Genomic DNA, 51,906 nt, shown 5'->3' on the forward strand with positions numbered 1-51,906 from the left:
CCGAGCGCGTCGACGGTGTCCTCGACGATCCCCACCGCGAAGGCCTCTTCGCGCACGTCGCCGGCGAAGGCCACGCCCTTGCGGCCGGCGGCCTCGACGTGTCCGATGGTGGCCGCGGCATCCGCGGCCTCCTCGGGCAGATGGGCGATGGCGACATCCGCCCCCTCCCGTGCGAACGCGATGGCGACGGCGCGTCCGATGCCCGAGTCGCCGCCCGTGATCAGGGCCCGTCGCCCCTCGAGACGACCGTGCCCGACGTAGGAGCGCTCCCCGTGGTCGGGGTCGGGCGCGGTCGGTCCCGTCAGGCCGGGCTGGGTCTGCTCGTGCGGAGGGAAGCCCTCGTCGCGGTGGGCGGTGGTCGGATCCGTCATGTCGTGCTCGGACATCGCTTCTCCTCTTCTCGGGGCACGGCGGCGACCGCCGCACGAGGCGTCACGCTACGACCTGTCCGCGCGGGCTTTCATCCCCTTGACACGCTCGGCGGATCGGCGTACCGAGGGAGCGATACCTAGCAGGGCCGCCCGCGCACCACAATCCCGTGCACGAGGTACAGCAGGTGGCCTAGCGTTCCACACGTGCCGCACGCCGATGCCTCGGCACGGAAGGAGATCGAGATGACAAGCACGCCCACGAACGACGCACCCGCCCGCGGTCGCCGCCGTCAGGCCCGCGGCGCCACCCTGACGAAGGAGCAGAACGCCGAGAGCGGCTTCCGCGCCTCGGCGACGCTCAGCGACAACATGCAGCGCGTGCTGGTGGACCTGCTCGAACTGCAGCTGCAGGGCAAGCAGGCGCACTGGAACGTGGTCGGCGCGAACTTCCGCGACATGCACCTGCAGCTCGACGAGATCATCGATGCCGCGCGGGGCTTCAGCGACTCGGTCGCGGAGCGCATGCGCGCGCTGCACGCGCTGCCGGACGGCCGTTCCGACACGGTCGCCGAGACGACGACGCTGCCCGCCTTCCCGCACGGCGAGATCACGACGAGCGACACGATCGATCTGATCACCGAGCGCCTCGAGGCCGTCATCGAGACGGTGCGCGAGGTGCACGACCCGATCGACGACGAGGACCCGACGAGCGCCGACATCCTGCACGGCGTGCTCGAGAGCCTCGAGCAGTTCGCCTGGATGGTCAGCGCCGAGAAGCGCACTCCGGTCGAGCGCTGACGATGACCGGCGCGGCTGTCGATGTGGAATCGATCGTCGAGCGGATCGCGCAGCGGGCGACCGACGGTCGGCTGCGCATCGCGGCCGCCGAATCGCTCACCAGCGGCAATCTCGCGGCGGCGCTCGGCAAGGGCCCGAACGCCGGGGAGTGGTTCGCGGGCGCGGTGGTGGCCTACCGCACCGACATCAAAGAGCGCGTCCTCGGCGTCGAGGAGGGCACCGACCCGTCTCGGCGGCCTGCGCCGAGCAGCTCGCACGCGGCGCGCGCACGCTGCTGGCCGCCGACGTCGCGGTGGCCGCGACGGGCGTGGGAGGCCCCGACGCTCAGGGGCAGCATCCGGCCGGCACCGTCTACCTGGGCTGGTGCACCACCGAGGGCAGCGCGCACCGGCTTCTGCAGCTCGACGGCTCGCCCGAGCAGGTGATCGATGCCGCCGTCGCCGCCGCCGTCGCCGAGGTGGGGCGGCTCGTCGGCTGAGGGCTGCGGCACCGGGCGTCGGGGATGCGCCGGACGTCGGATCTCCGACGCGCGAATGCCCGACGCTCGCCCCATCTCCGACGCCCGATGCGCCCGGCGGCGCTACGCGACGGTGGAGACCGCCCGGGCGATGACGAGCACCGAGATGATGTAGGCCGACACCGCCTCCGCGGCGAGAAAGGCCTTGGCGCGGCGGGTGAGCGGCACGGCATCCGCGGGCGAGAACGCAATGCCCGCCGTGATCGACACGTAGAGGTAATCGAAGAAGCGCGGGCGCCACCGCGAGAACTCGTCCGCGAGGTCCTGCGGGAACTGGATGTCGGAGCCCGCCCGGGTGCGTGCTCCCACCGCGCGGGCGACCGGACCGCCGCCGTCGAGCTCCCACAGGAGCAGCCCGAACGCGATCGCGTTCGTCGCCCACAGCTGCAGGGCCGCGATGAGCACGCTGAGCCCCTCGGTCTGAGGCGCGGTGAGCAGCTCGAAGACCAGGCGCACGAGCAGCACCTGGTTGAAGACGAGCAGCACGAGCACGAGTCCGACCGACAGCGCGCGCGACCACGCCGTCTGCCGGGTCAGGTGATGGGGGTTCAGCACCACCAGCGGCAGGATCAGCGCCGCGCAGGCCACGACGGCCGCCGCGCGCAGGGGCGGGAAGAAGTAGCCGGGAAGCAGCATCCAGAGCACCATCGCCGCCGCGACGGCGACGATCGGGGGCCACCGGTGTTCGGGCGCCTCCTCGGGACCCACGCGGCGGTGGGCGGACATGCGCCCAGTGTGGCAGGAGGCCGGCCTCTGCTGCGCCCTCCTCGCGCCACGGGTCGCCTCCTCCCCCACGGGACACCCCACCACGGGTCGCCAACAAACGTCGCCTCACGGCGCTGCAGGCGACAATTCTTGGCGACCCGCCGACCTGCCCTGGTCGCCCCCTCTCCCGCGGCCGCCCTGCGGAGTCATACCCCCTTCCCCCACGGGTCGCCAGAAAACGTCGCTTCACGGCGACGGAGGCGACAATCCTTGGCGACCCGCCCCCTGCCCGACCGGCGGCGAGGGCGGAGCGCACGGCGACCCGGCACGTCAAGCCCCGCGGCCGCGAGGGGCGGCGCGCGTAGGCTCGCTCGCGAGACGCTCATCGACCGCGACCAGGAGGATGCCGATGTCGCGCAACGCCCGCTACCTGAACTGCTCGCCCGACGACGTCTTCCGCGTGCTCGCCGACGGCTGGCTGTACCCCGGCTGGGTGGTCGGCGCGTCGCGCATGCGCGATGTCGACGAGGCATGGCCGCAGGCCGGTGCGCGGCTGCACCACTCCGTGGGCAGCTGGCCGCTGCTGCTCGACGATGCGACGCATTCGCTCGTCTGGGATCCCCCGCACCGCATGGCGCTGCGCGCCAAGGGGTGGCCGCTCGGCGAGGCAACGGTCGTGCTCGACGTCAAACCCCGCGGCCGGGGCTGCGTCGTGCGCATCCAGGAGGAGCCCTCGAGCGGCCCGGGCCGGCTGGTGCCACCGATGCTCGCCGACATCCTCCTGTCGCTGCGCAACCGCGAGACGCTGCTGCGCCTGGCGTACCTGGCCGAGGGGCGCGGCGACGGACAGGCCGCCACGACCGCCGAACGCCAGCGCGAGGCAGACGATGCGCCCCCCGAGGCGGATGCCGGGGAGCCACGATGACCGTGCGCCCACCGCTCCGCGGGCGCCGCGCCGGGTCGGGCGAGGTGGATGCCGTCGTCGTCGGATCCGGCCCCAACGGGCTCGCCGCGGCGGTGACGCTCGCCCGCGCCGGACTGGTGGTGCGGGTGTACGAGAGAGCGGACACGCTCGGCGGGGGCTCGGCGACGCGGGAGCTGACCCTGCCCGGCTTTCACCACGACGTGTGCTCCGCCGTGCATCCCCTCGCTCTCGAGTCGCGGTTCTTCCGCGAGTTCGGCCTGGCCGAACGTGTCGAGTTCGTCGTGCCCGACGCATCCTTCGCGCATCCCCTCGACGGCGGTCGCGCCGGGGTCGCGTACCGCGACCTGGACCGCACCGCCGAGGCGCTCGGCATCGACGGGCCCGCGTACGCACGGCTGATGCGCCCGCTCGCCGAGCACGCCGCCCGCGTGGCCGCGTTCACCGGATCACCCCTGCTGCAGCTGCCGCGGCACCTCGTCACCCCGCTGCGGTTCGGCCTGGCTGTGCTCGAGCAGGGCGGGCCGTGGTGGAACGCCCGGTTTCGCGAAGATGTCGCTCCCGCGCTGCTGACGGGCGTGTCGGCGCACACGATCCTGCCGCTGCCCGGCCTCGCCTCCGCCGGCGCCGGCCTGGCGCTCGGTGCCTACGCCCACGCCCGCGGCTGGCCCATCCCGGTCGGCGGCAGCCAGGCCATCGCCGACGCCCTGGCCGACGACCTGCGGGCCCACGGCGGCGAGATCGTCACCGGCACCGACGTGCGCACGCTCGACGACCTGCCGCCCGCGCGCATCGTGATGCTCGACGTGACGCCGCGCGCCCTGCTGCGCATGGCCGGCGACGACCTGCCCGCGGCCTACCGGCGCACGCTCTCGTGCTTCCGCTACGGCAACGGCGTCGCGAAGGTCGACTTCGCCCTCTCGGATGCCGTGCCCTGGACCGACCCCGAGGTGCGACGTGCCGGCACCGTGCACGTCGGCGGCACCCGTGCCGAGATCGCCGCGGCAGAGAATGCGGTGTTCGCCGGCCGCGAGCCCGACGAGCCCTACGTGCTGGTGTCACAGCCGAGCGTCTTCGACCCGAGCAGGGCGCCGGAGGGGCGGCACACGCTGTGGGCGTACACCCACGTGCCGGCGGGGTCGCCCACCGACCGCACCGAAGCGGTCACGGCCCAGATCGAGCGCTTCGCCCCGGGCTTTCGCGACACGATCCTCGCCTCGGCGAGCTCGAGCGCGGTGGAACTGGCCGAGTACAACCCCAACTACCCGGGAGGCGACATCTCGGCCGGGTCACCCGACGTGCCCCAGCTGCTGCGCCGCCCCATCGCGAGCCCCGATCCGTGGCGTACCCCGCTGCCCGGCGTGTACCTGTGCTCGTCGTCGACGAGTCCGGGGCCCGGCGTGCACGGGCTGTCCGGCTGGCACGCCGCCCTGTCGGCACTCCGACACGTGCACGGCACGCGGATGCTGCCGAACCTCTCGGTCGGCGCGTGAACACCGAACCGGCCGTCTACCGTGCGCCGATGCGCACGGACGACGCACCCGGCGCCGCTGTGGAACGCGCCCTCACCCGCGGGCTCGTGGGCATCGCCGGAGCGCTCGACCGGCGGCCACCCACCTTCGCCGATGCCGTCATCGCCGTCGATGCGCACCACGGCGAGCGCGTCGCGCGCCGGCTGGAGCGGTTCGCTTCCGCACCGGCGGGCGCGTTCGTCTGGACACGGGATGCCGACGGCCTGCTGCACCTCGGCGCCCTGGCCGGCCCGTGGCACTTCGACCCCGAAGGCCTCGGGTTCGACCTGGTGCACGTGCGCGGATGCCGCTGGCTGCGGCATCCGGTCGCCGATGTCGAGGCGCCCCCGGGCGTCCTCGCCACCTTCGCTCGCGGCGGACGCAACTGGCAGCGCATCCACGCACCGAGAACCGGCAGCGTGAGCCGCGAGCTGTACACCGCCGGTGCGCTCAGCCCTCCTGAGCCTCACGCAGGTGCCGGTACGCGCCCTTGAAGTAGAGCAGCGGCTCGCCGCCATGCCCGTCGATGGGGCTCATCTCGACGACCTCGCCGACGACGATCAGGTGATCGCCCGCCTCGTACTCCGCCCACAGACGGCAGTCCACCCACATGAGCGTGTCGTCGATGATCGGGTTGCCGGATGCCGCCGGCTGCCACGCGATGCCCGCCCACTTGTCGGTGCCGCTGCGGGCGAACTGGTCCGAGACGGCGTGCTGGTCGTGCGCGAGCACGTTGACGGCGAATGACCCGGTCGCGGCGATGCGGGGGTAGGTGGTGGACGTGCGCATCACGGTGAACGACACCAACGGCGGCTCGATCGAGACCGACGCGAACGATTGACACGTGAAGCCGACCGGATCGCCGCCCTCGATGCCGCTGACCACCGTGATGCCGGAGGCGAAGTGGCCCAGGGTGTCGCGGAACGCACGCGCTTCGATGGCGGTGGGGGCCGTGATGCTCTCGGTCATGGTTGCTCCGTTTTCGAAGGCGCGGCGGGTCAGGCGGATGCCGGGGTCGCTGTGCGGGTGTGCGCGGCGATGGCCGCCGACCGGCTCAGGTTCGCCGCGTACTCGGCCACGGCGGCATCCACGACGTCGGCGACCTGGTCCATCTGGCTGAGTGCGAGGTAGAAACCGCGGCCCGGCACCGTCGCACCCAGCTCCACCAGAAGCGGCGCGAGGTTGTACGTCGGGCCCATCGCGTGCGAGAAGTCGGCGCCCGTGTGGACGGGGATGGCGGTGACGCCCGCGAGCCCGTTCGCGGGGTAGCGGTCGAGGAAGGCCTTCAGCAGGCCGGTGTAGGTGGCCTTGTAGGTCGGCGAGGCGAAGACGACCAGATCGCTCTCCGCAACGCGGGCGTTCATCGCCGCCATCTTGTCGGAGGGCCAGGCGAAGATCTGGTCGGTATGGTCGGCGAGGTCGATCACCTCGAGCGCGTAGCTGCCCGGCTCGAGCAGCTTCTCGACCAGCAGCTCGGCAACGCGACGGGTGCGCGAGAGGGGCTTGGGGTTTCCGACGACGACGGCGACTTGAAGGGACATCACGACTCACATCTCTACCGATTGACAGGTGTCTGGGATGGAGGTCGTCGTGCCACGCCGTTCCAGGGACGTGGAGCGGACGGCTCCTCCACACTCCACCGGGGTCTTGTGGCCCGGCGGGCCCGCAACGGCTTACGCTGCCCTTCTATTATGCGCGCGCGCGTGTTTCACGCATGTGACGAACGCAGCGGATGCCGCCGGCAGAGCTCGCCGGCGGCATCCGCTGTCTTCAAGACGTCCGAGATCACTCGGCGTCGTCGTCCTGCACCTTGGTGGGGGCGACGTCGGGGCGCTCGCGGTTGGGATCACCCGAGCCGCTTCCGATGCGGTACTCCTCGGGCTCCTGCGCGGCGTCCTCGACGGGCGTGCCGTCGGGCGTGGTCTTCTCCGTCATCTCGACTCCTCGTCGATCAGCCGTCGTCGCGGACGGCGCCCTCTTCGATGTCGCCGCGCCATGCCCCGGTCTCGACCGGGCGCTCCTGGATGAACGTCGCGAAACGCTCCAGGTCGCCGCGCACCTGCCGCTCGTCGACGCCGAGCTTGGCGCCGGCCTTCTCGACGAACGTCTCGGGCTCCCAGGCCATCGCCAGCACGACGCGGGTGCGGCCGGCGTCGATCGCATGGAAGGACACCCGCCCGGTGTGCATGCGCTCGTCGACGCTGCGCCACTCGATGTGGTCGTCCGGCTCCTGGCTCACGATCACTGCGTCGAACTCGCGGCTCACGCCGCCGATGCTCACCTCCCAGTGGGTGAGCTGGTCGTCGACCTGCCTGATCGACTCGACGGCCTCCATGAAGCGGGGGAAGGTCTCGAACTGCGTCCACTGGTTGTAGACCGTGCGAAGCGGCGCCTCGACATCGATCTCTGACGTGACAGTGCTCGCCATGATGGTCTCCTTTCGATGGGGGACGCGCCCGACGTTACGCACACGGCGCCTGCCGCACGCGGGGGTTGACAGCGTTCAGCGGCCCTGCGCATACTTCCGCGACAGCGGCTCCTCACCGGTGCTCACCGCGGCCGCTCTCGGCGTCCCGCTGCGGCGCGAGCATGCCCTCCGCGATGTCGTCTCGGCGGTGGGCGGTCTGCTCGGGCAGCAGCATCACCCCCAGCGCGGCCACGCCGAAGACGATCCACGCCACCAAGTCGGGCACGGTGAGGCCGCTGGGGACCAGACCGTAGACCTCGCGGTCCATGAACCACGTGAGCGCCGAGAGCAGGTAGGTGGTGGCGAAGATGCCGAGTGCGACGTTGAGGTACATCCGACTCACCGGGAGGAATCCGGCGGCGCAGAGCATCAGGCCCAGCACGACACGACCGATGTCGAGCGAGAGGTCGACGGTGAGGAACCCGAACAGGTGCCCCTCGAAGAAGAAACCCACGATGCTGAGCACGATGAGCCCCACCCCGACGATGCGGGCGAACCAGACGGCGATCATGACAACTCCCTTCCGTTCCGCCCAGCGTCACCGACCAGCGGCATCCGAGCCGAGCGCCTTGACAGCGTCGACTGTCAAGGTCTAGGCATCGCCGGGTGCACACCCCATAGGGTGTTGCCCGCACCCCACGAGGAGGAATCCCCATGCCGCAGGCGAACCCGTACGCATCGCGACCCTGGTTGACGGCCTACGCCCCCGAGGTCCCGCATGCGATCGACGAGGTCACCCAGACACTCGTCGACATGATCGACGCGAGCGTCGCGCGCCACGCCCGCACGGCCGCGCTCGAGTTCTTCGGCGCGGTGACGACCTACCGCGAGCTGGGTGATCAGATCTCGCGCGCTGCCGAGGGCCTGCGACGTCTCGGAGTGAGCGCGGGCGATCGCGTTGCCATCGTGCTGCCCAACTGCCCGCAGCACGTCGTGGCGTTCTACGCGATCCTGCGGCTCGGTGCGATCGCCGTCGAGCACAACCCGCTCTACACGGCTCGCGAACTGCGCCACCAGTTCGAAGACCACGGCGCGGCGTTCGCGATCGTGTGGAACAAGGTCTACGACGTCGTCGCCGACTTCCCGTCCGACATCGCCATCGACGCCATCGTGAGCGTCGACGTGGCCGCCGCACTGCCCTGGACCAAGCGGCTCGCGCTGCGCCTCCCGCTGCCCGCCGCCCGGGCCGCGCGCAGCCGGCTCACCGCGACGCCGCGCACGCGGCATCCGCACACCTGGCGCCGTCTTCTCGACCACCCGCGGCTGACCCGCCGGACGGCGCGGCCACAGCTCGACGACACGGCCGTGCTGCAGTACACCAGCGGCACGACGGGCACCCCGAAGGGCGCGATCCTGACGCACCGCAACCTGCGGGCCAACGCGATGCAGGGACGGGCCTGGGTACCGGGTCTGCGCGAGGGCGAGGAGGTCTTCTACGGCATCCTGCCCCTGTTCCACGCCTACGGGATGACGCTGTGCCTGACGTTCGCGATGAGCATCGGCGCGCGGCTGGTGCTCTTCCCCACCTTCGACGTCGACATGGTGACACAGGCGGCCCGCAAGAGCCCGCCGACCTTTCTGCCGGCGGTCCCGCCGATCTACGACCGCCTCGCCCGCGCCGCCGCGCACGGCGACATCGATCTGACGACGGTGCGCTTCGCCATCTCGGGCGCCATGGCGCTGCCCGTCGCCACGGTCGAGCGGTGGGAGCAGGCAACCGGCGGCCTGCTCGTCGAGGGATACGGCATGACGGAGTCCTCGCCGGTGGCCCTCGGCAACCCCATCGGGCCGTCGCGACGGCCGGGCACCGTGGGCGTGCCCTTTCCGAGCACCGAGATCCGGGTGGTCGACGTCGACGACCCGCGCGTGGATGTCGACGCTGGTGAGGAGGGCGAGCTGCTGCTGCGCGGACCCCAGGTCTTCGAGGGGTACTGGCAGCGCCGCGACGAGACCGCCGCGACCCTGCTGCCGGAGGGGTGGCTGCGCACCGGCGACATCGTGCGGGTCTCGGAGGACGGATTCGTCACGATCGTCGACCGGCTCAAGGAGCTGATCATCACCGGCGGGTTCAACGTCTCGCCGACGGAGGTCGAAGAGGCGCTGACGCGGCATCCCGACGTCGATGAGGCGGCCGTCGTCGGCCTGCCGCGCGAGGGCGGCGGCGAGGATGTCGCTGCCGCCGTGGTGCTGCGCGAGGGGGCGGCGCTCGAACCGGGAGCGCTGCGGGACTTCTGCCGCACGCACCTGGCCGCCTACAAGGTGCCGCGACGTTTCGTCGCCGTCGACGACCTGCCCCGTTCGCTGATCGGCAAGGTGCTGCGTCGCGAGGTGCGCGACGGCATCCTCGAGATGGACGGGGGCGATGGAGTGTGACATCCGACCGGATCGATCCGACGACCCGTCCAATGCGGGCCGTCGTTCGGGACGCGCGCGGCATGATCGACGCCTCTCGGCTGCTGCTCGCCGGCAAGACCGCGGCCGCGGCTGCCCTGGCCTGGTCGCTCGCTCCCCTCCTGCCTCTCGCCGAGCAGCAGTACTCGTACTACGCCCCGCTCGGCGTGCTCGTGAGCATGTACCCGACGGTGGCCAGCTCGGCCCGCTCCGGCATCCAGGCCATGGTCGGGCTCGCACTGGGCATCGCCATCGGGCTGGGCGGGCTGTTCATGGTCATCGGCGGTCTGCCCGCGGTGATCGCCGTCGCGACCGTGGTGGGGTTCGGGGTGCTCTTCGGCGGCATCCGCCTGCTCGGCGCGGGGCAGTCGTGGGTGGTGTTCGCGGCGCTCTTCGTCGTGCTCCTGGGCGGCGAGGACGCGGAGGACTTCTCGGGGTCGTACCTGATCAACATGGCGTTCGGCGTGGCGATCGGCTTCGTGGTCAATCTCATCGCCTTTCCCCCGCTCGAGATCAAGCGGGCGAGCGCCCGTCTCGCCGAACTGCGCGAGTCGGTGGCCGACGAGCTCGAGCGCATCGCCGACGCCGTCGAGACCGGCCCCTTCGACGCGGACGAGCTCGAGGCGGCGATGGACGAGCTCTCTGACACCGTGCGCGCTGTGGCCGATGAGGTGTCCGCGGCCGACGACAGCAGCAAGGGCAATCCCCGGGCCCGGCGTGCTGCACAGCGCGAGCAATCGGCCGACAACGCGCACCGCCTGCGCGCCCTCGAGCGAACGACGTTCTTCACGCGCGACCTCGCCGACGCCCTCGGCCGCACGGGCGGCGACGAGTCCGTCGCCGGCGCCGTCCGACCGCAGCTGGTGACCGCGATACGCAGCTGCGCCGCCGTCGTCGACACACCGAGCGGCGCCTCGGACGCAAGCGAGAAGCTGGATGCCGCCACCCGCGCGGTCGACGAGTACCTGGACGCGGTCGACAACCAGAAGACGGCTCGTGCCTCTGACGTCGCCGCCGACCTCACGGCCGCGGTCAGCCTGCGCCGGATGCTCGACGCGGCACGCTCGTTCGTCTGAGCGCCGCACATACCACTGGGCTTCGCGAGAAACAACTCCCCTGGCAACCCGGCACGCCGGTCGTAGCGTCGCGCACCACAACCAACCGACGCTGCGACGCCCGCACGGGCGCCTGTATCTATGCCGAGGAGGCACAGTGTTCTTCCACCGTCAAGAACTTCAGCACCAGGCCAAGCCCGACAAGCCCGACGCCGTCTATGCGCGCAAGCTCCAGGAGATCCTGGGGGGCCAGTACGGCGAGATCACGATCGCGATGCAGTACGGCTTCCAGGCCTGGAACGCGCACATTCCAGGCAAGTACCGCGACCTGCTCTATGGGATCGGGGCCGAGGAGTTCGGCCACGTCGAGATGCTGGCGACCATGATCGCGCAGCTGCTCGAGAAGGCGCCGCTGGGCGTCACCGATGGTGCCGTGCAGGACGACCCCGCCGTGGCGGCAGTGCTCGGCGGCATGGACGTGCAGCACGCGATCGTGGCGGGGGCGGGAGCGCGGCCCGTCGACAGCAACGGCAACCCGTGGTCGGGGTCGTACGTCACGGCCAGCGGGAACCTGCTCGCCGATTTCACCTCGAACGCGAACGGCGAGATGCAGGGGCGCATCCAGGCCTCGAGGCTGTTCCACATGACCGAGGACTCGGGCGTGCGCGACCTGCTCTCGTTCCTGATCGCCCGCGACACGATGCACCAGAACCAGTGGATCGCCGCGGCGGCCGAGCTGCGCGAAGAGGGAGTGGAGGATCTGCCGGTGCCGAGCAATTTTCCGCAGTCCAAGGAGAACCAGGACGCGAACTACACCTACATCAACTTCTCGGACGGGGCCGCGGCATCCGAGGGCAGCTGGGCCTCGGGCCCCACGCCCGACGGCAAGGCGCAGTTCAGCTACCAGGAGGCGCCGGAGCGCGGCGTGCCGATGCCGCCGCCGACGCACCCCGATTCCCGGTTCTACGGCACCACCGAGGTGCCCAACATCGTCGAGAAGACGGCCGGCGGCGTGCAGGACGCGCTGGGCAAGGAGTGAGGGTCGCGCCTGACGAAAGGAGAAGCGGATGACCGTCGCACGAGACATCATGACTCCCGGGCCGCGCTGCATCGGAGAGGACGACACGCTCGTCGATGCGGCACGGCTGTTCGAGTCGCTCGACGTCGGCGCGCTGCCCATCTGTGGCACTGACAAGCGGCTGAAGGGGATGCTGACCGACCGCGACATCGTGGTGAAGTGCCTCGCAGCGGGAGGCGATCCGTCCCAGACGACCGCAGGCTCGCTCGCGGAGGGCAAGCCGGTCACGATCGGCGCCGACGACGACGTTCGTGAGGCGTTGCGCGTGATGCAGGACCACCAGGTGCGACGGCTGCCGGTGATCGACGGACACGATCTGGTCGGCATCCTCGCCCAGGCCGACGTCGCGCTCGCCCTCGGCCCCGGCCAAACGGGCGAGACCGTGGCCGAGATCTCGGAGGACGGGCACTAGCCGGGATTGGTGCGACGGGGCGCTCCCGCGGGTCGACCGTGGGGGCGCCCCTGGTCGTTGAGCGAGCCACAGGCGAGACGAAACGACACCCCCGGCCCCCTCCCCGTGCACAACTGCCGGCGCCGGGGCGCCCCCGGTCGTTGATCGAGCCGCAGGCGAGACGAAACGACACCCCCGGGCCCCTCCCCGTGCACAACTGCGGGTAACGACGGGGGCGCGCCGCGGCATCCCGCGTGCGTGCGGCGTGTCGGGCGCAGGACCCGCAGTTGCGCACGGGTCGCCGACGCTCGGCGGGGGTGCTCGACGTGGGGAAAGTCGAAGATGAGAAAAGTTTCATGAAGAAGTTTTGACGGGTCGCCAGAAAGTGCCGTCTTTCCGGGGATGGATGTCGGTGGCCACCCGTAGAGTTTCGAACATGAAGACGAAAGTCGTGGTGGGCCTCGAGGCGAGGAATGTGGACGGCGTGGATGCTGCCGCGCGGGATCTTGCGGAGCGGTATGCGGCCGCGTGTCGGGCCGAAGCGGCGGCGCAGGCCGCGGTGGCGCGGGTGCTGGCCGAGGCCGAGACCCTCGCCGAGGTACGGGTGGCGGCGCTGCCCGCTGCGGCGGCGCGGGAGGCGGAGTTGCCGGTCCGGGCGCTCGCGGCGGAGCTCGGGGCGGCGGCCAGGCAGCCCGACCGGACCGTGCAGCGGCGGATGGACGAAGCGGCGATGATCGCCCGACACTTCCCCGCGACCTTGGACGCGTGGGAGCAGGGCACTGTGGCGCGGGGGCACGTGACGGCGATCGTCGAACACGGCATGCCAATCCAAGATGGCGCCGCGCGGGCCATGTTCGAACGTGAGGCTTTGGAACGCGCGGCGGAGACGACGCCCGGGCGGCTGAGGGCTGCGCTCGGACGCCTGTCGGAGGAACTGCAGCCCCGGTCCTTGACCGAGCGGCACCAGCAGGCGCGGGCGACGCGGGGCACGTCGGTGCAGGACCTGGAAGACGGGATGGGAGGGATCCTGATCGTCCAACCGATCACCCTCATCCACGGCATCCAGGACCGCCTCACCGAACAGGCAAAAGCGATCAAAGCAGCTGACCCGGACGATCCGCGGACGCTCGATCAGATCCGCGCGGACATCGCCGCCGACACCCTCCTGACCTCCACCCCGAACATCGACACGGGGGAAGGACTGGCCGACGGGTACGGCGGGCTCGGATCGATCACCGCCGTGGTCAACGTCACCGTCTCGGCCACAGCGCTGGCGGGGATCACCGCCGAACCCGCAGAGCTGGTCGGGCGGGCGCCGGTCGACATCGACACCGCCCGCGAACTCGCCGCACGGGCACCCGGGTGGGAGCGGGTGTTGACCGACCCGATCAGCGGCGGCATCCTCGCCGTCGACCGATACACCCCCTCCGCGGACATGAAACGGCACCTGCGGGTGCGGGACCAGCACTGCCGATTCCCCGGCTGCCGACAACCCGTCCACCGCTGCGACTACGACCACACCCACGACTACGCGTTGGGCGGCAAGACCGAAGTGCGGAATCTGGCGGCGCTCTGTCGACGACATCACACCGTCAAAGGCGAAACACCCTGGAAAGTGAAACAACTCGACCACGGCGTCCTCGAATGGACCTCACCGGGCGGGCTGGTCTACATCGACACACCGCCATCGATGGTGCGCTTCACCGAACCCGACGAACCCGCGCCGTTCTGAGGGTCGCCGTTCTGAGGGGCGCCGTTCTGAGGGGCGCCCCTCTGAGCACGGCGTTCGGGCGCACCGCGCCCTGAGCGCCGCCCGCGGGCGCGGCGGCCTGCTGACCCCGGTTCAGGCGCCGGGGCGGCCGAGCTTGTGGCTGCCGTCGCACCACGGCTTGATGCTGCTCGCACCGCACCGGCACAGCGCCACGGTGCGACGATGGGTGCGGACGGGGTTCCCGCCCTCGTCGACGAGGCCGACGGCGCCCCGCACGATGAGCGGGCCGTCGGGCACGACGTGAATCGAGGGTCTGCTGGCGCGCACGCCATCGCCACTCATCCCTCTCCTCCCCCCATGACGCTGTCCTCCGTCACGACGCTGTCCTCCATCACGACGCGCACGACGATATGCCTCATCAACTCCCCGCACCCACCGACACGACCGCCTCGACTCCCGTCCCGATTTCGGCCTCGGTTTCGGTGTCGCCGGAGTTCCCGACGCGCAGGGCGCTGCGTCCACCCTCCCAAGCATCGAGCATCTCGTCACCGGCCCAGCCGTCGACGGTCAGGCACGCCGCGGCACCGAACATGATGTCGGCCACGAGCTCCGGTCGCTCCTCGGCGAGAGAGCCGGCGAGGTCGCGCCCGGCGATCTGCTCGTGCACGGCATCCGCCTCGACGTGCTCGTCGAAGTACCAGGTCACATCGGACCCGAAGCCCAGGCGGCGGAAACCGTCGCCGTACAGCTTGTTCGGCAGCGACGAGGTCATCTCGAAGGCTGCGAGGTGGCCCACGATGGCACCGAGCAGGCGGCGGTTCAGCCCGAACATCGACATCATGTTCAGCGAGGCGAGCGTCAGGGCCGGAACGTCGTCGACATAGGCGCTGTAGCGATCGTCGAGCCCGACTCCTCGCATTGCACGCGCGAAGATGCCGGCATGCATGCGGTCGGGGTCGCCGCCGCCGTACTCGTCGGCCTGGATCTCGACCAGGGCCGCCTTGGCCGCGCCCGTCAGCCGGGGGATCGCCCAGGAATGCGGATCCGCCTCCCGGAGCGTATAGATGCTGCGCAGGATCAGGAACTCCCGTGCCTGCGCGGGCGTCGCCTTCTTCGCGACGTATCGCGCCGCGCTCGGGCCGGGCGCGGGCGCCGTCAACGCGAACAGCGCCTGCGCCACACTCTCGCGGCGCGGATCGGGAAGAGCCGGCGGCACGATCAGCTCTCGCAGCCGGGCCTCGAAGGCCCGCTCGATCGTGCGACGCGCCGCGATGAGGTGCGTGTCCCACTCCTGCTCGGGGTCCGCGAACGACACCGACCCGTAGTGACCGGCGTAGAGCAGGAACAGCGCCAGCTGGATGTCGTCATCGCGCAGCACGTCGGCGCTCGTGGCGACGGCGTCGCGCGCCAGCAGCGGCGCCTGCTCTGCTCCGGGCGCGCCGGCGACGACGCGCAGGAGCAGCCCGCTCACGCTCCCGCGCGCGGAGATGGATGCGTGCCCAGCCAGACCCATGGAAACCTCTGCCCTCCGTCGTTGTGACGATCCGAAACTACGCACGACGGATGCCTCGCGCCCAGGGCTTGACGGGCCCACTTCGTGGTGCATGCATCCGCGACGAGGCGTACGTCAGCCGTACGCCCCCGTCAACCCGGCTGTGCCGCTCGGTGCGCGGTCGTACGGTCACGGCATGACGCTCACGCACCTGAAGGGCGACTCGACACTCGCCTTCCTCGCCGAGGGATACGCCTTCGGCCACCGCCGGTTCGAACGCGTCGACGCCGACGCGTTCCGCACCCGCCTGAAGGGGCGCCCCGTGACGATGATCCGCGGCCTCGACGCCGCACGATTCTTCTACGAAGGCGACAGGTTCACGCGCGTCGACGCCATGCCCACCTCGGTCCTGCACTCGCTCCAGGACGAACGAAGCGTGCAGACACTGAGCGGCGCCGCGCACCGGCTTCGCAAGACATCGTTCGAGCATCTGCTCCTCACCGAGAAAGCGCTGCCCCTGACCAGCACCTTCGAGCGGCGATGGACGCAGGCGGTGCGCGCCTGGCCGCGCGACGAAGCGGTCGACGTCAAGCGCGAGGCCGAGCGGGCGCTCACCGCCTCCGCACTCGAGTGGGCAGGGTGTTCCGAAACCGACACCGAGGCGCGCACCCACGAGATCACCGCGATGATCGAGGGGGCCGGCTCGTTCGGACCGCGTAATGCGCACGGCCGGCTCCTCCGTCGGCGCACGGAGCGGTGGGCGCGAGACGAGATCCGCCGCGCCCGCGCCAACGAAGACGGCTCTTCTCCCCTGCATGCCGTGGCGCACTGGACGGACGAGCAGGGACGACCGCTGCCGGAGGCCGTGGCGGGGGTGGAACTGCTCAACCTCATCCGGCCCGTGACGGCGGTCGCACGATTCATCGCCTTCGCGGCGCTCGCCCTGCACCGCCACCCGCAGTGGCGGGAACGGATGCGGATGGATCCACACGCTCTCGAAGCGTTCTGCGCGGAGGTGCGCCGGACCACCCCGTTCTTTCCCGTCATCGGCGGGCGCGCCCTCTTCGACACCTCCTGGCGGGGCCTCGACATCGTCAAGGGCGAATGGGTCGTGCTGGACTTGTTCGCAACGAACCGGCATCCGGACGAATGGGAGCACGCGTGGGAGTTCCGGCCGGAGCGCTTTCTCGCCGCGCCTTCCACCGCCGCCCACATCGTCGCCCAGGGTGCCGGCACCATGGCCACGGGCCATCGCTGTCCCGGCGAGCCCGCGACCGAGAGCCTGCTCGCGGTCGGCGTGCACGGGATGACGAGCGTCGCCTGGCGTGCCGATGACCACGACGTGCGGGTCGACCTGCGGCGGCTGCCGGCCCTGCCCGGCCGTCACGGGATGCGCATCAGGCGAGAGTGACTATGCCCGCCCGCGAATACCGCAGCCTCGGGGCGACGGTCAACCCCCTGCGCGTGATCGCCGTGTGACTCGTACCTTCGGCGCACCGACCGCTCGTCCGCGCCTTCGACCCGCGTGGGCGACGCGGGCGGGAGGCGTCTTGGGGCGCGGTGTCGCCGGTGGCAGCATTCGCCGGTCGCCGGCGACACGCGGCCCCGCGCGACAAGCGGCGGTACCGGCGTCAATGGACGTCGGACGCGGCGCCCGAAGCCGCACCGGGCGTGGCGCTGCGCCCGTGTGTCGTCTCAGGCTCCGGCGGTTCCGGCACGGGGTAGAGCCCATTCGGCATGTTCGCGGTGTAGAGGAGAGCATCGATCCACGTGCGGTTGATGGACGGCTTGCGGCCGTCGTGGAACTTGTAGACGACCGAGCACCGGGGGTGGATCCACACCGTCGTGCGTCCGCTGCCGACGCTCACGTCGTCCTTCCAGGTGAAATGGAAGGATTCCCCGCGACGCACCTTCGCGCCGATCACGAGCTGCAGGTGCGCGAGCAGCCGATCGTCGAATTCCACGCTGACCACGGACTCATAGCTGAACTTGCCCAACGGGAACCCTTCGTCGCGAGACACCACGACGAGCGGGTTGTCATCTCATCCCCCGGACAGGAGGACCGAATGACTATCCCGGCAAAGGCATATATCGACTAGGGGGTTGACATTTGTGAGGTCTATACCCCCTGGTGCGCGCGCAAGCCGTCCGGTATCGGCAGCGCATGCTCGACCTGCTCACGCGTCACGGGCTCGGGCACGACGTACAGGCCGTTCGGCGTATTCGCCATGTACATCAGCGCCTCGATCCACGCCGGGTTCACGTCGGGCAGTTTGCTGCCGTAGAACTTGTACACCAGCGAGCACTGCGGATGGATCCACACGGTCGTGCGGCCGTCGCCGATGCTCGCGTCGTCCTTCCATGTGAAGTGGAACGACTCACCCCGCCGCATCTTGGCGCCGATCACCTTCTGAAGGTGAGCGAGCACCCGGTCGTCGAAATCCACCTTGAGGATCGATTCGTAGATGAACTTTCCCATGGTTCGTCTCCCGCTGCGCGTTTCCGGCCCTCGAACCGGACGTCTGCGAGATGCGACGACCCGACACTCGGTCTGTGCGTGATCGCCGCGACCCTCCGATCCGAGGACCCTGCGCTGTCTGCCACGATTCACCAATCGTGCCGATAGCGCAAGACCACCGACTCGCTTCAGCTCACGCTTCGATGCTCGGAGGCGCTGCCCGGCCCTTGGTCCGCAGGACGGATGCCGCGCGGGGCGGCGGAAAGTGCGGGATCGGCACGGGGCGGCTGGCCCGATCCTCGCCGGGAGCGGTCACGACGCGCGCGTCGGCGGCCGCGAGCGCGTCCTCGAGGGTGCCGTAACGCGCGGGTCGGCGGTCGCCGCTCAACCACAGCACGTCGACGCCGTCGTCGTCGGATTCGATGTAGGCGATCACCCGGCGTGGGTCGTCCGGCGGCATCGATGCGTCGCAGATGCGCCAGCATCCTTCTTCGATCATCGCCATCTCTATGCGCCCATGTCTCACTGCGTGCATGGAACTCTCCTTCTTCTGATCGTGCTCCGCGCACCGTTGCGCGGTCAGTCCACCTGCTCGGTCTGCGTGTGCACGTACGTCACATCGTCGTCGGCCAGGCGCGCGTCGGAACCGACCTCCGCGCCGGTCGCCGTCTGGATCTCCTGCCGGGTGCGGGGGGTCAGCTCGGCCGTCGGTTCCCGCAGCAACTCGTGCCGGGCACCGATGGTGAGGTCCGGCCACCAGTCCTCGATCGGCGGCAGGTCATCCGTCATCCTCGTCCCCTCTCAACGTCACCTCATCGTGGACGCAGCGGACGAATAGTGGGAGGGGGTTGACCTCTCCCCGCGGCGCGGTTAGCCGGAGTGCGCGCCGGCGGAATCCGCGTCGATCGGCACGAGAACGATGGGAACACCCGCACCCAGCCAGAGCTTTGCATCTCGCCGCGTGCCCTCCCCGTCGTTGACGAGAAGCCAGCCACCGTCGCGCTGTGCGGCCTCGACCTCGACCTGCACCTCGCCGAAGTCGCGCCCGCCGATGCTGTAGGAGCGTCCGGCGTAATGGACGTCAATGCGCTTCACTGCGGTCTCCTGCCGTCTGCGGGCTGCCACCGGCGGTGTCGTACTCGATCGGCTCCGGCACAGCGTACAGGCCGGTCGGCATGTTCGCCGTGTACATGAGCGCATCGACCCACGCACGGTTGATCACCGGCTTGCGGCTGCCGTAGAACTTGTAAACGAGAGAGCAGCGCGGGTGCACCCACACCGTCGTGCGACCGTCGCCGATGCTCGCATCGTCCTTCCAGGTGAAGTGGAACGACTCGCCCCGGCGCAGCTTGGCGCCGATGACGATCTGCAGGTGCGCGAGAAGACGGTCGTCGAAGTCGACCTTCACGAGCTTGTCGTAGGTGAACTTGCCCATCGTGTTCCTTCCGCAGCGTCTACAGGTCGAAGTACTCGGTACGGATGCCGGGCGGAGCCTGCCCGCGCGTCAGCTCCTCGTGCTTGCGACGCAGGTCGCGCACGGCGTCGGTGTTGTCGGGCTCGGACATCGAGCCGCTCACCGTCTCGGCCATCAGATTGGTGCCGCTGTTGAGCACGAACGTGGCCGAGACTTCCTGCCCGTCGGCGCCGAAGGCGTGGAGCGCCACCGTGTCGGAGGTGTCCTCCGCGGCGACGGCCGCCGCGTATTCGACGAGCAGATCAGCCGCCTCATCTCCGATCAGCAGTGACTTCTCGGCATAGGTGATGTGCTTCATACCCGCACCCAACATGACCGAGCGGATTCTGACAGCGGGGTTGACGGTTCACCGAACGACGGATAAGTGCCAGCGTGGGCTGGTCACCGGGGGAGATCGAGCGTGCGTGCGACGATGCGGGCCGCCGTCTCGCTCAGCGGCAGCTGGTTCGAACGCGCGTAGTCCCGCATCATCGTGAAGGCGACGTCGATCGGCACGTCATGCGTGTGCGAGACGACGCCCTTCGCCTGCTCGATCACGACCCGGCTCTGCAACGCCTTCTGCAGCTGGTCGGCCACCTCCACCTTCTCGCGCAGCGAGCGCTCGTGCAGGATGCTGATGGTCACGACGTCGGCGAACGCCTGCGCCGCGATCAGGTCGTCCTCCGGCGCCGGGCCCGGCTGCACCCGAAGCAGGTTGAGCGTGCCGATCCTGTGCTGGCGAAGCCGCATCGGCAGCGCGTCGAGGGCGGAGAATCCCTGTTCGAGCGCCCGCGTGCGGAATCGCGACCATTTGTCCGGCACCTCGTCGATGTGCGCGACGGAGACCGCCAGCCCGGTCTCGAAGCACTCGATGCACGGCCCGGCTTCGGCGGCGAGCTGCATGGTCTCGACCAGGCGGGTCTCCTCGCTCGTCGAGGCGACCAGCTCGAGCCGGTCTCCGCCGTCGACCAGCAGCACGCCCGCGGCATCGACGTCGAAGAGATCCACGCAGGTCTCGACGAGCATCTGCAGCAGATCGACGATGTCGAAATCCGTCGTCAGCGAGTCGGCCAGCGCGGCGAAGGTGCGCACGAGACGAGCCTCACGTTCTGTCGCGTTCATCGTCGCACCTCGATCACACCGTCGTCGCGCGTGAAGGTCAGCGTCTTGGCGAGAACCTCCTCGGCGACCGACCTCACGCTTCGTCCCGCCGCGAAGGCGTGGCCCTTCAGCACCAGCAGGGCCTCGTCGGCGGTGAGGTCGAGCTGGGCCAGCACGACGCCCGTCGCCTGATGGATGACCCGCCGCGAATGCAGCGTGTCGTCGTTCTCCTGGCCGGTCTCGAGCGCCGCCAGCGCCCGGCGCCACACCGCCCGGCCCACGATCTCCGCCAGGATCGACGCCTGGGCCGTCTGCGAACGATCGAGCGACATGGGCCGCGCCGAGTACAGGTCTATGGCGCCGAACCGCATGTGTCCGATCGCCAGCGGGAACGCGAATACGGAGCCGACGTCGTGCTGGGCGACGGCGCGGATGAATGCCGGCCATCGCAGCTGCGCCTCGCTGCCCCGCAGCTGCGGCGTGAGGACGGGCGCCGCGGTCCGGACGGCATCCCAGCACGGCCCCTCGCCGAGGTCGAACTGCACCTCGTCGAGCCGCGCGGCATCCTCGTCTGTGGCCGAGACAGTCTCGCTGCCGAGCAGATCGCCGAGGGTCGAGACGGCCGCGCCGCTGATCGCGAAAGCGTCGACGAAGGGGGCCGCCAGCTGCTGCGGGGGCAGAGCGTCGTTCTCGAGCACCTCGCGCGCGGCGTCGAATCTGTCGGTCACTGCGCCCACCCCCTCGGATCCTCACCGTACCGGGCGCGCTCGGAGGGCGAAAGCGAGAGCCTGCGACCGGCGACGGGCCTCGTCACTCAGATCAGATCGAGGAGCAGATCCGCCTCGCGCAGTTCATCGACTTCTTGCTGCAGAAACGCACGGCCCTTGGTGTTCAGACAGAAGACGGTGCTGACGCCGGTGCGATCGAACGTCTCGACGTCGTCCATGCCCGCAGGCGGGGCCTCGCTGAGCAGCGCGAGTTCGCGGTCCCAGTCGGCCGAAAGCGCAGCCGTGTTCACGTCGCGTTCGTCGGGTGCGCTCATGCTCATGGATGGACCTCCAGCCATGTATTCGGAAAAGCCAGATATTCGGTAGACAGGCCGGGGTCCGGGGCCTTCGTCGAGGTTAGTGTCGACACCGCGGTATTGCTAGCCTTCGACGCGAATTCTCACCGTCTACTCCCGGAAGTCCTCGGGGTCGACGTCGTCGAGAAAGCGCTTGAACTCCTCGAGGCGCGCCTCCTCGTCGACGACGCCGGCGACCTCTGCGGGCAGGCCGGCCTCGTCGAAGACGGCATCCGCCACGAAGAGCGGTGAGCCGGTGCGGGCCGCGAGCGCGACGGCATCCGAGGGGCGCGCGTCGATCGTGCGCACCCCCGCCGAGGTCGCCAGCGTGATCTCGGCGTAGTAGGTGCCCCCGTCGATGCGGGTGACCTCGACCCGTTCGACGCTTGCCTCCAGCGCCTCGAGCATCGACTTCATCAGGTCGTGCGCCAGCGGGCGCGGGGTCGCCGCCCCCTCGACCGCGACGAAGATCGACGTGGCCTCCTGCTCCCCGATCCAGATCGGCAGCACGCGGCTCGCGGCGGGGGCCTCGTCGTGCGGGCCGAGCAGGATGACGTGCTGACCACTGGAATCCAGTGCGACGCCGACGACGCGGACTCGAACCATGATCGCTCCGATGCTGCTCTCGGGGACGGGGTTGCCATGCTAGACCGCCCGGCGGTCGTGGGGTCGGCGAGGTCAGGACTACCCCACCCCGGGTTGCATGCGCAAGGCGCTTGCCGGGTACAGCAATGCCGACGACCCTTTCGAGAGCCACCGCCGACCACACCAGGAGGGCACCGTGACGGACCAGGAACACCGCTCCGGCGACGACCAGCACGGCCAGGACGCGCAGCACGGGCAGGGAAAACCACACAAGAAGCACAAGCCGATGAACATGTACCTGCGGTTCGCGGCGATGATCCTGACCGGCATGGTCGTCATGTACTGGGTCATGTTCACGGGATCATGGGCGTGGGGACACGTGCGCTTCAGCGAGAGCCGCATCTTCATGGCGCTCACGATGGGCGGCACCATGGCGCTCGTGATGCTGGCGTGGATGCTGAACATGTACAAGAACGTCAAGGCGAACATCGCGATCGTGGCGGCCGGCGTGCTGCTCATCGGCGGAGGGATCGCCCTGGACCGCAGCCAGATCACCGTGGACGACTCGGCGTACATGAGCGCGATGATCCCCCACCACTCGCTCGCGATCACCCGCTCCGAGCGCGCGCAGATCCAGGACATCCGCGTGTGCGAGCTCGCCGTCGAGATCAGCGTGGCGCAGCGCCGCGAGATCCTCGAGATGGACTGGCTCATCGACGACATCGCCGCGAACGGCATCGCCGCGACCCCGGCCGAAGCGCAGGAGCGGCCGGTCCCCGAGTTCGACGTGGCGGCCGTGCGGGACTGCCCCACGGAGTGAGGCGAGCACGGGCGGCTACTCGGGGCGGCGCTCCGGCTGCTCGTCCGTGATCACACCGGTCGGCTCCTCGTCGATCACCACGTGGGCGGTGCCCAGCTGCTCCGCGAGCGTCCGCCCCTGATCCACCGCCTCCTCGCGGCTGCTGAAGCTGCGCGAGAGCTCGTGGTCGCCGACCACCTCGTTGACCCACTGCCCGCGCTTCGAGCGCGTCTCGACGTCTCCCGTGGCCATTCGCCTCTCCTTCCGTCGACCGACCGCCGCTCGCGGCCGGTGGTTTGCTCACCGCAGCGGCGCCCCCTGCGCGATCCGGTTGACGACCTCCGTCGTCGAGTGCGCGGGGATGAAATCGAGGATGCGCACCTCGCCGCAGTAGGAGCGCACGACCGGGGTCTCCTCGAGCATCTCGGCCGTGTAGTCGCCGCCCTTGGCGTAGATCTGCGGACGCAGCTCGGCGAGCAGGCGGCTCGGCGAGTCCTCGCTGAAGACCACGACGTGGTCGACGCATCCGAGCGCCTCGAGCACGCGCGCGCGGTCCTCGAGGGGGTTGATCGGGCGGCCCGGGCCCTTCAGCCGGCGCACCGAGTCGTCGTCGTTGAGCGCGACGACGAGCACGTCGCCGAGCGCCTTGGCCTGCTGCAGGTGCGTCGTGTGTCCCAGGTGCAGCACGTCGAAACAGCCGTTCGTGAACACGACCGTGCGTCCGCTCTGCTCGGCGAGGGCCGCCCGCAGGGCCTCGAGTCCCACCGCGCGGGGCGCGCCGGTGCCGGTGATCGCCGCCTCGAGGGCGTCGAGGGTGCAGACGGCGGTGCCCGGGCGCGCGACCACGACGTCGGCCGCGCGCTGCGCGAACGCCGCCGCCCGGGGCAGTTCGGCCCCGAGGGCCGTGGCCACGGCCAGGGCGGCGGCGAAGGTGTCGCCCGCGCCCGTCGCCTGATGCTCGGGAACGGGATGTGCGTGCGTGCGGTGCACCCGGCCGGCGGCGTCGATCACGACGGTGCCGTCGCGGTCGAGCGTCACCACCGCCGCGGCTGCTCCGGATGCCGCGAGCACGTGCGGTGCGGCATCCGTCACCGCCGCGACCCGCACCGCACCCTGCGGCAGATGCCGGCCGAGCAGGGCCGAGGTCTCGCCGCTGTTGGGCGTCACGACATCGGGCCGCGCCGGGCGCCACCGCCCCAGATCGTGCGCGTCGACCAGCAGCTGAGCCGGGCGGGGCGCGTCCGCCAGCGCGGCCACCGCGGAATCGTCGAGCAGTCCCGCCCCGTAATCGCACACGAGCAGCGTCTCGTCACCGGCGACGCCGGTCAGCGCCTCCCGCACGCGCCCACGATCGCGGGCGGAGAGCTCCTCGCCGGAGCCGCTGTCCACCCGCACGACGATCTGCCCATCGCCCACCACGCGCGTCTTGGACGCCGTGGCCCCAGGCCGCACCAGCACCCCCGAGGTGTCCACGCCCGCTCGTCGGAGCAGCGCCAGCAGACGTTCCCCGTCGCTGTCGTCGCCGACGGCCGCGATCAGCCGTACCGACGCGCCGAGCGCCGCGAGGTTGACGGCCGTGTTGGCCGCGCCCCCGGCGCATTCCTCCGGCTCCGCCGCATCCACCACGGGCACGGGCGCCTCGCGGCTCAGGCGGCGCACATCGCCGCGCAGCCAGCGGTCGAGGATCGCGTCGCCCGCGACAACGACGCGGGGTGGCCGCTCGCGGAGCAGGTGCAGGATGCCGCGCAGATCATCGCCCATGCCGCTCCTGTACCCGGGAACGCAGCGCCCTACACGCTCTTGCCAGAAGGTTTCACGGCCCCGCCGAGCGGGAACAGAATCGGTGACCGCTACCGCCGCAGCATCACCGACGGAGGAGAAGTGAGAGCGACACCGGCCCTCGACACACAGCCGTTCGACGACGTGCTCAAGATCGCGGTGCTGCGCGGCGGCGGCCTCGGCGATCTGCTGTTCACCCTGCCCGCGCTCGACGCCCTGGCCGAGACGTACCCCGAGGCCGAGATCGTGCTGCTCGGCACTCCCCTGCACCGGGCGCTGCTCGAGGGCAGGCCCGGCCCCGTCGCGCGCGTCGAGGAGCTACCCTTCGCGGTGGGCGTGCGCGATCCGGGCGACCGAGGAGAGGACCCGGCGCAGATCGACGCGTTCCTGCGACGCATGCGCGGCGAGCACTTCGACCTGGCGTGCCAGCTGCACGGCGGCGGGCGCTACTCCAACCCGTTCCTGCTCGAGATGAACGCCCGCCACACCGTCGGCACCGCGACACCGGATGCCGCTCCCCTCGAGCGGAACCTGCCGTACCTCTATTACCAGCACGAGGTGTTCCGGTGGCTCGAGACCGTGGCGCTGGCCGGCGCGACGTCGGCCGGCCCGGAGCCCCGGCTCGCCGTGCCGCTCGACGAGCGGCTGCGCGGCGTGGAGCTGATGGGCGAGGCCGGCGGGGTCGTCGTCATCCACCCCGGCGCGACGGATCCGCGGCGGCGGTGGCCGGCCGAGCGGTTCGCCGAGGTCGCGGCGCGATGCGCGACCGACGGGATGCGGGTGCTGCTGGTCGGGGACGGCGAGGATGCCGCTCTCGCCGACCGGATCGCCGATGAGGCCGCCCGGGTCGCCGGTGACGGCGTGGTCTCACTCGCGGGCGAGCTGAGCCTGTCGGATCTGACCGGTCTTCTGACCGTGGCCGATCTGTTCATCGGCAACGACAGCGGACCCCGTCACCTGGCGCACGCCGTCGGGGTGCCCACCGTCGGGATCTTCATGGCCGGCAACCTCATCAACGGCGGGCCGGTGACCCGCGGTCGCCACCGGGTGCAGCTGTCGTGGACGACGCACTGCCCCGTGTGCGGGCGCGACGCGACGCAGGTGGGGTGGACCGCCCCGCGATGCGAGCACGACGTGCCGTTCGTCGCCGACGTCCCGGTCGACGCCGTCTATGACGACGCGCGCACGCTGCTCGCCCTCACGGCCACGAGGGTTCATCCTCCGGGCACATGACCAGCTCGCGGATCTCGACGCCCTGCGGCTGGCGCAGCGCGAAGACGATCGCATCGCCGACCTCGGCCGGGTCGATGAGGTTCGCGTCGGGGCCGGGCTTGTACTGCTCGTCGCGTCCGTCGAAGAAGCGCGTGCGCATCCCGGCAGGGAAGACCGTGGTGACCCCCAGCTCGCCCTTCGTCTCGGCCGCGAGCGACCGCGAGAAGCCGACCACGCCGAACTTCGACGCGCAGTACGCCGTCGCGTCGCCGACTGCACGCAGCCCGAGCGACGAGGTGATCGTCACGACGCGCCCGTGCGATTCCTTCAGCGCCGGCAGGGCGGCGCGCACCACCGCGACGGTGCCGAGCAGGTTCACGCCGACGATGCGCTCCCAGTCCTCCGCCGGCACACGGTCGAACGGCGCCGGGCGGTCCACGCCGGCCGCGGTGACGACGGCATCCAGCCCCCCGTAGCGCTCCACCAGGTCGGCCACGAGGGACTCGGTCGCCCGGGTGTTCGACACGTCGATGGCGTACGCATCGGGCGAGTCGACCGCATCCACGGCGAGGTCGAGCACGATCGGGCGGCCGCCCGCCTCGGCCACCGATGCCGCGACGGCGGCGCCGAGGCCGGAGGCTCCACCGGTGATGAGGACGTTGCCGAGGGTGCGTGTTGCAGACATGAAGCTCCTTCCGAGCGGGGAGATGATAGGGGTCGGCCGGGGTCAGCCGACCCGCGCGAGGGCACCGGCGAGACCCGTCGTGGACCTGCCGGGGTGGTAGGGAACGGTCACGGTGCGGCCACCCCACTCGGCGATCACCGCGGTCTCGGGCAGGTCGTCGGCGGCGTAGTCGCCCCCCTTGACCCATATGTCGGGGCGCACACGGCGCAGCACCGCCTCGGGCGTGCTCTCGGCGAACACGACCACCGCGTCGACGCACTCCAGCGCCAGCAGCAGGTCGCGGCGGTCCTGCTCGCCCATGATGGGGCGCTCGGGACCCTTCAGCCGTCGCACGGAGTCGTCGCTGTTGAGGCAGACGACGAGGCAGTCACCGAGGGCGCGCGCCGCGGCGAGGGTGCGGGCGTGACCGGCGTGGAGCAGGTCGAAACAGCCTCCGGTCGCCACCACGGTGCCGCCGGCGGCACGGGTCGCCGCGGCGATGGTGAGCGCGTCGGCCGCGCCGCCGAGCGGGCGGGTGTTGCCCGGCACGGCCAGCCCGGCGACTCCGCCTGCGGCGAGGAACCGGCCGGCGGCGCTCACGCCCGCCACGCATGCCTCGACGAGCGAGTCTCCCCCCGCGAGGGCGAGCGCCACGGCCGCCGCGAGACGGTCCCCGGCCCCGCAGGTGTCGGGAGCCGCCACGGCGACGGCGGGGACGACGTGCGGCGCGGTCGATCCGCGACGTGCCAGCAGAGCGCCCCGGTCGCCGAGCGTGACGAGAACCGCGTCCACGTCCCACCGGGACCGCAGACGCTCCCCCGCCTCCGCCGCGGCGGGGATGTCGTCGACGGCGGTGGAGACCAGCGCGGCCGCCTCCGCCGAGTTCGGCGTGACGAGAGCGACGGAGGGCACGGGACTCGCGCCGCGCGGATGCGGGTCCCACACCACCGGCACGCGCTCTCCGGCGCGCTGGAGCACGTCGCGCAGGCGCGCATCCGACGTGATGCCGCGGCCGTAGTCGGCGACGACGATCGCGTCGGCATCATCGAGGGCGGCGATCATCCGATCGGTCACGTCGGGTGCGGGGGCCGCGGCATCCCCCTCGTCGATCCGGATCATCGCGTGGCCCGAGGCGCGCACGCGCGTCTTCGTGGGTGTCGGCGCCCGTGAGGCTCCCGCCACGACCTCGACCCTTCCCGCACCGGGGTGGCCGGGGCCGCCGGTGAGCAGAGCCCGCAGCCGGGCCGCGCCGTCGTCATCGCCGAGGGCCGTCACGAGCGTCACGTCGGCGCCGTCGCGCGCGATCAGCGACGCCACGAGGCCGGCCCCGCCGGGCCGCGCGAGGGTCTCGCTCACCGACACCACCGGCACGGGAGCGTCGGGGCTCAGCCGGTCGGCCGCTCCCGCGACATCCACGTCGAGCAGCACGTCTCCTACGACGACGATCCTCATCGGGGCACTCCCCCCGCGGCACCCCGCGCACGCATGCGCTCCTGATCGTGTGCGCGCACGCGCTCGTCGAAGACGCGGCACAGCAGGTGCAGGGCGGCGAGATGCGCCTCCTGCACCCCCGCCGACGGCCCCGGCAGCGCGATGTGCGCGTCGCATGCGTCGCAGAGCGGGTTGGGCCCCGGGCCCGTGAGGGCCCAGGTGGCGGCGCCCACGGTGCGCGCCGCGCGCGCCGCGCGCAGCAGGTTCTCGCTGCGTCCACTCGTGGAGAAGAGCACGACGACGTCGCGCACGCGGGCGTGCGCCATCACCTGGCGGGCGTACACATCGTCGTAGCCGTAGTCGTTGGCGATCGCGGTCACGCTCGACGTCTCGGCATGCAGCGCGAGCGCCGAGAAGGGCCGGCGTTCGCCGTCGAACCGGCCCACGATCTCGGCGGTCAGATGCTGGGCCTCGGCCGCAGATCCCCCGTTGCCGAGGGCGATCAGTCGCTGTCCACGTAGCAGCCGCGCCGCAAGCTCCTCGCCCCACTCCCGCAGCACGGGCAGGTGCGCACGAAGGGCGTCGATCACCCGCTGGTGGTCGTCGAGGTGCCCCTCGAGATCCGCTGTCGCCGGGCCAGGTGTCCTGCCCGGGGACGCGGGCGCGGTCGGGGGAAGACGCAGGATGCTCATCGCCGCACCCCTCCTTCTGCACGCCCGGCGTGTGCGCGGCGCTCGGGCCGCCCGCCGGCCTGCGCGCGCGCCGCCCGCCGGTAGGCGCGTTCGGTGTCGGCGGCGACCTTCGCCCAGCTGTATCGCACGGCGGCGCGGGCGACCCCCGCGCGGCCGAACGCGACCCGCTGGGCCGGTTCGGCCAGCATCCCCTCGACCGCGTCGGCGATGGCGTCGGCATCCCGCGGGGGAACGTGCACACCGGTCACACCGTGCACCACGGTGTCGATCAGACCGCCGACCGCGGTGGCGACCACCGGCACCCCCGTTGCCATAGCCTCGAGGGGGACGATGCCGAAGGGCTCGTACCAGGGCGCGCACACCACCAGGTCGGCCGAGCGCAACGCGGCGGGCAGCTCCTCGTGGCGCAGCTGACCGCGGAACGTGACGAGATGCTCGACGCCCTCGGCCCGCGCGTGCGCCAGGAGGCGCTGCACGTCCGGGTCGGTCTGCACCGCGTCGCCGCCCTGCGAGCCGCCGATGACGACGAGCTCGACGTCGTCGTGGCCTCGCGCGGCCAGACGGGCGAGCGCCGAGATCGTCGTCCCCACTCCCTTGCGCGGCACCAGGCGACCGACCGTGACGATCCGAAAGCGATCGGTTCTCGGCTCGGCCGGGCCGTCCGGGCTGAACAGGGTGTTGTCGACCCCGCACGGCACGACCGAGATGCGGGAGGAGGGCACGCCCAGGGGGATCAGCTCGAACGCCTCATCCGAACAGGTCGCCACGACGCCGTCGGCCTCGCGGCCCACCTGCGGCTCGAGCAGGGAACGCTCGGGCGGGCTGGTGTCGTCGGAGCCCTGGTGGCGCTTCTTCACGTTGCCGAGTGCGTGGAAGGTGTGCAGCACGGGGGGCGACGCGACGCCCGGCCGGCGCGCAGCATCCAACGCCGCAAGGCCGGACATCCAGAAGTGGCTGTGGATCACGTCCGGTGCGTCGGCTCGCCAGTGCTCGGCGAGCTCGTCGGCGAACTGGCCCATGTGCGGCAGCAACTCGTCCTTCGGCACCGGCGCGGGCGGGCCGGCGGTGACGTGCACCACCTCGACCCCGTCGCAGAGGGGCACCCGCTCGGGGAGCGCGTCGTCGTCGCGGCGCGTGTACACGGTGACGGCATGCCCCCGTGCGGCGAGCGCCGACGAGAGGGCGGCGACGTGCACGTTCTGGCCGCCGGCATCCACTCCCCCCAGCGTGGCCAGGGGACTGGCGTGCTCGGACACCATCGAGATCCTCATCGCGTGCTCCTTTCCTGCTGCGGATGTGGCGACGCCAGGGCGACGTCGGGGCGCCGCGCAGAGGCGACGACCTCGCCCAGCACCTCGTCCCAGCGGGCGAGGAACCGGTCGAGCCCGTATCGCTCCCGCGCGTGCCGCCGGGCTCGCCGCCCCGTCTCCGCGGCGAGCGCCGGGTCGGCGATGAACCGCGCGGTCGCGCGCTCCAGCTCGTCGAGGTCGTTCGAGACGACGCCCGCGTCGCCGGGCACCGCCCGCGCCGCCTCGGTGGCGGCGAGGGCGACCACGGGCATGCCCAGATGCATCGCCTCGAGCAGCGAGAGGCCGAGAGAGGTCCACCGGAAGGGGTGCAGATACACCCGGCGCCGGGCCAGCCGGGCATGCAGCTCGCCCGGAGGCAGGTCGCCCGCCGGTGCGACGCGATCGGGTGCGACCCCGAGCGCCGAGGGCAGCCCTTCGGCCGCCATGCCGTACACGTCGACGGGGGCCACACGGGCGAACGCCGGCAGCAGGTCGGCGCCGACGATGCGCCACCGTCGCACCGGCTCGTTCACGCAGACGCCGATGCGGCCGAGGTCTCCCGTGTAACGGTGGCCGGGATCGGGCACCCCGTGCTGCACCACGATCGTGCGGGCCCTGCCGTTGTCCCAGAACACGCGGTTGAAGTGCGTCACGTGCACGATGGGGATCTCGTCCTGGTCGGCGAGCGGATGCACGGTGCCGGTCGCGTCCGGCTTGGGGGTGTTGTGCTCGAGGTAGACGGCAGGCAGGTCCCGCCCGGGCACGCGGCCGGTCAGCCGCCGCACCGCCTCCCGTTCGCCGGGACGCTGCAGCACGACCACGTCGATCTGCTCGTCGCGCAGGTCGGCGGTGCGCACCTCCCGGGCGGCCGGCCACTCCCGCCCTGCGAGCCCGATCCCCGCCGCATCCGGCTCATCGCCCACCGGCAGCAGGTACTCGTGCGCGCCCCGCACGAAGGCGTCGGTGTATCCCCCGTGCACGTGCCACAGCAGGACCCTCACGCGACCACCCCCGCGGCGTGCACGCGCGAGCCGGCGAGCTGCTCACATGCCGCGACGACCTGCGCCGGGGTGACCGACGCCAGGCACGGGTGCCCGGGGATCGGGCACTCACGGGCACGGGTGCCCCGGCACGCCGCCTCCTGGTCGCCGAGCAGCACGAGCGGGACCCCGTAGGGCATCCACCGCACGGCGGGAACGACCGGGGAGAACAGGCTGACCACCGGCGTGCCCACCGCGGCCGCGACGTGCGCGGGTCCGGTGTTGCCGGTGACGACGACGCGCGCATGCGCGAGGATGCCGGCCAGGGCGCTCAACTCGGTCACCCCACCCAGGTCGCGGCCATATGCCCCGTGGCCGGCGACCTCGGCCGTGAGGTCCGCTTCGTCGGGGCCCCCCGTGACCACGACGTCCCAGCCCTCATCGCGCAGCAGGGCGGCCGTTGCGACGTGATGCGACGCGGGCCAGCGGCGGGCGGATGCGGAGGCGCCCGGGTGCAGCACGACGACGTTCGCGAGGCCGGCCACGGCGTCGGGCAGCGGGGTCGCGCCGGTAAGCGCGAGGCCGCCGTCATCTCCGGGCGGCAGCGCGAAGCCCGCCGCTCGGGCGATGCGCAACGCGCGCACCGGTTCGGGCTGGTCCTCGGGAAAGTCCTCGCCCGGCGTCAGCCGCACATCCAGCAGCGCTCCGGCGTAGTCGACCGACGCGCCGGCGATGAACGGCACTCCCGCGAGGCGCAGCTGCAACGCCAGGGGCAGGGGCGACTGGTGGAACGACGTGAGGATGACCGCGACCGCCGGCGCCGGCTCGGCGACCAGCGCGTCGAGGCGCGCGAGGTGCTCTCTTGTGGCCTCGACCGCGCCGGCCGTGATCCAGGGGCAGTCCCACACGAGCACCCGATCCACCCCGGGCAGCATCCGTGCCGCCTCGGCGCCGATCGAGCTGCACAGCATCCACACCTCGTCGATGTCGGGGGATGCCGCGACCGCCCGCACGGCGGGGCCGGTCATCAGCACGTCGCCGATGCTGTCGAGGCGCGCGACGAGCGCCCGGCGCGTCACGAGCCGCCCCCGGTGCCGGCGATCGCCGTAGCGCCCTCGGGCGACCCCGCGGGCAGAAGCAGGTCGACGGCCTCATCGAGGTCGCGCACGACGTGGGGCGCCGCGGCGACCTCTTCGGGGCGGGTGGCGGGCGTGGGCACGAGGATCGCCCCGGCGCCCGCCGCCGCCGCCGCGCCCATGTCGGCGCCGATGTCGCCGATCACGACGGCGTCGGCGGGCGCGACGCCGAGGGCGTCGCACGCAGCCCGCACGAGCCCGGGGCGGGGCTTGCGGCAGTCGCAGGAGTCATCGTCGGTGTGCGGGCAGTAGCGCCAGGTGTCGAAGGGGCCGAGCAGGGCGTCGACGCGGGCGTTGACGGCATCCACCTCGTCGGCGGTGACGATGCCGCGCCCGATGCCGGACTGGTTCGAGATCACCCCGACGGCGACGCCCGCTGCGCGCAGCCGGCCGAGCGCCGACGCTGCCGTCGGCACGGGACGCACGCGCGCGGGATCGCCGTTGTAGGGCACGTCGAACACCAGCGTGCCGTCGCGATCGAACAGCACGGCCCGCACCCGCCCGTTCCGTAGCTTCACACTTCTGCTCTTCCCACTTCTCCGGCCGGTCAAACTTCTCGCTCGCCACTCCGGGACGGCCCCCGGGCGGCGACGACCTGGGATGCTGGGGGCGTGCAGCCGCTGCGAGAGCCCGACGGGCGACCCGAGGTCCTCGCGCTGCGCGCGCTCAAACTGGGTGACCTGCTCGTGGCGGTCCCCGCGATCCACGGGCTGCGCCGTGCCTTTCCCCACCACCGGCTCGTGCTGGCCGTGCCCGGATGGCTCGAGCCGGTGGTCGATCTCGTCCCGGGCGTCGACGCCCTGCTCGCCACGCCCGGCCTCGACGACCCGCTCCCGCTGGCGCCTCGTCGCGTCGACGTCGCCGTGAACCTGCACGGCAGCGGATCCGAGAGCAGGCGCCTCGTCGACGCCCTCGAGGCGCGGCTGACGATCGCGCATCGGGTCGACGAGATCGACCACGGCGCCGGAGCCGACCCGCGGATGCCGGCATGGCGCGACGATCTGTCGGAGCGCGAGCGCTGGGTGCGGCTGCTGAACGCCTACGGGGTCGAGGCCGACGCCGACGAGGTGCGGCTGACGCCACCGCCGCGCCGCAGCGTGGCCCCCGGTGCCGCGGTGCTGCACGTCGGGGCGTTCTACGGCTCGCGGCGCTGGCCGGTCGACCGCTTCGCCGCGGTCGCGCACCGGCTGCGCCGCGACGGTCACCGGGTGGTCTTCACCGGCAGCGCGGACGAGCGCGAGCGGGCGCTCGCCGTGGCGAGGGCGGCGGGCATGGACGATGAGGCCGTGCTCGCGGGGCGCCTGGACCTGACCGACTTCGCCGCCGTGATCGAGGGCGCGCGCGTCGTCGTCTCGGCCGACACCGGCGCGGCGCATCTCGCCTCGGCCTACCGCCGGCCCTCGGTCGTGCTGTTCGGGCCCGCGACCCCCGAGCAGTGGGGACCGCCGCCCGGACCGCACCTCGCACTCACCGACGCCCGCGTGCGCCGGGGCGACGCCTTCGCCGACACGCCGGATCCGGCGCTCCTCGCCGTCGGCGTGGAGGACGTGCTGTGGGCGATCCGCGCCGTGCTCGCCCCGGCATCCGCCTGAGAGGATCAGGCCACACTCCGGGCGCGGGCGGGCGCACCGTTCTGGATGCGGTCCCGCAGCACCGGCAGCGCCTTGCTGAGGATGCGCGAGATCTGCATCTGCGTCACCCCCAGCTCTGTGGCGATCTCCTGCTGCGTGCGGTCCTCGAAGAAGCGCAGGTGCACGACGCGCCGGTCCCGGGGCGAGAGGGTGCGCATCGCCGCGGACAGCACCGCACCGAGTTCCGCCCGCTCGAGGTCCTCACCCGTGCCGGGGATGAGCTCGGCGAGGGTCGCCCCCTGGTCTTCGCCGACCGTGACGTCGAGCGACGCGGGGCGCAGGCGATCCTGGCAGGCGATTGCCTCCTGCACGCGCCGTTCGCTCTCGCCGAGATCGGCGACGAACTCCGCCACGCTCGGCCGGTGACCCAGCTGCTGCGCAAGGCGGGGCGATGCCTCCGAGATGCGCGCCCACAGCTCCTGCACTTGACGCGGCGGGCGGATGAACCATCCGTTGTCGCGCAGGTGGCGCTTGATCTCGCCCGAGATGGTCGGCACGGCGAACGCCGCGAAGCTGGTGCCGCGACCCGGCTCGAACCGGCGCGCCGCCTTCATCAGGCCGATGTAGGCGACCTGCACCAGGTCCTCGTCCCGGGCGCGGTCGCGCCGGAAGTACCGGCGCGCCACGGCCTCGGCGAGCGACAGGTTGCCGAGCACCAGCTTCTCGGCCTCGGCCGGCGCCGCAACGACGGTGTCGGCGACGAGCGATCGCTCGTCCTGCGCTGCATCTGCGTGAGTCATGAGAGCACGATCACCCGGCCGAGCAGTATGCAAGAGGGGGTTGAACACGCAGGAGAAGCAGGGCAGAATCGCACGCCCGCCGATGAAGGGGAGCGCGGATCAGCCGCTGGCGACGTCGAACGCGTCGACCGGGCGATGGGGGATGGTCGTGGGAGATTCCAGGTGCACGGCGCCGCTCGGGACGATGCCGGCACCGCCCTCGCGCTCCATCACGCGCCACTGCGCCAGCACGTCCTCCCCGGCGTGCTCTTCTGGCAGGTCGCGCCAGAATCCGAACCCGCCCGCCGCGACGAGAGCCTCGCGCCGGAACATCACGCATCCGCCGACCCACGCCACCTTGTAGGGCAGCCATCGGCCGGCGACCAGACGCAGTCGGCCGGCGATGTGCGTCAGGTTGGCGGCGTTGTGCAGCGGCCAGCGCCCGAACGCGTCGGAGTCCCGGCGCACCGTCTCGGGAAGCACCGGGCCCGTCCACGGCTCGAACATCCGCTGCTCCACCGGGCGCTCGTCGCCCAGGTGCGACAGCCCCTGCACCGCCATGCCGACGAACCCCGTGCGCAGGCTGACGAGTGCGTCGTGCAGGCGGGCGAGCGCGCCGGGCTCGAGCCACACGTCGTCATCCAGAAAGAGCACGGCCGGCGCCGTCGACTCATCGAGCAGGAAGTGGCGGTGCTCGGCCATCCCCCGCCGCGGCAGATGGCGCAGCACCCGCACGGCGCGGCCCTGGGCATCGAGCACGCGCAGCATCGCCGCGACCGCCGGGTCACGCGAGACCTCCTCTTCGGACTGGTCGCTGACGATCACGCCGAAGGGCGGGTCGTCTTGGGCCGCGAGGCCCGCGAGTGTGGTGGCGAGTTCGGCGACGCGCCCCGCCGTGGGGATGAGCACCTCCACCTCGGCGGGGTCGGGAGGGGAGCCGCTCGCCCACTCCCCCGAGCCGCGCCGGCTCGCCATCAGCCGCCCGAGACGGCGCTGCTCACGGCGGTCGGGCTGTCGAAGCTGTCCTGACCCGACTGCTCCAGAGCCTGGAGCATGTCGTCGGGGGCTCCGTTGTCGCGGGCCGTCGTGAGCAGGTCGTCCCGGCTCACCGGGTAGTCGACGCCGCCCAGGTACTTCTGCAGCTCGATGGGCGTGGGATTCTCGGCCATGTTGAGGTCCTTTCTCGCGGATCGCACAGCACGTTAGGGCGCAGCATCCGCGTCGCCACGGGGGTTGACATCGTCCGCGGATGCGGTCGCACACAACCTCTGCACTATCCGCGCAATCGTGCAATACTGCACTCTGTGACGGATAGTGCAATCGAATCGCCTCGCGAGCGACGCATCGCGGAGACGTCCCGCCGCCTGCGCGCGGAGGCACGACGACTCACCGCGGAACGCGGGCTCTCGGGCTTCACGGTCGAGGAGGTGTGCGCGCTCGCCGGCGTCTCTCGTCGCACCTTCTTCAACTACTTCGCCTCCAAAGAGAACGCCGTGCTCGGCATCCACCTGCGCACCGACACCTCCGACCTCGACGACGCCTTCGTCGCCTCGCCGTCGGCGCTGCTCGAGGCTCTCGCCGAACTGCACATCGCGCGGTGGGAGCGGATGGACATGAGTCCCGCCGAGGCGCCCGCCATCGCCGCCGCCTTCGAACGGGAGCCCGGTCTCGTGCGTCACCTGCTCGATCTGACCGCCGAGGACGAGCGCGCCGACATCGTCCTCGTGCAGAGACGGCAGGGCTGGGATGCCGGTGATCCCCGGGCCGCCGTCGCCGTGCAGCTGCTCGGCGCACTGATGCGACCGACCGTCACCGATTACTTCGAGGGGCCGGACGAGGTCTTCCGCACCCTCTTTCTGCGCCGCCTCGAGGCCGCGCACCGCCTCTTCCTCCCCTGACGGATCTCCTCCCCTCACCGATCGGAAAGCATGTCCACCACCACCGACGCCAGCGCCGCCGCGCCCTTTCTGCTGACCAAGCGGCGCATCTGGATCATCTTCGGCGCCCTGCTGGCCGGCATGCTGCTCGCCAGCCTCGACCAGACCATCGTCTCGACGGCGATGCCCACGATCGTCGGCGAACTCGGCGGGGTCGAGCATCAGGCGTGGATCACGACGGCGTACCTGCTGGCGACGACGATCGTCATGCCGATCTACGGCAAGTTCGGCGACGTGCTCGGGCGCCGCCGACTCTTCCTCGTCGCGATCGCGCTGTTCACTCTCGCCTCGGTCGGGTGCGCCCTCGCGACGGACTTCTGGATGTTCGTGAGCTTCCGCGCGATGCAGGGCCTCGGCGGCGGCGGCCTCATGATCCTCTCGCAGGCCATCATCGCCGACATCGTGCCCGCCAATGAGCGCGGCAAGTACCTCGGGCCGCTCGGGGCCGTCTTCGGGCTGTCCGCCGTGGCCGGCCCCCTCCTGGGCGGGTTCTTCGTCGACCACATGAGCTGGCAGTGGGCGTTCTGGATCAACATCCCCGTCGGCCTGGCCGCCTTCGCCATCGCGGTCGGCGCGCTGACGCTGCCGAGCAAGCGGGCGACGGCGCCGATCGACGTGCTCGGCGTCGTCTTCCTCTCGCTCGCGACGACGTGCCTGATCTTCTTCACCGACTTCGGCGGCGACTCCACCCACGGCTGGGGCGCCGTGGAGACGTGGGCGTGGGGCGCGGGCATGCTCGCCGCGGTCGTCGCGTTCGTCGTGACCGAGAGCCGCGCGGCAGACCCGATCATCCCGCTCTCGCTGTTCCGCAACCCGGTCTTCGTCAACGCGACGGCCATCGGCCTGGCGCTGGGGATCGGCATGTTCTCGGCGATCGCCTTCGTGCCGACGTTCCTGCAGATGTCGTCGGGAACCTCGGCCGCGGCATCCGGGCTGCTGATGCTGCCGATGATGGCGGGCCTGATGCTCACCTCGATCGGCTCCGGCATCCTCATCAGCCGCACCGGCCGCTACAAGCTGTTCCCCATCGTCGGCACGCTGCTGACCGGCGCCGCGATGGTCGCCATGACCTCGCTGCGGGCCGACACCCCGATCTGGCTGATCTGCGTGTACCTGTTCTTCTTCGGCGCGGGCCTGGGGTTGATCATGCAGGTGATCGTCCTTGTCGCGCAGAACGCCGTGCCCGCGGCGCAGATCGGCACGGCGACGAGCACGAACAACTACTTCCGCGAGGTGGGTGCGGCGCTGGGCATCGCAGTCTTCGGCGCCATCTTCACCAGCCGCCTGAGCGAGAACCTGACCGCCGTCTTCACTGCGGCCGGGGCGTCGGCGCAGGATGCCGCGACCGCCACCGCCACGATCGATCCGCAGACGCTGAACGCGCTGCCGGACGAGGTGCGCGACGGGATCGTCGCTGCGTACGCCGATGCCCTCGCGCCCGTGTTCTGGTACCTGCTGCCGTTCTTCGCCGTGGCGTTCATCCTCGCGATGGTGCTGAAGCCCATTCCGCTCGCGGACGTCGCGGGTCTTGTCGCGCGGGGGGAGGCCGTCGGCGGCGAGGAGGCCGAGCAGCTGGAGGCGCAGCAGCGCGGGCGAGTGTCCACGGCGGCGGCACCCCCGACCGGATCCGCCGATGGTGCGCCGGGTTCTGGACGGCAGGACGAGACGGCCAGGTGAGCCGCGTGGGCGGCATGCCGGCATCGACACGGATGTTCCACGGCTCCTTGCGAGTCGCGACGTGTACCGTCAGCAGGAGCGGGCCACCGAGGCTCGCAAAGGAGCGCGACCATGGGCGACAAGTCCACACGTAAAGAAAGCGGAAAAACCGCAGCCGCCAAGACTCTCAAAGAGAAGCGCGTCGCGAAGGCCGACAAGAAGGCCGCGAACAACCGGATCGAGAGCGACGCGGTGACGAAGATCAAGAACCGGTAGCTCCCGGCATCACGTCGGTCGCGGAGCGTTCATGAATGCTCGAACTGAGCGTCACGCCGTTCAGGTCGAGATAGAGATGACCCTCCGTGACCGACACCGTGATGGTGTTGCGTCGCTCGAGGGCCGCGGCCGCGGCATCCACGAATCCCCGGTCGAAGCTGCGCACGCGGATCGTCTCGGCACGGTGGATCGTCTTGCCGGTCCAGGCGGCGACCACCTTCGCCGGGTCGCGGTGCGTGTAGACAGCCGTGCGGTCGGCGAGCTTGCTGCCGTAGTGCAGCCGCGCAGCATCCGGGGCGCCCACCTCGATCCAGGCGGTGAGCCGGCCCGTGAGATCGCGCACGAGCACCGCAGGCTCGTCGATCGCGGAGATCCCCTCGCTGAAGGCGATGCCCTCCTCGAACTCCAGGCAGTAGGCCAGCACGCGCGTGAGCATGAATGCGTCGGTCTCGGACGGATGCCGCGCCACGCGCAGCGCGATCTCGTCGTACACGCCGCGGTCCACATCGGCCAGATGCCCGGTGAATGTGTGGATCGTCGCGCCGGCTGCCATAGCGCTCGAGCCTACGGGCCGCCGACCCGCGCGCCGAAACCGCTCACTCGGGCCCGAGAAAGCGGAACGGCTCGGCGGTCTCGAAACGGTCGGTGATGTCGCCCGCGGCCCCCGACGGCTCACCCTCGCCGGTGACGAAGCGCCGGGTCGAGGCCTCCTCGGCGAAGTCCAGCTCATCCAGATCCACCCAGATCACACTCGGGGACAGCGCCGAGTCGAAGTAGTAGCGCCGCGCCTTGTGGTCGGCCACGGTGCGCCAGAGGGTCGACGAGATGTTCGGCTGATCGGGCGTCGTGATGCCGTAGGGCACCGAGGCGTTGCGGATCACTCCGAACACCGCGGCCGTCGCGATCGCCTGGTCCTCCACCTGGGGGATCGCGTTGATGTAGAAGCCGGCCCGCACGTAGCGGTCGGCGGCCCGGTTGGTGCCCGGCAGCATGACCGTGCCGCCGATGTCGCGCCAGTACGCGTTGATGGCGAGCTGATCGTCGAAGGGCGGGGAGTTGGTCATCACCTGGTACGACCGGTCGTGATGCACCGTGAGCCGACCGTCGAGGTACTCGAAGATGGCGCTGTCGCCCGTCGGATCCGAGACGGCCAGGTGCAGGGTGGCCTGGCGTGGCTGCCCGGGGATGCCCATCGTGACAACGGTGAACGGCTCGGACGAGAGGGCGGCGACCGCCTCGGCGACCGTCGCGAAGGTGTCGAGCACGTACTGGGCCCATGTGCTGAGCGACAGCACCGGACGCGGGTCGTCGGCGGCCGGGTACTCCGACTCCACGAGCCAGAGCGCGTTGGCGACGAGGCCTGCCTCGTTCATCCCGTCGGTGGTCGAGATGTCGTAGCCGGTCGCGATCACGCTGCCGTAGCGCGAGGTCCACGTCAGCGATCGGGGGCCGGCCGCCCCGTCCCGCTCCATCCCACGCGGGAAGACCCACAGGTTGGTGCCGATGTCGGCGTTCCAGTCCATCGACCGCGCGGTGAGCACCCGGTCACCTTCTCCGAGGTAGACGACCCGTGTGCACATCTGAGAACCCTTTCGTCCGGGCGAGCGAGACCGCCGCCCACCCCCAGTCTGTCGGGGCGTGCTCGCTGTTGCACGGCACGCAGGCGGCGCGTCGCGCCCCGCCTCAGAGCGGGACCAGCGCGACGTCGCGCAGCACACCGGCATCCGCCACCGCGGTCATCATGGTGCAGCGGGGCTGGCGGCGACGATCGGTCGGCGAGCCCGGGTTGAGCAGGCGCAGCCCGGCCTCGGTGACGGTGTCCCAGGGGATGTGGCTGTGACCGAAGACCAGCACATCGGTGCCGGGAAAGGCGGCGTCCATGCGCTTCTCACGGCGGCGCGCGTCGCCGGTCTCGTGCACGACCGCCATGCGCACCCCCTCGATGTCGCGGCGCGCGATCTCGGGGAGCCGTTCGCGCAGATCGTCGCCGTCGTTGTTGCCGTAGACGCCGAGTACCTCGCCGTGATCGGCCAGCTCGTCGAGCACGGATGCCGCGACCCAGTCCCCCGCGTGGATCACCAGGTCGGCGGCGTCGGCCGCGTGCAGCACCTCATCCGGCAGGTGCCGCGCGCGACCGGGGATGTGCGTGTCGGCCAGCAGCAGCAGTCGTGTCGTCATGCGTCGCCATGCTAGACCGCGGCGTGCTCCCGCTCGCGCCCGTGCTCCTTGCGCGCGACGGAGGGCAGCAGATCCTCCTTCGCTCCTCGCACGAGCACGACGGCGATGACGGCGGCCGCGACCATGCCGATCGCGGCGGCGACGAACGTCGCGCCGTAGGCAGAGGCCAGCGCGGCGGGTGTCGCCGACTGCCCCGATCCCCCGAGCGCACCGGCGTACACGGCCGTGAAGACGGTGAGGCCGACCGACCCGCCGATCTGCAGCGCGGAGTTCACCGTGGCCGAGGCGGCGCCCATGTCGTGCGCCGCCACGCGCGAGAGCGCCACGTTCTGCAGCGGCACGAACAGCAGCGACATCCCGACCCCCATGACGAGCAGGGCCGGGAGGACCTCGACCGCGTAGGTGCCCGTCGCCGTGATGCGCGAGAGGTAGAGCAGGGCGGCCGCCACGATCAGCGGTCCGGTGATCAGCAGCGGACGCGGGCCGACACGCGACAGCATCCGCGTCACGAGCGGCGCCAGCAGCACGCTCACGAGCGGGATCGGAAGGCTCGCCAGGCCCGCCCAGAGCGCGCTCATGCCGAGCACGACCTGAAGGTGCAGCGTCACGTACAGCGTCGCGCCGATGATGACACTGCCGGCGACGGCCTGGATCAGCAAGGCGCCCCCGCGCACGCGGTCGGTGACGATGCGCAGCGGCAGCAGGGGCTGCGAGCCCCGGGATTCGATGACAACGAACAGCGCCAGCAGCAGCACGCCGGCCGCGAGGAACCCGATCGTCCACGGACTGCCCCAGCCCGTCTCGGCGAGACTGAAGCCATAGACCACGGCGCCGAGCCCGAGCGTCACGACGACCGCGCCCGGCCAGTCGTAGCGGTTGTCGCCGTCGGCTTTGCTCTCGCTCAGCAGAACCAGGGCGCCGATCACCCCGATGACGACGAAGAAGACGTTGACCAGCAGGCACCATCGCCAGTCGGCGAACTCGGTGAGCACGCCGCCGAGCACGAGCCCGACCGCCGCACCGGCACCGGCGACCGTGCCGAAGATCGCGAACGCGATGTTGCGGTCGCGCCCCGTCGGGAACGTGACCGCCACGAGCGCCAGCGCGGCGGGCGCGAGCATCGCGGCGAACACGCCCTGCAGCCCGCGGGCGACGATCAGCTCCACGCCGCTCTGCGCGAGCCCGCCGTAGGCGGACGCGAGACCGAACCCGACCATGCCCACGAGGTAGGTGCGCTTGCGCCCCCAGTAGTCCGCGATGCGGCCGCCGAGCAGCAGCAGCGCCCCGAATGCGAGCGCGTACGCGGTGACGACCCACTGACGCTGCACGTCGGTCAGCTCGAGCTCGAACTGCGCCTGCGGCAGAGCGATCGTGACGATCGTGCCGTCGAGGACGACGACCAGCTGGGTGAGCGAGAGGACGGCGAGCGCCCACCATCGCTTGCGTGCGGAAACGGTCGCAGACATGAGAAGACCTCCGGAGTCTGATGAAGGAACCGGAGGTTTCAAGCCTCGGACCGGCGGGACCACTGCCCGTCGACCACCTCGGCACTGGTGCCGAGCGCATGCAGTCTACCGGCATTCGTGGCTATGGCATCGCCCAAACCGCCACAGCCGAGCAGGCGCGGCGGTTCGAGCGTCGGCAGGGCGTGCTTGACTGGATCATGGCCTCTGACGCACCCGCCCTGTCACCGATGCCCACCGACCAGCTGCCTCGCGTCGTCGTCTTCAGCGGCGCGAACGCGACGGTGCAGAACAGTGAGCCGCTCGTCACCAGCGACCTCGCGCGCCGCAAGTACGGCCTGCGACCCCGCCGCAACCCGGACGGCACGGCGCCGAGGCACGACATCGTGCGTCCGCAGCGCCTGGCCGCACCGGTGACCGTCTACGTCGAGGCGTACAGCGCGCACCCCCTCGAGCCCGACGCCGCGGATCTGTACGCGCCGCCGGACGGGTATCTCACCGCAGCGGGCGAGTTCACGACCGAGCGCACGGGCACGGCCGACGTACCCGTCTACGAGGTCACCATCGGCCCCGAGGACGGGTTGTTCGCGCTGCCGTACATGGCGCGCACGCGCGAGGGCACCGCATGGGAGCAGGAGGGGATCGAGCCCCTCAGTGCAGCCGCAGAGAGCAGGCAGACGTTCTACCCGGATGCCTCCCGCATCTTCGAGGAGATCGACCGGTTCGGCCTCGACCACCGGGGCCAGAACAACATGCTCGCCTCGAAGGCACGGTACGACTTCGTGCGGGCCGCGCCGTCGGGCGGGTACGTCAACGGGCTGCCGTCAGAGCGTCGAACGGATGCCGGTGAGGGCGACATCCCGCCGGAGCAGCGGGGCGAGGACTTCTTCGGCTACCGCCCGTACCACCTCGCGCACGCGCCGGCGATGGCCACGCTCGCGCGGCTCACCAACACGGTTCAGTCCACGCTCGATGCCGGCGATCACGACGCCGCGATGTGGCTGGAGGACAGCGCCAACATCGAAGAGACGGCGTACTGGCTCAACCTGCTGATCGACACCCGGGTGCCGGTCGCCTGCGTCGCCTCGCAACGACCCCACGGCGCGCTCAGCAACGACGGCGACCGCAACCTGGTCGACGGCGTGGCCTACATCCGGTCACGGATCTGGTCGGATGCCGACGGTGCGGATGCGGTCGGCGTGGTGCTCGTGCAGGACGAGCAGATCTTCGCTGCGCGGGATGCGCAGAAAGCCGATGCCCGGCCGGGCGGGTTCACGGCGACGGGCGGGCACGGCGGCATCGTCGGCACGATCGGCGCACCCGGTGACCCGATGCTGACGTATCGGCCGGTGAAGCGGCATACCCACCGCTCGGCGGTGAACCTGCGCGAGCTGCCGGCGACGGCATCCGGCGTGCGCGGGTCGGCGGAGGGCGCCGCTGAGGTCGAGGTGAAGGTGAAGGACGACGAGGGCCTGCTCGTCGAGTCAGCGATCCCCAAGGTGACTTTCGTCAAGTATGCCCGCTACGGCATGGACGACTTCTCCGACAGCGCGGCGATGCAGGTCGAGATCCGGGCGCGGGTCGAGAAGAACCTGGCGACCTTCCCGCTCGCCGGCTTCGTGCTCGAGGGCATGGCACCCTTCGGGATCGGCAACGAGTCCGAGACCGCCGCGCTGCGGCACGCGGTGCTGCGCGGGATGCCGGTGGTGTGTGTCACGCGCGGGAACGCCGAGGGAATGGTCGGCGGCGGCCCCGGGCCGGAGTTCGTGAAAGGCAGCAACCTGACGGCGACGAAGGCCCGGCTGCTGCTGATGGCGTGCCTGCTGCGGTTCGGCTCACTGCCGCCCGCCGCCGACCCCGCGGCGCCGACTCCGGCGGAGTGGGATGCGATCCACGCGCGGGTCGCCGAGTATCAGTGGGTCTTCGACACGCACTGACGACCCGCGCGCCGTGCGGCATCCGCGATGCCGACCACCCGCTGCGGCCGTCCGTGCGGCATCCGCGGGCCGACCACCCGTTGCGGCTGCACTTTTCGGCCGGGGCGCCAGGGATTCATGGCGCCCCGGGCGAAAAGTGCAGCCGCAGCGAGAATCAGGGGTGGATTGCCGCCGACTGGAGCGCGGCGACCGCCCGCGCGTCTCCGCTCACGCGGAACCTCGCGGGGTCGCGGAGAGGGTCGGCGCGTTCCCAGACGAACAGCGCGAGGTCACCCGCGCGCGCCTCGACGTACGCCGCGTCCGGCGCAGCCTCGGTCTGGGCCCCCACGGTCCAGTCGCGGGATACGCCCCAGTTGCGGTCGATGTCTGTGGCCCGCAGAAGCACCGGCCCGGGCAGCATCCCCAGATCGGGTCGCGATCGCGGAAGGAACTCCGAGAACAGTTCGTCGATCCCGTCCGCGTAGTCGGCGGCACGCAGCTCCTCGGCTGTTCGCCAAGGACCACCGCCCGCGGCGCGGATGTCCGTGAGGTGCTTGACCGATTCGAACACCATCCGTCGGCCCCAGAACGACGCTATCCCCACCCGATCGCCCAGGATCCAGCAGGACGTCGCCGGGTCGACCGCGTCGAGGGCATCGAGCAACGCGGTGCGCCCCTCCTCGTACCACGCGCGGAGACCCCCGGCAGGGGGCGGGGAGTACGAGTCCCGTGGCGCTGCCGCCCCGGTGAGAAGGACCTGCGCCACCCAGCGGTGAATGGCGCCGAGATGTTCGACCAACGCGTGCACATCGGGCCATCGGGCCCACGAGATGGCAGCCCGGGGATCATGCAGGTCGATCTCCGCCGCGAACGCGGCTGTCACGCGCGCAACGGCATCGACTCGTTCGCCGCGCGTGCCCTCGGTGACCACGTGGGCGAGTGTAGCGGCGCGCGCTCGCACGCAAAGCTGAACCGCACGCACGCTGACGCGCGGCGTCCGCTCGCCCTACGCTCGGGGCCGTCCGCCCCCAAGGAGTGATCAATGTCATCTGACCAGATCCGCGATGCGCTCGAGTACCACGAGTGGCCCCGGCCCGGAAAGCTGAGCGTCGAGCTCACCAAGCCCACCGCAACCGCGCGCGACCTCTCGCTCGCGTACAGCCCCGGCGTCGCCGAGCCCGTACGTGCGATCGCGGAGGAGCCCGCCGACGCCTACCGCTACACGAACAAGGGCAATCTGGTCGCCGTGATCAGCAACGGCACCGCGATCCTCGGGCTGGGTGATCTCGGCGGGCTGGCGAGCAAGCCGGTGATGGAGGGCAAGGGGGTGCTCTTCCGCCATTTCGGGGGCGTCGACGTGTTCGACATCGAGGTGGACGAGACCGACGTCGACCGCTTCGTCGACACCGTCGCCGCGATCTCGCCGACCTTCGGCGGGATCAACCTCGAGGACATCGCTGCGCCGGCCTGCTTCGAGATCGAACGGCGACTGATCGAACGGTGCGACATCCCGGTCTTCCACGACGACCAGCACGGCACCGCCGTGACCGTCGCGGCTGCGCTTCTGAACGCGCTGGAGCTGCAGAACCGGTCCCTGTCCGATGTGCGGATCGTCTGCGTGGGCGCGGGCGCCGCCGGCATCGCCACGCTGAAGATGCTCACCGGCCTCGGCGCCGATCCCCAGAAGATCGCCCTGCTCGACCGCAGCGGGGTGATCCACCACGGCCGAGAGGACCTCAGCCCCCACAAGCGGGCCTTCGCGCGCGACACGCACCACCGCTCGCTGGCGGACGCGATCGACGGCGCCGACGTCTTCATCGGAGTCTCCGCGCCCGAGATGCTGACACCGGACCTGCTGCGGACCATGGCCGACAACCCGGTCGTGTTCGCCCTCGCGAACCCCGACCCCGAGATCCTGCCCTCGGTCGCCCACGCCACCCGCGACGACGTCATCGTCGCCACCGGACGCAGCGACTTCGAGAACCAGGTCAACAACGTGATCGGGTTCCCCTTCATCTTCCGCGGCGCACTCGACGTGCGTGCGACGACGATCACCGACGAGATGAAGTTCGCCGCCGTCGAGGCCATCCGCGACCTCGCCCGCCTTCCCGTGCCCGGAGAGGTGTGCCAGGCCTACGGCGGCGAACGCTTCGCCTTCGGCCCCGGCTACATCCTGCCCAAACCCCTCGACCCGCGCCTGCTCGGGGCCGTGTCGTCGGCCGTCGCCCGGGCCGCGATCGATTCCGGGGTGGCCACCCTTCCCTACCCGGCGCACTATCCGCTCGAGAGCCTGGCCGACATCCGGCTCGGCGCGCCGCCGCGGCGCAACGAGGCGGTCGCTGTCACCGCGTGACCCGCGCCACGCGGATATGGCTGCATATATATGCATCCATATGTTTCATGCTCCGCGGATGTGGGCGCTCGAGCCCGGCGCTAGCGTTGCGTCGGCAGCCGGAGCGACGAGGCCCGGCGGCCCCAACGGCGTAGAGGCGGAGAACAATGAGCAGCAGCATCCTGGTCGTCGGCGGCGGCATCGGCGGTCTGGCCACGGCCATCGCCCTTCAGTCGACCGGCAACGACGTCACGGTCATCGAGAAGCAGGCCGACCTGCACTCCTCGGTCTTCGGCGTCGGCATCATCCAGCCGGCGAACGCCCTCCGCGCCCTCGACGCGATCGGCTGCGCGCAGGCGTGCCTCGATGCCGGATACGGTGCGGCGGCCTGGGGGAGCATGTACGACGCCGACGGCAACTTTCTGCGCGACATGCCCGGCACCCTGATCGAGGGGTCCGACTTTCCGCCGATGAACGGCGTCACCCGCCCGCACCTGCACCAGATCCTGACCTCGCGCGCGAACGAGGTCGGCGTCGACATCAGATACTCGACCACGTTCGAAGACCTCGAAGCGGATGCCGCCGGCGTCACCGTGCGCTTTCCTGGCGGAACCACAGAGCGCTTCGACCTCGTCGTCGGCGCCGACGGCGTGCGCTCGCAGGTGCGACGCCACGTGCTGGGCGCCGAGATCGAACCGCACTACATCGGCCAGTCGGCGTTCCGTGTGAATGTGCCGCGCACCCCCGAGATCGACCGCATCGTGCTGCAGGCGAGCCGGCAGGGCATGGCGGGCTTCGTGCCCATCGGACCCGACCTGGCGTATTTCTTCTACAACGCCGAGATGGCGCGCGACGCGCGTCCGCCGCGCGGGCATCTGAAGGAGGCGCTGCTGGGACACATCGCGCACTACGGCGGGCTGACCGGACGGGTGCGTGACGAGTACCTCGTGAACGTCGCGGACGATGACATCGTGCTCCGACCCGAGGAGTCGCTGATCGCTGCGGCCCCCTGGCACAAGGGGCGCGTCGTGCTGGTCGGCGACGCGGTGCACACCGTGACACCCCACCTCGGTCAGGGCGCGGCCCAGGCGATCGAAGACGGGGTCGTGCTGGCCGAGACCCTCGCCGCCCACGACGACCACGAGGCCGCGTTCGCCGAGTACACGGCGCGGCGGTACGAGCGCTGCAAGCTCGTCGTCGACACCTGCCTGGCGATCGGCGATTGGGAGAAGGGCCTGCTGCCCGATTTCGACAACATCGGTGCGACCAACCACGTGCTCACGGTGCTGGCACAGCCGTTCTGACCGGGCGGCTCCGCCTAAACTGACCTGCGATGGCGACCACCTCCCCCGATCCTGCGTCCGCGGCGGACGCACCCCGCTCCGAGGTGAGCGTCGAGTTGCGGGAACTGGCATGGACGATCCACCGGCACTCCCCCGAACGCGCCGGCGGCGGCCCCATCCCCACGACTGAGGTCGCCCTCCTCAAGCAGATCGTCGACGCCCCCGGCTCGACCGTCGGCGAGCTCGTCGCAACCCTCGGACTGCGTCAGCCGAACGTCAGCGCCGCGCTCCGCTCACTGACCCAGCGGGGTCTCATCACGCGAGAGAAGGATGCCGGTGACCGCCGGGTGTCGCACATCCGGCCCACGGCCTTCGGTCTCGAGGAGCATCGCGCGATCTCGGACGCGTGGCGGCATCCGGTCGACGAGGCGATCGCCGGGCTCGACCCCGCGCAGCGCGACGCGCTCGAAGCCGCACTCGGTGCGCTCCGCGCCGTGCACGCGCGATTGTCGTCGGCGCGGTGACCGAACGATTCGAGCCGCTGAACAGGCCGACCCCGCACGTCAGTCGCGCAAGTGGCTCCGTAACATCGGACCGGCATACTCGGCAACTTGCTCCGGCAAATAACCGTTCATATATCCTAAATGGGGATTTGCGCGGATAAACTAGCGGTTATGGGCGAAGAGCGGATCTTGCGGTGGCCGCCCCACGGTATCGAGGCGCTCCCCTGGCAGCAGCAGGTTCGTGGTGGCACCCGTGAAGACCGGATGATGCGGTCGGTGGATGCGAGCATCCCGCCGTTCATCCGCGAGCTCGACTACATGCCGCCGCTGAAAGTGATGCTCCACACCGAGCGCGCACTGCTGGCTGTCGCCCAGGCCGACACCGACGCCGAGGGGCACTCCGCCGCCCTCAGCCGCTTCATGGTCCGCTCCGAGTCAGCCGCCTCGTCGAAGATCGAGCGCATCGACGCTTCCGCCCGCGACTACGCCAAAGCACTGGCCGGCAACAAGGGCAACACCTCCGCCACCCGCATGGTCGCAGCTTCCGCCGCACTCCACGAGCTGATCACCAAGGTCGGTGAAAGCGGTCGCTTCGAGCTCGATTATCTCCTGAGCGCCCACCATGCGCTCATGGTCGACGACCTCCAGGAAGCCGACTACGCCGGTCGCCTCCGCGACATGCAGAACTGGATCGGCGGCAGCGACCACTCCCCTCGGGGCGCACTCCACGTTCCCCCGTCACCCGAGCGCGTGCCCACGCTGATGGACGACCTCATCGCCTACCTCAACCGGGACGACGTGCCCGTGATGACGCAGGCCGCGATCGGTCACGCCCAGTTCGAGTCCATCCACGCCTTCACTGACGGCAACGGCCGCATCGGCCGCGCTCTCGTCTCCGCCCTGCTGCGGCGTCGAGGCGTCACCCGAAACGCGGTGGTCCCCCTCGCCAGCGGTCTGCTCGCCCGCCGCGACGACTACTTCGCCGCCCTCGGTTCCCATCGACTCGGCGACCCTGCACCGCTCATCGACCTGTTCGCGCTCTCCGCGCGCGCGGCCGCCGAATGCTCCCGCGAGACCATCGCCCACCTGAAGGCCATGCCCGAACTCTGGGCTGCAGAGCTGAAGCCACGCGCGAATTCCGCGGCAGCTGCTCTCATCCAGGCGTTCCACGACCACCCCGTCATGAGCACCGTCGAGATCGAAGCCGCAGCCGGTTCCCCCACGGCCGCCTACAGGGCGATCGACCAGCTGGTCGGCGCCGCCTTCATCGAGGAGATCACCGGGCGCAAGAAGGACCGCGTCTGGGCGGCATCCGAAGTGATGGCCGAGCTCGACGATCTTGACCGCCGCATCCACGCAGCCATGCACGGAGGAAAGCAGGACTGATGCGCGAGTGGATCTTCGAGAAGACACCGGGCGCGGTTCATGATGGGCACGGTGGGTGAGAACCCGATCGGCAACGCTGCGGTCCCACCTGCAGGGCGACGAAATGGAACGAGTCCCGCCCCACCTGATTGAATCAGGCTGAGACGGGACTCGAAAATGGCGGTGACGGTGGGATTTGAACTCATCGCGTCGACGTGTCGCGCGGTTGCCTCAGCGTGGAATCGTTGAATCTACTCAGGTCAGGCCGCCCCATCATCCGGCTCGATCGTGTTCGATTCGGTTCAATTGTTGCCACTGTGTTGCCACGCCCTTCGGCCCGGCGTCTGCCGTGGGAGTCAGGCGGAGGCGAGCTCGAGTTTGTGGACCCGGCCGAGGTCGAGGGTGCCGCGTGCGATCCAGAGGTCGTGGGCGTCTTGCATGGAGAGCCAACTCTCCGCGCTGCGTCCCAGCGCACGCGACAGCCGCAACGCCATCTCCGGCGTCACTCGACTCGCGCCGCTGAGCACTCGACTGAGCGTCGAGGGCGCGACATCCAGCTGCTTGGCAAGCTCGCGGCCGCTCAGGCCGAACGGCTCGAGGTACACGTCGGAGATGAACTCGCCGGGGTGCGGCGGGTTGTGCATCGGCTTCAGCTCGCTCATCAGTGATAGTCCTCGTAGTCCAAGACGTATGCGTTCCCTTCACGGAACTCGAACGTCACCCGCCAATTGCCGTTCACCATGATCGACCACCGGCCCGCCATTCCGCCTTTCAGCGGATGGAGTCGGAACCCGGGGATGTCGACGTCGTCGATCGAGTGCGCGGTGTCGAGGGCGGCGAGTTGCATCCGCAGTCGCTTCGCGTGATGTGGCTGTACGCCCGCGGCACTCCCCGACTCATACAGTGCTCGCAAGCCCTTGTGTCGGAAGGACTTGATCACCCCCCAAGTATAGCATGCTGCGCATCACGCAACGCGACTGATTCACGCGTCACTCGCTTTGTCGCGGCCCTCGGCGCAGCCGGGCCACCAGGTCATCGGCGAGCGCCCTGTCATCGGCCGCGCCGCGCCAGGTAAGCCGGTTGATGACCGACAGCGCGATCGGCTCGGCATCCTTCCGCCGCTGTTCCAGCGCCATCGCCAGCCCTTGCGCGACGTCGTGCAGCACGTCATCGACCTCGCGTCCCGCGACTGCCGTGAGGAAGCCGGTGGCATCGGCCGCCGCGATCGTTCGGCGAACTTCATCGAGGTCGAGTGCGGGCACCTTGTCAGGCGGAGGCCAGGCATCGAGACGCATCGGGTGCGGCTGCGTGGGTGCGATCGGTGCCCGGCTCTCTCCATCGTCGTCGGCCCAACCTCGTCCGTACTGGTCGGGAATCTCTCCCCTCCCCCAGTAGGGCAGCGGGGAGTCGGGGCGGATGCCCAGCACCTCGATCGGATCGATCTTCTCGTCACCGACCACGCATCGGTGGGTCCAGTTGTCTCCGAGATCGAAGGTGAACTGCAACTCATCACCCGGCACCAACAGTCGCGTGACCTTGGCCTTTGCCATATCGACGGGCACGACGAGAGGCCCGAAGGCGGATGTCGCCATCTCGGCGCCCGTCTCCTCATCCGTGACCACCCGACCGTCGGCAAGGGTGAATACGGACAGATGCGAGCGATCCCAGCGCGCGAATGCATCGCTTATGGCATCAGCGACGGTTGTCCGGACGCCTGGTCCGGCTGGGAATGCTGATGGTTCGGTTGACTCCGGGACTGCTTTGATCTGAGGGATCGGGCGGGAAAGGATGGCTGTCATGCCGGTGAAGTATTCGGAGGAGTTCAAGCGCGATGCGGTCGCGCTCGTGCTCACGCAGGGAATGTCGCAAAAGCAGGTGTGCGCGGATATGGGGATTTCGAAGTCAGCGCTGCAGTCCTGGGTCCGCAACGCTGAACTCGCCGGTCGTGGGATCGCGCCCGCCGCCACCGGTGACCGGGATGCGCAGCGTGAGCAGGCGAAGATGCTGAAGCGGATCCGTGAGCTGGAGATGGAGAACGAGGTGCTCCGGAAGGCATCGGCATATCTGTCGCAGGCGAACCTGAAGCTCGGGTCGGCGTCCCCAAAATAGTGTTCCCGCTCGTCCGTGAACTGGCCGCGGCCGATACCCCTGTGCGGGTGTCGGTCGCGGTGGCGTGCAGGGTGCTCGGCTTCTCCAAGCAGGCGTATTACCAGTGGCTGCGCCGGCCCGTCAGCGAGCGTGATCTCGAGGAGGCGTATCTGATCAACGCCGCCCGGGACGTGTGGGACGAAGATCGCTGCCAGGGGTACCGGCTCGTCGCTGACGAACTCATCGACGACGGGTGGGCGGTGTCGGAGCGGCGGGTGTGGCGGGTGTGCTCTCAGGAGGGCATGTTCTCCGCTGCGCACCGCCGCAAAGGTCGGAAGAAGCACCGCCGGCCAGGCCCCGCCGTCCACGACGACCACGTGCAGCGCGTGTTCACCGCCGACCGGCCGAATGCGTTGTGGCTCACGGACATCGAGCGCCACGAGGCGCTCTTGAACCTTGCGGTGGTGAAAGGACACCGCTCGACGCCTGTCGCAGCAGGCGTGTGATA

The 51,906-nt window shown here is 70.8% G+C and carries 63 protein-coding genes and 1 pseudogene (1 of these 64 running past the window's edge); 24 read left to right on the plus strand and 40 right to left on the minus strand.

Annotation, left to right across the window (positions count from 1 at the left end; genetic code table 11):
- A protein-coding gene (locus M4I32_RS07780; protein ID WP_319033910.1) for an SDR family oxidoreductase crosses the window boundary here: on the minus strand, positions 1–386 show its 5' portion. It extends 502 nt beyond the left edge of the window; 386 of the gene's 888 nt are visible here — the first part of the coding sequence; the start codon lies at positions 384–386; its stop codon lies beyond the left edge, outside the window.
- 228 nt (positions 387–614) lie between these two features.
- Here M4I32_RS07780 and M4I32_RS07785 point away from each other — a divergent pair, with 228 nt between their 5' ends.
- Together M4I32_RS07785 and M4I32_RS07790 are read left to right on the plus strand one after the other, a co-directional pair.
- Positions 615–1,169: a DNA starvation/stationary phase protection protein gene (locus M4I32_RS07785; RefSeq protein WP_319033911.1), complete on the plus strand. Its 555-nt coding sequence runs from the start codon at positions 615–617 to the stop codon at positions 1,167–1,169.
- 2 nt (positions 1,170–1,171) lie between these two features.
- Positions 1,172–1,647: pseudogene (locus tag M4I32_RS07790) on the plus strand (CinA family protein).
- Positions 1,648–1,749: 102 nt separating this feature from the next.
- On the opposite strand, the gene M4I32_RS07795 reads toward M4I32_RS07790, so the two are convergent.
- Positions 1,750–2,412: a hypothetical protein gene (locus M4I32_RS07795; protein ID WP_319033912.1), complete on the minus strand. Its 663-nt coding sequence runs from the start codon at positions 2,410–2,412 to the stop codon at positions 1,750–1,752.
- A gap of 388 nt (positions 2,413–2,800) precedes the next feature.
- On the opposite strand from M4I32_RS07795, the gene M4I32_RS07800 reads away from it, so the two are divergent.
- From M4I32_RS07800 to M4I32_RS07810, 3 genes are read left to right on the plus strand one after another with little or no spacing between them, the layout of a single operon-like run.
- Positions 2,801–3,316, plus strand: coding sequence for an SRPBCC family protein (locus M4I32_RS07800; protein ID WP_319033913.1), 516 nt, complete (start codon positions 2,801–2,803; stop codon positions 3,314–3,316).
- Positions 3,313–4,806 (plus strand): NAD(P)/FAD-dependent oxidoreductase, encoded by a 1,494-nt coding sequence (locus M4I32_RS07805; RefSeq protein WP_319033914.1) that lies wholly within the window; start codon positions 3,313–3,315, stop codon positions 4,804–4,806. Before M4I32_RS07800 ends, M4I32_RS07805 begins: the two co-directional genes overlap by 4 nt.
- A 29-nt stretch (positions 4,807–4,835) precedes the next feature.
- Positions 4,836–5,318 (plus strand): GAF domain-containing protein, encoded by a 483-nt coding sequence (locus M4I32_RS07810; protein ID WP_319033915.1) that lies wholly within the window; start codon positions 4,836–4,838, stop codon positions 5,316–5,318.
- On the opposite strand, the gene M4I32_RS07815 is transcribed toward M4I32_RS07810, so the two are convergent.
- The 5 genes from M4I32_RS07815 to M4I32_RS07835 form a co-directional block, all read right to left on the minus strand.
- Complete coding sequence (locus M4I32_RS07815) at positions 5,275–5,793, minus strand: flavin reductase family protein (RefSeq protein WP_319033916.1); 519 nt, start codon at positions 5,791–5,793, stop codon at positions 5,275–5,277. The two genes, M4I32_RS07810 and M4I32_RS07815, sit on opposite strands and share 44 nt — an antisense overlap.
- A gap of 29 nt (positions 5,794–5,822) precedes the next feature.
- Positions 5,823–6,365, minus strand: a complete 543-nt coding sequence (locus M4I32_RS07820; protein ID WP_319033917.1) for an NAD(P)H-dependent oxidoreductase — start codon at positions 6,363–6,365, stop codon at positions 5,823–5,825.
- A gap of 244 nt (positions 6,366–6,609) precedes the next feature.
- Positions 6,610–6,759, minus strand: a complete 150-nt coding sequence (locus M4I32_RS07825; RefSeq protein WP_319033918.1) for a hypothetical protein — start codon at positions 6,757–6,759, stop codon at positions 6,610–6,612.
- A 16-nt stretch (positions 6,760–6,775) separates the two neighbouring features.
- Positions 6,776–7,252 (minus strand): SRPBCC family protein, encoded by a 477-nt coding sequence (locus tag M4I32_RS07830; protein WP_319033919.1) that lies wholly within the window; start codon positions 7,250–7,252, stop codon positions 6,776–6,778.
- 112 nt (positions 7,253–7,364) lie between these two features.
- Entirely contained in the window at positions 7,365–7,802 is a 438-nt protein-coding gene (locus M4I32_RS07835) for a hypothetical protein (RefSeq protein WP_319033920.1), read from the minus strand.
- Between the two features lie 143 nt (positions 7,803–7,945).
- On the opposite strand from M4I32_RS07835, the gene M4I32_RS07840 reads away from it, so the two are divergent.
- The 5 genes from M4I32_RS07840 (at position 7,946) to M4I32_RS07860 (ending at position 13,938) form a co-directional block, all read left to right on the plus strand.
- Positions 7,946–9,664: a long-chain-fatty-acid--CoA ligase gene (locus tag M4I32_RS07840; protein WP_319033921.1), complete on the plus strand. Its 1,719-nt coding sequence runs from the start codon at positions 7,946–7,948 to the stop codon at positions 9,662–9,664.
- A gap of 62 nt (positions 9,665–9,726) precedes the next feature.
- Entirely contained in the window at positions 9,727–10,758 is a 1,032-nt protein-coding gene (locus tag M4I32_RS07845; RefSeq protein WP_319033922.1) for an FUSC family protein, read from the plus strand.
- Positions 10,759–10,894: 136 nt separating this feature from the next.
- Positions 10,895–11,776: a manganese catalase family protein gene (locus M4I32_RS07850; protein ID WP_319033923.1), complete on the plus strand. Its 882-nt coding sequence runs from the start codon at positions 10,895–10,897 to the stop codon at positions 11,774–11,776.
- Between the two features lie 28 nt (positions 11,777–11,804).
- Positions 11,805–12,227 (plus strand): CBS domain-containing protein, encoded by a 423-nt coding sequence (locus M4I32_RS07855; RefSeq protein WP_319033924.1) that lies wholly within the window; start codon positions 11,805–11,807, stop codon positions 12,225–12,227.
- 415 nt (positions 12,228–12,642) lie between these two features.
- Positions 12,643–13,938, plus strand: coding sequence for an HNH endonuclease signature motif containing protein (locus tag M4I32_RS07860; protein ID WP_319033925.1), 1,296 nt, complete (start codon positions 12,643–12,645; stop codon positions 13,936–13,938).
- A gap of 111 nt (positions 13,939–14,049) precedes the next feature.
- Here M4I32_RS07860 and M4I32_RS07865 read toward each other — a convergent pair whose 3' ends face one another.
- Together M4I32_RS07865 and M4I32_RS07870 are read right to left on the minus strand one after the other, a co-directional pair.
- Entirely contained in the window at positions 14,050–14,259 is a 210-nt protein-coding gene (locus M4I32_RS07865) for a CDGSH iron-sulfur domain-containing protein (RefSeq protein WP_319033926.1), read from the minus strand.
- A gap of 76 nt (positions 14,260–14,335) precedes the next feature.
- Positions 14,336–15,388, minus strand: a complete 1,053-nt coding sequence (locus tag M4I32_RS07870) for an iron-containing redox enzyme family protein (protein ID WP_319033927.1) — start codon at positions 15,386–15,388, stop codon at positions 14,336–14,338.
- Between the two features lie 217 nt (positions 15,389–15,605).
- Between M4I32_RS07870 and M4I32_RS07875 the strand changes: the two genes are divergently transcribed.
- Positions 15,606–16,820, plus strand: coding sequence for a cytochrome P450 (locus M4I32_RS07875; protein ID WP_319033928.1), 1,215 nt, complete (start codon positions 15,606–15,608; stop codon positions 16,818–16,820).
- Positions 16,821–17,040: 220 nt separating this feature from the next.
- Here M4I32_RS07875 and M4I32_RS07880 read toward each other — a convergent pair whose 3' ends face one another.
- The 11 genes from M4I32_RS07880 to M4I32_RS07930 form a co-directional block, all read right to left on the minus strand.
- Complete coding sequence (locus M4I32_RS07880) at positions 17,041–17,406, minus strand: ATP-dependent DNA ligase (protein ID WP_319033929.1); 366 nt, start codon at positions 17,404–17,406, stop codon at positions 17,041–17,043.
- A 122-nt stretch (positions 17,407–17,528) separates the two neighbouring features.
- The gene (locus M4I32_RS07885; protein ID WP_319033930.1) at positions 17,529–17,888 is read right to left on the minus strand and encodes an ATP-dependent DNA ligase; all 360 of its coding nucleotides are present in this window, start codon (positions 17,886–17,888) and stop codon (positions 17,529–17,531) included.
- 172 nt (positions 17,889–18,060) lie between these two features.
- Entirely contained in the window at positions 18,061–18,402 is a 342-nt protein-coding gene (locus M4I32_RS07890; protein ID WP_319033931.1) for a hypothetical protein, read from the minus strand.
- A 44-nt stretch (positions 18,403–18,446) separates the two neighbouring features.
- The gene (locus M4I32_RS07895) at positions 18,447–18,656 is read right to left on the minus strand and encodes a hypothetical protein (RefSeq protein ID WP_319033932.1); all 210 of its coding nucleotides are present in this window, start codon (positions 18,654–18,656) and stop codon (positions 18,447–18,449) included.
- 81 nt (positions 18,657–18,737) lie between these two features.
- Positions 18,738–18,962: a hypothetical protein gene (locus M4I32_RS07900; RefSeq protein ID WP_319033933.1), complete on the minus strand. Its 225-nt coding sequence runs from the start codon at positions 18,960–18,962 to the stop codon at positions 18,738–18,740.
- A complete protein-coding gene (locus M4I32_RS07905) occupies positions 18,949–19,302 on the minus strand; it encodes an ATP-dependent DNA ligase (protein ID WP_319033934.1) in 354 nt (117 codons plus the stop codon). Before M4I32_RS07905 ends, M4I32_RS07900 begins: the two co-directional genes overlap by 14 nt.
- Before the next feature lie 19 nt (positions 19,303–19,321).
- Complete coding sequence (locus tag M4I32_RS07910; RefSeq protein WP_319033935.1) at positions 19,322–19,639, minus strand: hypothetical protein; 318 nt, start codon at positions 19,637–19,639, stop codon at positions 19,322–19,324.
- Between the two features lie 83 nt (positions 19,640–19,722).
- Positions 19,723–20,442: a GAF and ANTAR domain-containing protein gene (locus M4I32_RS07915; protein WP_319033936.1), complete on the minus strand. Its 720-nt coding sequence runs from the start codon at positions 20,440–20,442 to the stop codon at positions 19,723–19,725.
- Entirely contained in the window at positions 20,439–21,158 is a 720-nt protein-coding gene (locus M4I32_RS07920; RefSeq protein WP_319033937.1) for a GAF and ANTAR domain-containing protein, read from the minus strand. The genes M4I32_RS07915 and M4I32_RS07920 overlap by 4 nt, the downstream gene beginning before the upstream one ends.
- 77 nt (positions 21,159–21,235) lie before the next feature.
- Positions 21,236–21,469, minus strand: coding sequence for a hypothetical protein (locus tag M4I32_RS07925; RefSeq protein WP_319033938.1), 234 nt, complete (start codon positions 21,467–21,469; stop codon positions 21,236–21,238).
- Between the two features lie 126 nt (positions 21,470–21,595).
- The gene (locus M4I32_RS07930; protein WP_319033939.1) at positions 21,596–22,090 is read right to left on the minus strand and encodes a bifunctional nuclease family protein; all 495 of its coding nucleotides are present in this window, start codon (positions 22,088–22,090) and stop codon (positions 21,596–21,598) included.
- A 175-nt stretch (positions 22,091–22,265) separates the two neighbouring features.
- Here M4I32_RS07930 and M4I32_RS07935 point away from each other — a divergent pair, with 175 nt between their 5' ends.
- Complete coding sequence (locus M4I32_RS07935) at positions 22,266–22,889, plus strand: DUF305 domain-containing protein (RefSeq protein WP_319033940.1); 624 nt, start codon at positions 22,266–22,268, stop codon at positions 22,887–22,889.
- A 15-nt stretch (positions 22,890–22,904) separates the two neighbouring features.
- Here the strand turns inward: M4I32_RS07935 and M4I32_RS07940 are convergent, their stop codons facing one another.
- Positions 22,905–23,120: a DUF2188 domain-containing protein gene (locus tag M4I32_RS07940; RefSeq protein ID WP_319033941.1), complete on the minus strand. Its 216-nt coding sequence runs from the start codon at positions 23,118–23,120 to the stop codon at positions 22,905–22,907.
- A gap of 48 nt (positions 23,121–23,168) precedes the next feature.
- The gene (gene rfaE2, locus M4I32_RS07945; protein ID WP_319033942.1) at positions 23,169–24,629 is read right to left on the minus strand and encodes a D-glycero-beta-D-manno-heptose 1-phosphate adenylyltransferase; all 1,461 of its coding nucleotides are present in this window, start codon (positions 24,627–24,629) and stop codon (positions 23,169–23,171) included.
- A gap of 120 nt (positions 24,630–24,749) precedes the next feature.
- On the opposite strand from rfaE2, the gene M4I32_RS07950 reads away from it, so the two are divergent.
- Positions 24,750–25,880: a glycosyltransferase family 9 protein gene (locus tag M4I32_RS07950; protein ID WP_319033943.1), complete on the plus strand. Its 1,131-nt coding sequence runs from the start codon at positions 24,750–24,752 to the stop codon at positions 25,878–25,880.
- On the opposite strand, the gene M4I32_RS07955 is transcribed toward M4I32_RS07950, so the two are convergent.
- Genes M4I32_RS07955 through M4I32_RS07985 form a run of 7 tightly spaced genes read right to left on the minus strand, consistent with a single transcriptional unit; the run spans position 25,846 to position 32,569 of the window.
- Positions 25,846–26,544: an SDR family oxidoreductase gene (locus M4I32_RS07955; RefSeq protein WP_319033944.1), complete on the minus strand. Its 699-nt coding sequence runs from the start codon at positions 26,542–26,544 to the stop codon at positions 25,846–25,848. The genes M4I32_RS07950 and M4I32_RS07955 overlap by 35 nt on opposite strands.
- Before the next feature lie 42 nt (positions 26,545–26,586).
- Positions 26,587–27,975 (minus strand): PfkB family carbohydrate kinase, encoded by a 1,389-nt coding sequence (locus M4I32_RS07960; protein WP_319033945.1) that lies wholly within the window; start codon positions 27,973–27,975, stop codon positions 26,587–26,589.
- Positions 27,972–28,646 carry an SIS domain-containing protein gene (locus tag M4I32_RS07965; RefSeq protein WP_319033946.1) on the minus strand — a complete coding sequence of 225 codons (675 nt, stop codon included), beginning with the start codon at positions 28,644–28,646 and terminating at the stop codon, positions 27,972–27,974. The genes M4I32_RS07960 and M4I32_RS07965 overlap by 4 nt, the downstream gene beginning before the upstream one ends.
- Positions 28,643–29,917 carry a glycosyltransferase gene (locus M4I32_RS07970; RefSeq protein WP_319033947.1) on the minus strand — a complete coding sequence of 425 codons (1,275 nt, stop codon included), beginning with the start codon at positions 29,915–29,917 and terminating at the stop codon, positions 28,643–28,645. The genes M4I32_RS07965 and M4I32_RS07970 overlap by 4 nt, the downstream gene beginning before the upstream one ends.
- Positions 29,914–30,936: a glycosyltransferase gene (locus M4I32_RS07975; RefSeq protein ID WP_319033948.1), complete on the minus strand. Its 1,023-nt coding sequence runs from the start codon at positions 30,934–30,936 to the stop codon at positions 29,914–29,916. Before M4I32_RS07975 ends, M4I32_RS07970 begins: the two co-directional genes overlap by 4 nt.
- On the minus strand, positions 30,933–31,943 hold the full coding sequence (locus M4I32_RS07980) for a glycosyltransferase family 9 protein (protein WP_319033979.1): 1,011 nt from the start codon (positions 31,941–31,943) through the stop codon (positions 30,933–30,935). Before M4I32_RS07980 ends, M4I32_RS07975 begins: the two co-directional genes overlap by 4 nt.
- 47 nt (positions 31,944–31,990) lie before the next feature.
- Positions 31,991–32,569 (minus strand): HAD family hydrolase, encoded by a 579-nt coding sequence (locus M4I32_RS07985; RefSeq protein WP_319033949.1) that lies wholly within the window; start codon positions 32,567–32,569, stop codon positions 31,991–31,993.
- Positions 32,570–32,662: 93 nt separating this feature from the next.
- On the opposite strand from M4I32_RS07985, the gene M4I32_RS07990 reads away from it, so the two are divergent.
- Complete coding sequence (locus M4I32_RS07990; RefSeq protein ID WP_319033950.1) at positions 32,663–33,643, plus strand: glycosyltransferase family 9 protein; 981 nt, start codon at positions 32,663–32,665, stop codon at positions 33,641–33,643.
- Positions 33,644–33,648: 5 nt separating this feature from the next.
- On the opposite strand, the gene M4I32_RS07995 is transcribed toward M4I32_RS07990, so the two are convergent.
- The 3 genes from M4I32_RS07995 to M4I32_RS08005 form a co-directional block, all read right to left on the minus strand.
- Positions 33,649–34,422: a sigma-70 family RNA polymerase sigma factor gene (locus M4I32_RS07995; protein WP_319033951.1), complete on the minus strand. Its 774-nt coding sequence runs from the start codon at positions 34,420–34,422 to the stop codon at positions 33,649–33,651.
- 99 nt (positions 34,423–34,521) lie between these two features.
- Positions 34,522–35,376 (minus strand): glycosyltransferase family 2 protein, encoded by an 855-nt coding sequence (locus tag M4I32_RS08000; protein ID WP_319033952.1) that lies wholly within the window; start codon positions 35,374–35,376, stop codon positions 34,522–34,524.
- On the minus strand, positions 35,376–35,570 hold the full coding sequence (locus tag M4I32_RS08005) for a DUF2795 domain-containing protein (protein WP_319033953.1): 195 nt from the start codon (positions 35,568–35,570) through the stop codon (positions 35,376–35,378). Before M4I32_RS08005 ends, M4I32_RS08000 begins: the two co-directional genes overlap by 1 nt.
- Before the next feature lie 135 nt (positions 35,571–35,705).
- Here M4I32_RS08005 and M4I32_RS08010 point away from each other — a divergent pair, with 135 nt between their 5' ends.
- The 3 genes from M4I32_RS08010 (at position 35,706) to M4I32_RS08020 (ending at position 38,270) form a co-directional block, all read left to right on the plus strand.
- Positions 35,706–36,299, plus strand: a complete 594-nt coding sequence (locus M4I32_RS08010; protein ID WP_319033954.1) for a helix-turn-helix domain-containing protein — start codon at positions 35,706–35,708, stop codon at positions 36,297–36,299.
- A gap of 30 nt (positions 36,300–36,329) precedes the next feature.
- Positions 36,330–38,015: an MDR family MFS transporter gene (locus tag M4I32_RS08015; protein ID WP_319033955.1), complete on the plus strand. Its 1,686-nt coding sequence runs from the start codon at positions 36,330–36,332 to the stop codon at positions 38,013–38,015.
- A 111-nt stretch (positions 38,016–38,126) separates the two neighbouring features.
- A complete protein-coding gene (locus M4I32_RS08020) occupies positions 38,127–38,270 on the plus strand; it encodes a hypothetical protein (RefSeq protein WP_319033956.1) in 144 nt (47 codons plus the stop codon).
- On the opposite strand, the gene M4I32_RS08025 is transcribed toward M4I32_RS08020, so the two are convergent.
- The 4 genes from M4I32_RS08025 to M4I32_RS08040 all read right to left on the minus strand — a co-directional run bounded on the left by M4I32_RS08025 (position 38,257) and on the right by M4I32_RS08040 (position 41,914).
- Complete coding sequence (locus M4I32_RS08025) at positions 38,257–38,823, minus strand: YaeQ family protein (protein ID WP_319033957.1); 567 nt, start codon at positions 38,821–38,823, stop codon at positions 38,257–38,259. The two genes, M4I32_RS08020 and M4I32_RS08025, sit on opposite strands and share 14 nt — an antisense overlap.
- Positions 38,824–38,866: 43 nt before the next feature.
- The gene (locus tag M4I32_RS08030; protein ID WP_319033958.1) at positions 38,867–39,850 is read right to left on the minus strand and encodes a linear amide C-N hydrolase; all 984 of its coding nucleotides are present in this window, start codon (positions 39,848–39,850) and stop codon (positions 38,867–38,869) included.
- A gap of 103 nt (positions 39,851–39,953) precedes the next feature.
- Positions 39,954–40,448 (minus strand): metallophosphoesterase family protein, encoded by a 495-nt coding sequence (locus M4I32_RS08035; RefSeq protein WP_319033959.1) that lies wholly within the window; start codon positions 40,446–40,448, stop codon positions 39,954–39,956.
- 11 nt (positions 40,449–40,459) lie between these two features.
- Complete coding sequence (locus M4I32_RS08040; protein ID WP_319033960.1) at positions 40,460–41,914, minus strand: MFS transporter; 1,455 nt, start codon at positions 41,912–41,914, stop codon at positions 40,460–40,462.
- Between the two features lie 197 nt (positions 41,915–42,111).
- Between M4I32_RS08040 and M4I32_RS08045 the strand changes: the two genes are divergently transcribed.
- Complete coding sequence (locus M4I32_RS08045; protein WP_319033961.1) at positions 42,112–43,848, plus strand: asparaginase domain-containing protein; 1,737 nt, start codon at positions 42,112–42,114, stop codon at positions 43,846–43,848.
- Between the two features lie 154 nt (positions 43,849–44,002).
- Here M4I32_RS08045 and M4I32_RS08050 read toward each other — a convergent pair whose 3' ends face one another.
- The gene (locus tag M4I32_RS08050) at positions 44,003–44,758 is read right to left on the minus strand and encodes a maleylpyruvate isomerase N-terminal domain-containing protein (protein ID WP_319033962.1); all 756 of its coding nucleotides are present in this window, start codon (positions 44,756–44,758) and stop codon (positions 44,003–44,005) included.
- Between the two features lie 111 nt (positions 44,759–44,869).
- Here M4I32_RS08050 and M4I32_RS08055 point away from each other — a divergent pair, with 111 nt between their 5' ends.
- The 4 genes from M4I32_RS08055 (at position 44,870) to M4I32_RS08070 (ending at position 49,331) form a co-directional block, all read left to right on the plus strand.
- Positions 44,870–46,180, plus strand: a complete 1,311-nt coding sequence (locus M4I32_RS08055; RefSeq protein WP_319033963.1) for a malic enzyme-like NAD(P)-binding protein — start codon at positions 44,870–44,872, stop codon at positions 46,178–46,180.
- A gap of 146 nt (positions 46,181–46,326) precedes the next feature.
- On the plus strand, positions 46,327–47,463 hold the full coding sequence (locus M4I32_RS08060) for an FAD-dependent oxidoreductase (RefSeq protein WP_319033964.1): 1,137 nt from the start codon (positions 46,327–46,329) through the stop codon (positions 47,461–47,463).
- Positions 47,464–47,492: 29 nt separating this feature from the next.
- The gene (locus M4I32_RS08065) at positions 47,493–47,966 is read left to right on the plus strand and encodes a MarR family winged helix-turn-helix transcriptional regulator (protein ID WP_319033965.1); all 474 of its coding nucleotides are present in this window, start codon (positions 47,493–47,495) and stop codon (positions 47,964–47,966) included.
- Positions 47,967–48,116: 150 nt separating this feature from the next.
- Positions 48,117–49,331: a Fic family protein gene (locus M4I32_RS08070; protein WP_319033966.1), complete on the plus strand. Its 1,215-nt coding sequence runs from the start codon at positions 48,117–48,119 to the stop codon at positions 49,329–49,331.
- A gap of 335 nt (positions 49,332–49,666) precedes the next feature.
- Here the strand turns inward: M4I32_RS08070 and M4I32_RS08075 are convergent, their stop codons facing one another.
- Genes M4I32_RS08075 through M4I32_RS08085 form a run of 3 tightly spaced genes read right to left on the minus strand, consistent with a single transcriptional unit; the run spans position 49,667 to position 51,109 of the window.
- The gene (locus tag M4I32_RS08075) at positions 49,667–49,972 is read right to left on the minus strand and encodes a HigA family addiction module antitoxin (protein ID WP_319033967.1); all 306 of its coding nucleotides are present in this window, start codon (positions 49,970–49,972) and stop codon (positions 49,667–49,669) included.
- Positions 49,972–50,250, minus strand: coding sequence for a type II toxin-antitoxin system RelE/ParE family toxin (locus M4I32_RS08080; protein WP_319033968.1), 279 nt, complete (start codon positions 50,248–50,250; stop codon positions 49,972–49,974). The genes M4I32_RS08075 and M4I32_RS08080 overlap by 1 nt, the downstream gene beginning before the upstream one ends.
- A 49-nt stretch (positions 50,251–50,299) precedes the next feature.
- A complete protein-coding gene (locus M4I32_RS08085; protein WP_319033969.1) occupies positions 50,300–51,109 on the minus strand; it encodes a hypothetical protein in 810 nt (269 codons plus the stop codon).
- On the opposite strand from M4I32_RS08085, the gene M4I32_RS08090 reads away from it, so the two are divergent.
- Positions 51,108–51,419, plus strand: coding sequence for a transposase (locus tag M4I32_RS08090; protein ID WP_319033970.1), 312 nt, complete (start codon positions 51,108–51,110; stop codon positions 51,417–51,419). The two genes, M4I32_RS08085 and M4I32_RS08090, sit on opposite strands and share 2 nt — an antisense overlap.
- Positions 51,419–51,904: an IS3 family transposase gene (locus M4I32_RS08095; RefSeq protein WP_319033971.1), complete on the plus strand. Its 486-nt coding sequence runs from the start codon at positions 51,419–51,421 to the stop codon at positions 51,902–51,904. Before M4I32_RS08090 ends, M4I32_RS08095 begins: the two co-directional genes overlap by 1 nt.
- Positions 51,905–51,906: the final 2 nt, after the last annotated feature.

This window comes from Microbacterium sp. LRZ72, from assembly GCF_033792225.1.
Taxonomy (GTDB): domain Bacteria; phylum Actinomycetota; class Actinomycetes; order Actinomycetales; family Microbacteriaceae; genus Microbacterium.

Excerpts from the sequence above, each read along its gene's own strand:
- M4I32_RS08000 (WP_319033952.1), bottom strand. The coding sequence starts at position 35,376 with ATGGCGAGCCGGCGCGGCTCGGGGGAGTGGGCGAGCGGCTCCCCTCCC.
- M4I32_RS08005 (WP_319033953.1), bottom strand. The coding sequence starts at position 35,570 with ATGGCCGAGAATCCCACGCCCATCGAGCTGCAGAAGTACCTGGGCGGC.
- M4I32_RS07930 (WP_319033939.1), bottom strand. The coding sequence starts at position 22,090 with ATGGTTCGAGTCCGCGTCGTCGGCGTCGCACTGGATTCCAGTGGTCAG.
- M4I32_RS08060 (WP_319033964.1), top strand. The coding sequence starts at position 46,327 with ATGAGCAGCAGCATCCTGGTCGTCGGCGGCGGCATCGGCGGTCTGGCC.
- M4I32_RS07815 (WP_319033916.1), bottom strand. The coding sequence starts at position 5,793 with ATGACCGAGAGCATCACGGCCCCCACCGCCATCGAAGCGCGTGCGTTC.
- M4I32_RS07995 (WP_319033951.1), bottom strand. The coding sequence starts at position 34,422 with ATGACTCACGCAGATGCAGCGCAGGACGAGCGATCGCTCGTCGCCGAC.
- M4I32_RS07910 (WP_319033935.1), bottom strand. The coding sequence starts at position 19,639 with ATGAAGCACATCACCTATGCCGAGAAGTCACTGCTGATCGGAGATGAG.
- M4I32_RS07820 (WP_319033917.1), bottom strand. The coding sequence starts at position 6,365 with ATGTCCCTTCAAGTCGCCGTCGTCGTCGGAAACCCCAAGCCCCTCTCG.
- M4I32_RS07980 (WP_319033979.1), bottom strand. The coding sequence starts at position 31,943 with ATGACCGGCCCCGCCGTGCGGGCGGTCGCGGCATCCCCCGACATCGAC.
- M4I32_RS08085 (WP_319033969.1), bottom strand. The coding sequence starts at position 51,109 with ATGACAGCCATCCTTTCCCGCCCGATCCCTCAGATCAAAGCAGTCCCG.
- M4I32_RS07915 (WP_319033936.1), bottom strand. The coding sequence starts at position 20,442 with ATGAACGCGACAGAACGTGAGGCTCGTCTCGTGCGCACCTTCGCCGCG.
- M4I32_RS07965 (WP_319033946.1), bottom strand. The coding sequence starts at position 28,646 with ATGAGCATCCTGCGTCTTCCCCCGACCGCGCCCGCGTCCCCGGGCAGG.
- M4I32_RS08025 (WP_319033957.1), bottom strand. The coding sequence starts at position 38,823 with ATGGCAGCCGGCGCGACGATCCACACATTCACCGGGCATCTGGCCGAT.
- M4I32_RS07845 (WP_319033922.1), top strand. The coding sequence starts at position 9,727 with ATGATCGACGCCTCTCGGCTGCTGCTCGCCGGCAAGACCGCGGCCGCG.
- M4I32_RS07800 (WP_319033913.1), top strand. The coding sequence starts at position 2,801 with ATGTCGCGCAACGCCCGCTACCTGAACTGCTCGCCCGACGACGTCTTC.
- M4I32_RS08090 (WP_319033970.1), top strand. The coding sequence starts at position 51,108 with ATGCCGGTGAAGTATTCGGAGGAGTTCAAGCGCGATGCGGTCGCGCTC.
- M4I32_RS07865 (WP_319033926.1), bottom strand. The coding sequence starts at position 14,259 with ATGAGTGGCGATGGCGTGCGCGCCAGCAGACCCTCGATTCACGTCGTG.
- M4I32_RS07925 (WP_319033938.1), bottom strand. The coding sequence starts at position 21,469 with ATGAGCATGAGCGCACCCGACGAACGCGACGTGAACACGGCTGCGCTT.
- M4I32_RS07890 (WP_319033931.1), bottom strand. The coding sequence starts at position 18,402 with ATGCACGCAGTGAGACATGGGCGCATAGAGATGGCGATGATCGAAGAA.
- M4I32_RS07885 (WP_319033930.1), bottom strand. The coding sequence starts at position 17,888 with ATGGGAAAGTTCATCTACGAATCGATCCTCAAGGTGGATTTCGACGAC.
- M4I32_RS07785 (WP_319033911.1), top strand. The coding sequence starts at position 615 with ATGACAAGCACGCCCACGAACGACGCACCCGCCCGCGGTCGCCGCCGT.
- M4I32_RS07855 (WP_319033924.1), top strand. The coding sequence starts at position 11,805 with ATGACCGTCGCACGAGACATCATGACTCCCGGGCCGCGCTGCATCGGA.
- M4I32_RS07840 (WP_319033921.1), top strand. The coding sequence starts at position 7,946 with ATGCCGCAGGCGAACCCGTACGCATCGCGACCCTGGTTGACGGCCTAC.
- M4I32_RS07940 (WP_319033941.1), bottom strand. The coding sequence starts at position 23,120 with ATGGCCACGGGAGACGTCGAGACGCGCTCGAAGCGCGGGCAGTGGGTC.
- M4I32_RS07955 (WP_319033944.1), bottom strand. The coding sequence starts at position 26,544 with ATGTCTGCAACACGCACCCTCGGCAACGTCCTCATCACCGGTGGAGCC.
- M4I32_RS08020 (WP_319033956.1), top strand. The coding sequence starts at position 38,127 with ATGGGCGACAAGTCCACACGTAAAGAAAGCGGAAAAACCGCAGCCGCC.
- M4I32_RS08075 (WP_319033967.1), bottom strand. The coding sequence starts at position 49,972 with ATGAGCGAGCTGAAGCCGATGCACAACCCGCCGCACCCCGGCGAGTTC.
- M4I32_RS07830 (WP_319033919.1), bottom strand. The coding sequence starts at position 7,252 with ATGGCGAGCACTGTCACGTCAGAGATCGATGTCGAGGCGCCGCTTCGC.
- M4I32_RS08055 (WP_319033963.1), top strand. The coding sequence starts at position 44,870 with ATGTCATCTGACCAGATCCGCGATGCGCTCGAGTACCACGAGTGGCCC.
- M4I32_RS08045 (WP_319033961.1), top strand. The coding sequence starts at position 42,112 with ATGGCCTCTGACGCACCCGCCCTGTCACCGATGCCCACCGACCAGCTG.
- M4I32_RS07835 (WP_319033920.1), bottom strand. The coding sequence starts at position 7,802 with ATGATCGCCGTCTGGTTCGCCCGCATCGTCGGGGTGGGGCTCATCGTG.
- M4I32_RS07875 (WP_319033928.1), top strand. The coding sequence starts at position 15,606 with ATGACGCTCACGCACCTGAAGGGCGACTCGACACTCGCCTTCCTCGCC.
- M4I32_RS07805 (WP_319033914.1), top strand. The coding sequence starts at position 3,313 with ATGACCGTGCGCCCACCGCTCCGCGGGCGCCGCGCCGGGTCGGGCGAG.
- M4I32_RS08040 (WP_319033960.1), bottom strand. The coding sequence starts at position 41,914 with ATGTCTGCGACCGTTTCCGCACGCAAGCGATGGTGGGCGCTCGCCGTC.
- M4I32_RS08035 (WP_319033959.1), bottom strand. The coding sequence starts at position 40,448 with ATGACGACACGACTGCTGCTGCTGGCCGACACGCACATCCCCGGTCGC.
- M4I32_RS07960 (WP_319033945.1), bottom strand. The coding sequence starts at position 27,975 with ATGAGGATCGTCGTCGTAGGAGACGTGCTGCTCGACGTGGATGTCGCG.
- M4I32_RS07825 (WP_319033918.1), bottom strand. The coding sequence starts at position 6,759 with ATGACGGAGAAGACCACGCCCGACGGCACGCCCGTCGAGGACGCCGCG.
- M4I32_RS08015 (WP_319033955.1), top strand. The coding sequence starts at position 36,330 with ATGTCCACCACCACCGACGCCAGCGCCGCCGCGCCCTTTCTGCTGACC.
- rfaE2 (WP_319033942.1), bottom strand. The coding sequence starts at position 24,629 with ATGGGCGATGATCTGCGCGGCATCCTGCACCTGCTCCGCGAGCGGCCA.
- M4I32_RS08070 (WP_319033966.1), top strand. The coding sequence starts at position 48,117 with ATGGGCGAAGAGCGGATCTTGCGGTGGCCGCCCCACGGTATCGAGGCG.
- M4I32_RS07795 (WP_319033912.1), bottom strand. The coding sequence starts at position 2,412 with ATGTCCGCCCACCGCCGCGTGGGTCCCGAGGAGGCGCCCGAACACCGG.
- M4I32_RS07895 (WP_319033932.1), bottom strand. The coding sequence starts at position 18,656 with ATGACGGATGACCTGCCGCCGATCGAGGACTGGTGGCCGGACCTCACC.
- M4I32_RS07905 (WP_319033934.1), bottom strand. The coding sequence starts at position 19,302 with ATGGGCAAGTTCACCTACGACAAGCTCGTGAAGGTCGACTTCGACGAC.
- M4I32_RS07970 (WP_319033947.1), bottom strand. The coding sequence starts at position 29,917 with ATGAGGATCTCGATGGTGTCCGAGCACGCCAGTCCCCTGGCCACGCTG.
- M4I32_RS08030 (WP_319033958.1), bottom strand. The coding sequence starts at position 39,850 with ATGTGCACACGGGTCGTCTACCTCGGAGAAGGTGACCGGGTGCTCACC.
- M4I32_RS08065 (WP_319033965.1), top strand. The coding sequence starts at position 47,493 with ATGGCGACCACCTCCCCCGATCCTGCGTCCGCGGCGGACGCACCCCGC.
- M4I32_RS07860 (WP_319033925.1), top strand. The coding sequence starts at position 12,643 with ATGAAGACGAAAGTCGTGGTGGGCCTCGAGGCGAGGAATGTGGACGGC.
- M4I32_RS07810 (WP_319033915.1), top strand. The coding sequence starts at position 4,836 with ATGCGCACGGACGACGCACCCGGCGCCGCTGTGGAACGCGCCCTCACC.